Here is a 46,921-nt window from a genome sequence, read left to right as displayed (position 1 = left end):
CCTCCCCTGCCTCCCCTGCTCCCCCTGCCTCCTCTGCCTCCCCTGCTCCCCCTGCCTCCTCTGCCCCTGCTCCCTTACTTCTGGTGGAACAAGTTACCCAGAAACCCCTCAATTCCGCTCTTTCCCGTGCGATCGCCTCGAATTTTGACCAACTGTTCCAGCAGTTCCCGTTCTTCCGGTGCCACCTTGGTCGGAATTTCCACCTGAACTGTAATTAAATGATCCCCCCGACTCACCGGATTTCCCAGACGGGGAACCCCCTTATTTTCCAGGGTTAATACCGTTCCCGGTTGAGTTCCCGCCGGAATCGTTAACTTAGTGGGGCCATCAACGGTTTCCACCTCAAAATCAAAACCCAGGATCGCCTGAAGATAGCTAATTTTGACTTCCGATAGAATGTTAATCCCATCCCGTTTAAATTTCGGATCGGGTGCCACCGAGAGGAACACATATAAATCTCCTGGGGGCCCACTGCGTTTGCCCGCATCCCCCTCGTTAGCGACCCGTAGACGAGTGCCATTATCCACCCCGGCCGGAACATTAATTTTTAGTTTCTTCGTGACTTCATTTAAGCCCCGACCGCCACAGGTGGAACATTTATCCTCAATCATTTGTCCCGTACCATTACAGTTCGGACAAACGGAAACCTGAGTAAAACTACCGAAGGGAGTCCGAGTCGCCCGACGGACTTGGCCACTGCCGCCACAGGTAGAACAGGTTTGGGGGCGAGTCCCCGGTTTTGCCCCGGTTCCGGTGCAGGTTTCACAGGTTTCTAAATGCTTAATGCGGATTTCTTTTTCTCCGCCAAAAATCGCTTCTTTGAACTCTAAACGTAGGTCTAAGCGCAGATCATCCCCCCGCACAGGGCCAGTGCGTTTACGCGCTTGGGTATTACCGCCCGCCCCGCCGCCGAACCCACTGAAGAAGCTCTCAAAAATATCTGTAAACGGATCGGTAAAGTTGGGGTCAAAGCCACCCGCACCACTAGATACTCCCGCTTCTCCAAAGCGGTCATATCGCGCCCGTAACTCCGGTTCTTTTAACACTTCATAGGCGCGACTAATTTCTTTGAACCGTTCTTCCGCGCCCGCTTCTTTATTCACATCGGGGTGATACTTGCGAGCTAGGCGACGATAGGCACGCTTAAGTTCTTCTGTATCTGCCTCACGGGAGACACCCAATATTTCATAATAATCGCCTGCCATAGAGTATTTTGCCTAAAATTATTCAGTGAATTGAGAGGTAAAAGGATTGCCCGGATCGGGTGCTGGCTCTGGAACAGAAACCGGATCTATTCCAAAGGGGGTGTCGATACTGTTATTCACGAGGGATAACCCGCTACTGGTATCATCTGTATCTTCCATGCCTTCTAAATCTTCTGCATTTTCCGTGTTTTCTACATCTTCTTGAGTGGCATCCAATTCTGAATCCTCAGAAGCGAAAGACGAAGACGGGGACGGGGACGGGGAAGAATTCTGGCCAGCTTGTTCATAAATGGCCGAACCCAAAGCATACAACATTTCTTGGAACGATTCCACCTGTTGTTTCATCTGGTCGTAGGAGATCTCGGTATTAGCCACGGCTTTTTTTAGGGCGGCAGCTTCTTGACGGACTCGTTCTTTGAGTTGATCGCTAATTCGGTTAGCACTCCCTTTCAGGGTTTCTTTACAATTATAGAATAGGGTTTCGGACTGATTTTTCAGATCGGCAACTAAACGCCGTTTTTCATCTTCATCGGCATAAACTTCTGCTTCTTGACGCATCCGTTCAATTTCCGCTTCCGTCAGTCCTCCGGTATTACTAATTTCAATGCTTTGTTCCCGCCCCGTGCCCTTATCCTGAGCCGAAACTTTCAGAATGCCATTAGCATCGAGATCAAAGGCGACTTCAATTTGAGGGATACCCCGTTTAGCCGCCGGAATACCACTGAGGAGGAACTTACCTAAACTTTTATTATCCTTTGCCATGGCCCGTTCTCCTTGGAGGACGTGAATTTCTACGGAGGACTGACCATCAACGGCCGTAGAAAACATTTGAGAACGACTCGTGGGAATAGTGGTATTGCGTTCAATAATTTTAGTTGAGACTCCCCCCAAGGTTTCTAAACCCAAAGATAAAGGGGTAATATCTAATAACAATAAATCCTTTACTTCCCCAGCCAAGACCCCGGCTTGGATGGCAGCACCTAAAGCAACCGCTTCATCGGGGTTAACGGAACGGTCTGGGGCGCGACCGCCAAAATAATCACTAATCGCTTGTTGCACCGCCGGAATCCGGGTAGACCCCCCGACTAAAATAATCCGATTAATTTGATCTGGTTGTAAACTAGCATCTTTGAGGGCTTGGGCAACGGGTTCAATAGTTCTGTCTACGAGATGTTTCACTAACCCTTCAAATTCACCTCGACCGAGTTCTAGTTCCAAATGTTTGGGCCCAGAATCATCGGAGACAATAAAGGGTAAATTAATGGAAGTGGTGTTGCGATTGGATAACTCAATTTTGGCTTTTTCGGCGGCTTCCCGTAACCGTTGCACCGCCATTTTTTCTGATGATAGGTTAATTCCTTCCTGGGTTTTGAATTTTTGGATCATCCATTGGACGAGACAGTTATCAAAATCATCGCCACCGAGATGATTATTTCCGGCGGTTGATTTGACTTCAAAAATCCCGTCTCCGAGTTGCAAAATGGAGACATCGAAAGTACCGCCACCGAGGTCAAATACTAAAATTTTCTGTTCTTGATCTTGTTTATCTAACCCATAGGAGAGAGCCGCCGCCGTGGGTTCGTTGATAATCCGGAGCACGTCTAACCCGGCAATGGTTCCGCCGTCCTTGGTGGCTTGTCTTTGGGCATCGGTAAAATAGGCGGGAACCGTAATTACCGCTTGGGTGACGGCTTCCCCCAAATAGGCTTCTGCATCTTCCTTGAGCTTTTGTAAGACCATCGCCGAGATTTCTTGGGGGGTGTAAACTTGCTCGCGAATTTTCACATTCACGGTATCGTCCTTGCCCTTCACACAGTTATAGGGAACCCGGGAGCGTTCTTCTTCGGTATCTTCCCAGCGACGCCCGATAAACCGCTTAATGCTGTAAACGGTATTTTCTGCATTGGTAACGACTTGTCGCTTGCCTAATTGACCGATGAGGCGATCGCCATACTTACCGAATCCCACAATACTAGGAGTGGTTCGTCCTCCTTCAGAATTGGCAATTACAATCGGTTGCCCCCCCTCTAAGACCGCCACACAACTGTTTGTTGTTCCTAAGTCAATGCCAATGACTTTTCCCATAACTCCTCTTATCAGTTATCAGTTATCAGTTATCAGTCGATAGTTAATAGTTATCAGTTATCCGTAAACAGTTATTATCAGTCAAAAATTATTTTCAGTAATCAGTTATCAGTATTATCAATCAATAACTAGGTATTAACTATTAACTGATTACTGATTACTGATTACTGATAACTGATTAAGGGGTTTCTGCGTCGGCTGTTGATTCTTGTGTAGAATCGGTTTCAGGAGCGGTTGCTACCTTCACCATGGCATGACGTAACACCTTTTCGCCCAATTGGTAACCGTGCATTAAATCCTCAATGACCGTTCCTTCCGGGTAAGCATCCGTAGGTTCTCGCATCACCGCTTCATGTAAATTCGGGTCAAAAGGCTGTCCTTCTGGACGCATCACCGCTACCCCAAGTTGTTTGAGGCAATCTACCATTAATTTATAAACCCCTTGGTAACTTTTGTGGATGTTCGATTCCGCGTCGGTTTGGGGTTTAATTTGGGATCTGGCCCGATCAAAGTTATCCACCACCGGGAGTAATGGCTTCAGGGTTGACCCTTTAATGGAAATTTCTAAATCTTCTTTTTCCTTTTGAGTCCGTTTGCGGAAGTTCTCAAAATCCGCTGCTAGACGGCGATATTGCCCTGTCATGTCTTCTAGTTGAGCTTTCAAGGAAGTATTGGCTTCTGCTAAGCCCATGAACTCTTGCTGAAGACTATCCCCTGTGGATTCCATTTCCTGGCCAAAGGTTGTTTCAGATGATGCTTCAGTTGCCGTCCCATCCGTGGCGACTGAAGTTTCAGTGCTTGATTCTATCTCCGTTGTGGCATCATGTTCGAGATCGCCAAAGCTTTTCGCTTCCGATTCAGAGGTTGAATAGGATTGACCCGTTAGTTCATCAGGATTATTCGCGGTTGAATTAGACACCATAATCGTACTTTGTCCTTGTTAATCATAAAAAATCAAGCGAGATTTCCTAAACCTTCAAGATATTAGGAGCAACCTCACCCTTGATGATCATGACGTAAACGTTACTTCAAAAATTTTAACTGAATCGGAGCCCTTCGTTCCATGTCAGAGGGAACACCACAACAGCGCAACAGCGCAACAGTAAGATTTGTGAGGAGAAGTTGGCTTGAATCAGAAGATCTTCTATTGAGTTGTCTCAACTATTAAATCTTAAAATACAACCCCGTGAGCGAGGAAAAGCTATTATCAAGATAGATCATGGGTAAATCAATGATCGTGGCTGAGATAGAGTCTGTGTGAAAACCCAGATCAGTCCCAGATGAAATCGGTTATATTCTGGGGAACTTGACTCTTAGATGGGTCTGAGAATCGGCTGGACAATTTAAAAGATATATAACTTAAGTCTAGGCTATGACTAATACATCCCAAAGACGCGCCTTAGTTGTTCAAAGTAATACTCCCTTTGGCAACAAATTAATTCAATCTGGTTATATTAATCCTGAGCAGTTGCAGCAGGCTATAAAAACAGCCCGCCCCGGTCAGCCCCTAACGGAAATTTTAGAATCGATCACGGGTCAGCCCCTGCCGCCGGAGTTAGCGCGTCAGTACAAAAAACAACAGTTATTTGAACTGAGAATTATTCATGGGGTCGAAGCCTATGATCCTGAAATTGAACCGATGACGAACGAAGAACTCGAAGTCATGCTGAAATTTCTGGAGACGGGTTTAGAAACTTGTAAACGCCATCGCTTCATTCCCCTACGCACCGTCGAAAATGATCCCTCCTCGGTTTTGATTGCGATGGTTGACCCCGATAACCTGACGGCCTTGGAGGAGTTAAGAAACCAAATTCTACGACCCAAAGCCCTGAAGTTACAACGGCGGGTGATTACCCATGAAGATTATGATCAAATCATTTCTGCCTATAGTAACGAGGACGTTAAAAAGAAAGCCGCAGATGCAGCCCGTCGCGAACAAGAAAAATTAGATTTTACCGCCGGGGATTTCGACACCACAGACCTTGAAGATGTGGGGGATGAAGGCGGTGGGATGGACTTGGCCGATGAAATCGAACAATCGGAAACAGCCCCGGTGATTAAAGCGGTGAACGTGATTTTAGCTAAAGCTCTTTCGGAAGGAGTTTCCGATATTCACGTGGAGCCCCAAGAACATGAGATGCGGATTCGGATGCGTCGAGATGGGGTTTTAGAGGAATATTATAAGTTTCCGAAAAAGGTGATTCCCGCCATTACCTCCCGGTTTAAGATTCTAGCGGAAATGGATATCGCCGAACGCCGTCAAGCCCAGGATGGTCGGATTCGTCGGAAGTTTCGAGGACGGACGGTGGATTTTCGGGTGAATAGTCTCCCCAGTCGCTACGGGGAAAAAATTGTTTTGCGGATTTTGGATAGTTCCTCAACTCAATTAGGCTTAGATAAATTAATTACTGATCAAGAAACCTTAGCCTTAGTTCGGGAAACCGCTTCTCGACCCTTTGGATTGATTCTAGTCACCGGGCCAACGGGTTCAGGAAAATCCACCTCCCTATATTCGGTTTTAGCCGAACGCAACGATCCCGGGATTAATATTAGTACGGCCGAAGACCCGATTGAATATGCCTTACCCGGGATTACCCAATGTCAGGTGATTCGAGAGAAAAATTTAACTTTTGCTAATATTTTACGGGCGTTTTTACGACAAGATCCCGATGTATTGCTGGTGGGAGAAACCCGGGATTTAGAAACGGCAAAAACTTCTATTGAAGCCGCCTTAACCGGACACTTAGTGTTAACGACTTTACACACAAACGACGCGGCGGGGGCGATCGCCCGTTTGGATGAAATGGGGGTGGAACCTTTCATGGTGTCAGCCGCCTTATTAGGGATTCTCGCCCAACGTCTGATGCGTCGGGTTTGTGGCGAGTGTCGGGTTCCCTATACCCCCACGGTTGAAGAACTCGGTCGTTATGGACTGTCGGCCTCCCAAGAAGTTGATATTACCTTCTATAAAGCCAATACCATTCCCCCTGAACAACGCAAGCATCTGACGGATGGGGGTCAGTTGTGCAAAAAATGTAATGGACTTGGTTATAAGGGTCGGGTTGGGGTCTACGAATTCTTAAAGGTGACGGAAAGACTGCAAACCCTAATTACCAAAGGCGCCCCCACGGAACAAATTAAGGAAGCGGCCGTGGAAGAAGGCATGAAAACCATCTTAGCCTACAGTTTGCAGCTAGTCCGCGAGGGCTATACCACCTTTGAAGAAGTGGAACGGGTGACGTTTACCGATTCGGGTTTGGAAGCGGAACTCAAGGCTAAACGCAAACAGGGCTTAACCTGTAAGAGTTGTGAAGCGGAATTGAAACCGGAATGGCTGGATTGTCCCTATTGCATGACCCCGCGCTTTACTAGCTAAAAATAGGGGAAAATTGCTGCTTCCCACTCCTTACCCAAGGGTGTCGGTGCTCAGTAAAACGCAACTCTTGGGAATACTAGGAGAAATTCTTAATTTTCAGAGGTCTTGGGCCAAGACCTGAACATCTCAAATTATTGCAACTGTATTTGGAGGAAAAGAATTATGGCGGGATTGATGATTGAAGATACTTTAGAGTCTTTAGTCGAGCAGGGTGGTTCTGATATTCATATTCAAGCAGGCGCGCCTATCTTTTTCCGAATCAGTGGGAAACTGACCCCCCAGCCTCAATTTGGGGAAACCCTATCGGCGGAGGAAGTGCAATCTCTGATCTATCAAATGCTGAATAATATGCAGCGTAAGCAGTTAGAGCAGGAATGGGAATTGGACTGTGCCTATGGGGTACGGGGACTGGCACGGTTTCGGGTGAATGTCTATCGGGAGCGGGGCTGTTGGGCGGCTTGTTTACGAGCCTTGGCTTCTAAGATTCCGAATGCGGATAAATTAGGAGTTCCCCAAGTGATTCGGGATATGACCGAACGCCCGAGGGGTATGGTGTTGGTCACGGGTCAAACGGGTTCGGGTAAAACCACAACCATGGCGGCTTTGTTAGACTTAATTAATCGGACTCGCTCCGAACATATTCTGACGGTGGAAGATCCGATTGAATATGTGTTTCCTAATATTAAAAGTTTGTTCCACCAACGGCAGAAGGGAGAAGATACTAAAAGTTTTGCTAATGCTTTAAAAGCAGCATTGCGGGAAGACCCCGATATTATTCTGGTGGGGGAAATGCGGGATTTAGAAACCATTGGTCTGGCGATTTCCGCGGCAGAAACGGGTCACTTAGTCTTTGGAACCCTGCACACCAACTCGGCGGCGGCGACGGTAGACCGGATGTTAGACGTATTCCCACCTATCCAACAACCCCAAGTTCGATCCCAGTTGTCCGGTTCACTGGTGGGGGTTTGTAGTCAAAACTTAGTTCCCGCCATCGGGGGCGGTCGTCGGGCTTGTATCGAAATTATGATGAATACTCCGGCTATGGCTAACCTGATTCGGGAGGGAAAAACCGCTCAAATTTATTCCCAAATTCAAATGGGGGCGAAACTGGGAATGCAAACGATGGAAATGGCTTTGGCAAGACTGTATACCGAGGGTCAAGTGACTTGGGAAGCGGCGATGAGTAAATCGTCTAAACCCGATGAACTAGAACGTTTAATTGGCCCGGCTCCCTCGGCGACTAAGGGACAAAAAGCCAGAGCTTAATCAGTTATCAGTTGTAGGGGCGGGTTTATCGAGATTTAGGTGATTAACAAAGATCTAAAAAAACCCGCCCGTACCAGTTATCGGTAAAAAGTTAATACTGAGTAGGTAAAAATATATGGCAGGTAGTGTAGTTCGGAGTCAAGTCAGAAATCGGGGTTTTGATCTTAAACGAATTGAAGAAAGTATTAGTATTGCCCTCGCAAGTATTACGGTTAAAGACTTGGCAATTTTTGCTCGTCAGTTTGCGTCTATGTTTAATGCCGGGATTGCGATGGCGAGATGTTTGAGTGTATTAAGTGAACAATGTAGTAATGCCAAGTTAAAAAACGCCTTAACTTCGATTCGGGCTGATGTGGAAGAAGGGACGGAACTTTCTGTAGCCATGAGGAAATTTCCCGATATTTTTGATCAGCTTTTTATTAGTATGGTGTCGGCGGGAGAAACTGGGGGGGTATTAGATGAAGTCTTAGAAAGACTGGCGGTGATGATGGAAAAAAACCACAAAACTAACGCTGAAATTAAGTCAGCTATGTCCTATCCCAAAACCGTGTTTTTTATTGCTATTACTATCTTTTTTGGGATGACAACTTTTTTGCTCCCCACCTTTGCTAAGGTGTTTGAGGATATTGGGGCGGAACTGCCGATGTTTACCCAGATTATGCTCAATATTAGTGTGTTTTGTAGAACTTGGCCTCCGATTCCCCAGGGCATAGTAATCGGAACTATCATCGGGCTATTGACAGCTTATAAAATTTCCTATAAAACGCCCGCCGGTAGAATGTTTTTTGATAAGTTATTTCTGAAGTTACCGATTTTTGGAAACCTGATTAAAATTTCTGCTGTAGCCCGGTTTTGTACCATTTTTGGTAGTTTAACTCGGTCTGGGGTTCCGATTATGAATTCCCTGGAAATTGTGGAAGAAGTGGCGGGAAATGCCCTGATTGCCCAAACTATTCACCATGCGAGAGAGTCTATTCAACAGGGGGGTTTAATTAGTTTAGCTTTACAGGAGGGAAATGTATTTCCCGCCTTGGCGATTCAAATGATTGCCATTGGGGAAGAATCGGGGGAACTAGATAAAATGTTGATGAAGGTCGGGGCGTTCTATGAAACGGAAGTGGAAGAAGCCGTAAAAGGACTCACCAGTATGTTAGAACCTTTGATGATTGTGATGGTTGCCGGAATTGTGGGTTCAATTTTGTTATCTATGTATTTGCCCATGTTTTCAGTCTTTGAAAAAATGGGTTAAACACATTAAGAAGGGAATAGGGAATAGGCAACAGGCAACAGAAAAGACTTAAGAAGGGAATAGGCAACAGGCAAAAGGCAACAGCCTTAATATTCCCTGTTCCCTGTTCCCTCTTCCCTGTTCCCTGTTCCCTTAATATTCCCTGTTCCGGTGTTCGTAATTTCAAATTAATTTTTTATCAAGGTTATGTCTATTCAAAAATCTCATTATGAAGCGTTGCTGGCAGAATATAGTAATTCTGAATCCGTAATTACTTTACTCAAGCAACATCGTCCTTATTTTGAAATGGTTCCGAGTATTCGCCGTTCTGATGATAGTGTAATTACAATTCCTTTACCCGTGGTGCGTTTACGTCAGGGACTTTCCTATTCAGGACAACAGGGAATTAGTATTAAACCTGGGGATGCGGTGGGTTTACCCTGCGATATTGGGATTCTGATGTGTGATCCCGAATGGAAAGTTAAAATTGGGCCGGAAATTTTTATTTTTATTCATCGTCCCCAAGAAGAATTATCGGATTTATTAAGGCGCTGGCGATTAACTCAAGTCTTATTAGATCAAGATTATGAATGGATTATGCCTCACCATTATAAATATGTTGAGTCCCAAGAGGCGGAGGATCTTTATCCTTTATTTGTTTTATTTCCCGATACCCCAGAATCGATTAAACGGGGATTAATTGGAGCTAATTTACCTTTTGTTATCCACTCCTTAGAGGAAATAATTGATGATTATGAATACCCGGATTTTAATGGAATTCCCTTAGAAGAATATCAGGAATTTGGGGGGAATGGGGATAAACTGTAACCGAGGGTTTTGTTGGTCTAGCCTTATGTTTTAACCTGTGGGAAACTTGATCTTGTCCATTATCAAGCTATTCGATGAATATTATTCCAGCCATTGATTTATTAGACGGGCGTTGTGTCCGATTATATCAAGGAGATTATAACCAAGCTCAAACTTTTAATGATGATCCGATTGCGGTGGCTCAAGATTGGGTGGCACAAGGAGCAACCCGCCTACATTTAGTGGATTTAGATGGGGCAAAAACTGGAAAACCCACGAATTATCATGTAATTGAAGCGATCGCCAATACTATTAATATTCCCGTGCAGGTAGGGGGAGGATTACGCAATCGGGATAACGTAGCGACCCTATTAAATTTAGGCGTAGAACGGGCAATTTTAGGAACAGTTGCGGTTGAAAATCCCCAATTAGTAGCGGAATTATGTGCAGAATTTCCCGGTCATATTGCGGTGGGAATTGATGCGAGAAATGGCAAAGTTGCCACTAAGGGATGGTTAGAAACCTCGGAAGTTTTAGCGACGGATTTGGCTGAACAAATGGCACAATTAGGCGTTAGTGCTATTATTTATACCGATATTCACCGGGACGGAACTATGACCGGGCCGAATATCGAGGCATTACGAGAAATTGCCAGTATTGTTGACATTCCGGTGATTGCCTCTGGGGGAGTCAGTTCGATTACGGATTTATTAAGTTTATTATCCCTGGAACCTTTAGGGGTCACGGATGTGATTGTCGGACGGGCGATCTATACTGGGGATATTAATTTAAAAGAAGCAATTCAAGCCGTCGGTCAAGGACGATGGCAAGATGTTCCCTTAGATTTGGGTAACTCTACTTTTGCTTAATATTTAAGGTCGAAATAGATCTACAGAACGGGTTTACATGAACCAGGTTTTAACCCGTTCTTGTTGTCGTTGAAACGGGTATAATCCGGCAATATATTCAGTGGTATCGACGGAATTTAAGGGTTTTGAGAATAGAAATCCTTGGCCCCATTCACACCCTAATAGGGAGAGTTGATTCAGTTGAGATTTAGTTTCAATACCTTCGGCTACCACATCCATTCCCAATCCATGGGCTAGGGTAATAATAGTTCTAATTAGCTCAATTTCTCCTTGATTTAAACCAATACGGCTGACAAAAGAGCGATCAATTTTTAAGGTATCAATGGGAAATTCATGCAGGCGACTCAGAGAAGAATATCCCATGCCAAAATCATCAATACAAAACTGAATTCCTAATTTTTTTAACTGTTTCAAAACTTCAATATAAGGATCTCCTGTTTTCAGTAATGAGCTTTCCGTAATCTCAAATTTGATTTGATGGCTTTTAATCTGAAATTTTGATAGGAGTTCTTCGACTTTTTTAGAAAAAGAAGCAACCATTAATTGTTGGGGAGATACATTAACATTAATGGTAATTTCTGAAAAACCTGGGAATTGTTCTTGCCAAATTGAAATTTGATTTAAGGCTGTTTTGATCACCCATAATCCCAACTCAATAATTAATCCCGTTTCCTCAGCAACAGGAATAAATTTATCAGGGTAAATTATTCCTTTTTGCGGGTGATGCCAACGAATTAGGGCTTCAAACCCTAATTTTTTTGAGATGGGAAGGGAAAGAATCGGTTGATAATAGAGAGAAAATTCTTGATTTTGAATCGCCCGTCTGAGATCATTTTCTAACTGTAAACCATTGACGGCTTTTTGTTGCAATTCACTGGTTAACAGTTGATAACAGCCTTTGCCATTGGCTTTAGCCGCATACATAGCTACATCGGCATCTCGCAAAATATCTTCGGGGTAATCATATCCAAAATGGCTAAATGTAATTCCAATACTTACTCCTATATATACTTCATATTGGTTTAATTTAAAAGCCGGATTCAAGAGATCTAAAACATTTTGAGCAACGGTAATTAATTCTTGATTATCGGTGATATTTTCTAAAATAATTACAAATTCGTCGCCACCGAAACGAGCAACTTTCAGATCATGGATTAAGCAAGATTCTAACCTTTTAGCTACTTTTTGTAATAGTTTATCCCCTAATAAATGACCTAAACTATCATTAACAACATTGAAACGATCTATGTCTAAAAACAAGACCCCATATCGATAATTAGAGTCGGTTTTAGTCTGTGCAATTAAGGTTTGAAGCTGATTCAGACACCAAGCTCGATTCGGGAGTCCTGTCAGTGGATCATGATAGGCTTTGTAGTGTAATTGTTGTTCTCGGTCTAATAGGTTTTTTTGGGCTTGTTGTAATTCTTGTAAGGTGATTTGCAGTTGGGTGGTGCGTTCTTCTACTCTTTTTTCCAGTTCCAGATTCAGTTGATATAGGGATTGTTCTACTTGCTTTTTTTGATGAATTTCCTGCTTTAATTGGGTATTTAAACTATGAAGTTTTAAATGCAGATTAATTCGGGCTATAATCTCACTTTGATCGAAAGGTTTGGTAATATAATCTACGGCTCCTAATTTTAATCCTTTGACTTTTTCTTGGGATTCACTCAAGGCGGTTATAAAAATAATCGGGATTTGTGCATAGGTTGGATCGGCTTTCAAATAAGCGCAAATTTCAAATCCATCCCAGTCCGAGATCATGATATCTAATAGGATTAAATCTGGGGCGTTTTGATTGATTATTTCCAGTCCTGTTTGTCCGTTTAAAGCTGTCCAAACTTCAAACCCGGCATAATTAAGTAGCTCAGACAATAAATTTAGATTGATTGAATTATCATCAATAACTAAAATCTTGTTTCTGGGTTGTACAAAGGTATTCATAACAACTATACTCCTATGGGATATCATTCAGATCAGCCGGAATTTTGCTGAAAAAAGATATAAGTTTTGACGAGGTTTTAATTCAGCATTGACATGAAAAGTGGAGGATGAAATTTTCGATCCTTGAAGGTTTCTAAGTTTTCTGTTGTGATGTTACTTGTGAGATTTAAGGGGGGATGGCTATAGAAAACCTTCAAATAGATGCACAGGATCGGTAGTAAAGGCAATTACGAGTTTTTTAATGATCCGATAGTTGACCCATGTTTACAGATCTTAATTAATTAGTTAACACACCCGGGGAATAAAAGCAATAATTACCAAAAATTCTCCACCATGGAATCACAATTTTAACCCTTAGCGGGTGTTTGAGATCAAACGCCCGGGCGACAATTGTGTGATGATCGAATCGGGTTGTCCTGTGACCAAATTTGCGAATCGTTTGGCTAACGGGGGAATAAACACTAAAGGATTACTAAACCCTGAAAACATAAATATTCGATCAAAATTTGCCACTGTACCAATTAAGGGTAGACTATCGGAACTAAAGGCTACTAAACAATCATAGCAAATTGCGGGTAAATTAGCTAAGGCAGGTAAAATTGTAGCAATTTCCTGACGAATTAAGGCTTCACTTTCGGCGAGGTTGATAGTCGCATTAACATCGCTTAAAGCCCGAGAAGGTTGACCCATTCTGATCCGACCATCGAGTAACTGGGCTGCACTTCTATCTATAATAAATGGGGTTAATTCATGACCGGGTTTTTCCCATAAAGGCTGTAATTCGGGTTGGGTTGCTTTGGCTTCTAGTTGGAAACGTTCCATGGCCGCGGACATGACAATAGTTTGTAATTTTAAATCGACGGGTGGGGTTTCTAAAATTTCGGTATGGGTGAAATAAATTGGTAGGGAAATTCCGGCATTTTTGAATAGCTGACGGGTGAATCCTCCCGCACAAATTGCCACATTTTCAGCTTGATATTCTCCTAGACTTGTGATGATATTAACGGCTTGATTTTTAAGGGGATTAATCTGTAAAACTTGATCAATAATTTGGGTTCCCTCTAAATTTTTAAAGGTTTGAATATATCCATTATTTAGATGTTCTGGGGAAATTTGACCATGACGAACGGTAAAGGCTCCACCGATACCATTAGGATTTAATAGGGGTTCTAATTCACAGGCTTCTTGAATAGTAATTAACTCAGGGGGTGTGGCAAAATTGCTATATTTTTGAGCGATAATTTCTGGATCAATATTGAAATTAAAGGGTAAAATTAAATCTAATTCTCTTAACTCCGTATTTACCCCTAATTCTTGGGATAAAGTCTGGTGATATTTTTTGCCTTCTTCGCATAACGTTCGGGTGAGTTCAGTTGTTCCTGACCAATAAGCTAAACCGCCATAGCTATAGCGCGTTGCATTGTTTAATGTAGGATTTGGATCTAATAAAAGTACCTTAAATCCTTTTTTCGCTAATTCATAACTGAGGGCAGAACCTGCAATTCCGGCGCCAACTACAATCCAATCATAAGTGTTCATGGAATTTTTGCGATCGCGGTAAAATTTTTAGTATACCTACGGTCTACTATACAATAAATTCTCTATCTATACAATCTATTTAGTGCTTGCTATGTTGAATCAGATTAATTATTTTGTCTTTGAAATTCAAAAGTAAAATAGTTTATAATCAAACCAGTTTTTACACTCTGCCGATAAAACTATGATTCATAATTGATTCATAATTTCTCAAATCAACCTCAATAAGAATCTTACAATGTCTAAATCACAGCCCTATCAACCTTTGTTTTTGAGAGTTTCCCACGCTTTAAATGGCTTTTTAGTTTTGGGTGCTTTCATTACTGGATTTTTAGTTTATGATAGTTATGATCGACGTTTTGGTGGCTTAGGATTAACCACAGAAAAGCGCAGTTTAATTGATATTCATGGAACCTTTGGATTTTTCTTGTTGTTTGTTTATGTGGTTTTTGTCGTTTATAGTTTAATTACCCAAAGAAAAAAGTTAATTCAAGGAAATACCCTGCAAACATTAACTCAAACTAATAAACCCGCCTGGTGGTATACCCTACTAAGAATTAGTAATACTTTAGCTTTAATTGCGGTGTCATTGTCGGTAATTTCAGGAAAGTTTCAACAAGAAGATTGGCTACCCGATGGAGAACTTAATCACCCCTGGTATTTTGCACATTTAATCGCTTGGGTGATAATTTTATTTTCGATTATGATTCATGTTTTAATGGCGATTAAAGTCGGAGGTATACCCTTAATTATTTCTATGTTTAATCCTAATTTTCAACCCCAGGATCATCCTAAACTCTGGTTTGGCAATGTTAGAAATTGGTTTTATCGGGTTTTCAATAAATAGGTAAATCAGTCATCAGTTGTAGGGGCGGGTTCATCAAGATTTAGGTCATTAACAAACATCTAAAAGAACCCGCCCGTACAGTTATCAGTGTAAGAGTTTAATTGATTTATTACCCATTACCCATTACCAATTACCCATTACCAATTACCTATTCGTAATTCGTAATTCGTAATTCGTAATTCTCTAACAATATTTAGAGATATCTTCCTGACATTCATCGGCTAAATAAGACAATGCACGAAATCGTAATCCGGTGAATTGTTCATATAAAGGATTCAGTTTGCACATGGGGGGAATATGAACAATTTTGCGTCCAAATATGACCAAATCTCGTTCAAATGGGCACTGAGGTGGAATCAATTTACAGACAGCATGAGCAACTTTAGAATCATGAATTTCTAAATCATCTAACCAATGTTTAACCGGGGAGAGAACATCGAGAGAATGATCGCCGTGGGGGTTATGATTAATACAGACCTGGGGTAACTCCCCCGATTGAATTTTAGACAAATCTTGTAAGGTTTTTCGCAATGTATCTAAGGCCTCAATTTTGAGGTTTAATGCTTGACAAAATTGATGTAATAAATCATCCTCACAAATCGAGTAAATTCCATCAGCTAAAGCCACCATTACGGCGGTTCTGAGGAAGTTTTCTGCAAGTTGAGGATGGGCTCCTAAAACAGCCCCTAATTCCTCGGGTGAAATGGGTTCTAAACTATCAACATTAGTCACAGCGACTAATTCATCATGGGTTAACGCATCAATTAACTGATGTTCGTCTTCATCAAAATTGCCATCCGCCCAAGCCAGGGTTAAAAGTCCACGCATCCACGCCAGACTTTGTTCTGTAGTGTATGGAATTCGGGATGTGGTAGTCATAGGTTTTCCTCTTGGCATAATCTCCTATCTAAAGACTCGAATGTAGATTCGTCGAAATGTGTCCGACCGACTACATTAGCCCTTAACATACTCAGCTATTTTGTTTGTGTTAGAACAGTAAGCTCAACAACAAGACTAAGCTTTTCTGCCTATTCCTATGCTAACCTCAACTAGAATTTATTTAACAATATTTTGTCCCCAAACAAAACCAACGCCATGGCGAATGCAACGGCGTTGGAAATTTCACACAATCAAATAATTTCTCAAGGAGATCAACTGCTCCCCGTAAAGATAACTTCAGGAAATTTAGATTGAGCTTCGCTGATGGGGCGATTTCTGCCTTCTTCTTGCCAATAATTGATCACTTCGGTTGCTTTATTGAGCAATTCAACTTGATCCGGTTCAGAGATCCAATGTTTGGATTCCATTTCCGTTTTCAGTTGTTCCCAAGCATCGTTGCGGGGCCAGAAAAAGTAGGAGGTTAAAGGGCTTGTCCCCTTACCTACCACCTGATCCACCGCCAGGGCTACATTCTCATCTAGCCACAGAACTTTTAATACAAACCTTGACAATTACACCTCCGCTGTCTATCCCAGGCTCAAAAAAAATATTACAATCCTCTATAGTATCAGATCTTGCACTGAATCTTCCATAACTTTTTAACTGAATTACTTTTTATCAAGATTTGCGTCGGTGTAGCCTTGGGGTGTAGCCTGGAGCATGGCATAAGCTCAAGGTCAACAGCATGAAAACGGCTATTGTTGTTTTTGATATTGATGGCGTAATTCGGGATGTCGGGGGTTCCTATCGACGGGCGATCGCGGATACCGTAGAACAGTTTACAGGTTCCTACCGTCCCAGTCTCAGCGATATTGATGATCTCAAATCCGAAGGCATTTGGAATAATGACTGGGAAGCCTCCCAAGAGTTAGTCTATCGTTACTGGGAAGCCCAGGGACAAACCCGATCCCAGACTTCCCTCAACTATCAACAGTTGGTTGATTTTTTCCAGTCCCGCTATCGTGGCCCAAATCCCGATGAATGGACAGGTTATATTACCTCTGAGCCCCTACTGTGCACCCCTAAATACTTTCAAGACTTGACGGAAAATAATATCTCCTGGGGTTTCTTTAGCGGAGCAATGCGGGACGAAGCCCTCTATGTTTTGCAGGGTAAACTGAATTTAGGTGATCCCGTATTAAGGGCGATGGAAGATGTCCCGGGAAAACCTGACCCGACGGGACTTTTTGAAGCGATCGCCGAATTAGAAACCGCAGAAAATTCACCAACTCCGGTTTTTTATGTTGGGGATACGGTAGCCGATTTACACACAATAACAAGAGCAAAAAAACTCCAACCCGATCGCCTTTGGATCGGTGTGGGGGTGCTTCCTCCCCATATTCAACAGGCTGATCCAGAACGTCGTCAAGCCTATCAAAATAACCTAGAAACCGCCGGAGCAACTATAGTATTAAGTCATTTAGAAACATTAACCCCAACAATAATTCAGCAATTAATAGTTTAAACCCGTTGTTGCGCTTAAGCGCACTCTTATTTAATTATTTAACATGGAAAACGCCATTGATATTTTAATCCTTTCTAATGGCCCCGGTGAAATCACAACTTGGGTGCTTCCCGTCGTTCAAGCATTACGACAACAGCTAAAAAATCAACCTTTTCAAGTTAGAATTTCCCTAATATTATCTCCTTGTCCTAATGCTACCGGAAACGAAGTTAATATTGCTCGTTCTTACCCGGAAATTGATCGAGTTCAAGGAGCAGAATATTTTTGGCAATTTTTATTATGGGGAAAAACCGCCGAAGATTGGGACTGGTATAAAAAAGGTGTAGTTCTATTTTTAGGAGGAGATCAATTTTTTACTTTAATAATTAGTAAAAAATTGGGGTATCAGAGCGTTATTTATGCTGAATGGGAAGCGCGCTGGTGGCGTTATATTGATCGATTTGGAGTAATGAAATCCGAGATTTTAGATAATATTCCCCAACCCTATCAAGCTAAATTAGAAGTCATCGGAGATTTAATGGCAGATGTAACGGTATCGAGTTTTTCTGCTATTATTTCTGATGATATTATGATTGGATTATTACCCGGTTCTAAAGCTCTAAAATTAGCCCAAGGCATGGCATTAACCTTAGCAATATCTGAATATTTGCATCAAAAACGTCCTGAAATTCGATTAGTTATTCCCGTTGCTCCTACCTTGGATTTACAAACCTTAGCCAAATTTGCCGATCCTCAATATAATCCTATAATAGCACAATTTGGCGGAATTTCAGGAAAACTACATTTAGGAAATCCGGCTTATTTAGAAACTCAAAATGGGGTTAAAATCGAACTTTATACCGAATTTCCCGCTTATGATTTACTCTCAAAATGTCAGATCTGTTTAACCACAGTCGGAGCCAATACTGCTCAATTAGGGGCCTTAGCTGTACCGATGATTGTGTTATTACCTACTCAACAATTAGATGCCATGCGGTCTTGGGATGGTATCCCCGGAATTTTAGCCAATTTACCGGGGTTGGGTACTCTTTTTGCTAAACTTATTAATAGATTAGTCTTAAAACAGGGTAAACTCTTTGCTTGGCCAAATATTTGGGCGAAACAGGAAATTGTTCCCGAATTAGTGGGGGAACTTCAACCGGAAGATATCGGAAATTTAGTCTTAAATTATTTAGACCATCCCGAACAATTGGAAGCCATGCGCCAGCGTTTACGCGAGGTTAGAGGCGAAGCAGGAGCAGCCCAAAAATTAGCAAATATTGTGATTAAGGAATGTTTAAAAATCACAACCTAGAACGATTTAATAATTAAAATTATGACTTCCGAGATAGTAAAGTTTCGGAAATTTTAAGTTATGTTTATTTTCGATTCTGAGCTTTTTCGTAAGCAGGATCATGTTCAGCAAAACTGAGAAGAACTACTCGCTTCGGGGAAGGATTTTCATAAATGCGATAAACTAGACGATAAGAAACTCCATTCCAATCTATTTCCAGAGAGCGACATCCTTTTAGTTTTCCGATTAAATTATGACTAGAAATACCTAGAGTTTGATAGGGATCTAAAGCGAGGATTTTTTGGTATTTTTGCCAGTTATTCTGAAGTTGTAATGGTAATCGAGAAATATCATCCTGTACTTCTTTAACCATTTGCAGAAGATAAGAATTTTTAGCTTTGCCCATTATTAACCCACTGTTTTAATTCATCTTCATCAATTTCTGAGTTGGCTTCTATTATAGTTATCAATTGGCTAGGATTTTCTAATTGTGGCAATCTTTCCATAGCTAAAGTTTCGGCTGACCAAGTTTGAGAGTTATCTTCTAAGATAATAATTACCTCAACTTTTGCTCCTTGGGGAAATTGGGGAGTTTTAATAGTGATTGTGCCATCAGACTGAACAAAAGTAGTTTGACGAATTGCCTGAGCCATGTTTAGGATTTTTATAGCGAAATAAATAATTATTAGCATCAGTTATAACATAAAGTAAACCACTCTATTAGGGCGCACCATTGCGGTCGCCTTGACGGTCACGGGTAAGGGAGTAAAAGCAGATACAGTGAAAGCGATCGCTACTTTCCCCACTAAAAATAAGCCCCCAAAAATTGTCGCGCCACTCACCGGGGGCAAAAATTCATCATCTTGATGGACGGGGAGAAAATCGGGGTTGGGATTTTTTAGTAACATGACGTAATTTCCTACAATTCATATTGGTAAGGCTTTAAATAAGTAGGTAGACATAAATAAACACAAGATGCGATGAGATCTAGGCATAGTAAGCTTTTGAGGCGCGTCTATCTTACACTTAATTCAACCTACCTAATTATTAATCTTTCTATGCTATAATTGAGGACTATATATTTCAATTAACTCATATATGATTGCCAATAAAACTTTAACAACCTTAACATCAGCAGAAATAGAAACAATTTGAGAATTAGTTAATCAATAGACATCTCCGAAAATCCCCAAATGCCCTCTATCGCTACTTTTTGAACCTTGAGCACTCCTGTGCCGGGTTCTCCCAAAGTAACGGATTCATAGGCTTTTTCAGTTACATTAATAATAATTAATGAATTTTATCTCTAATATTTAATCATTTCTCAAAAGAATTCTGGGCAGTTCTTAGATGGTAATACAATCGCTCCTATTCGCCATCTTATTAATCCACATACTGTCAAGATTACTGCTTCATAATTTTGCCTTTTTAACCGAAATCTTTCTGAAGCAACTCTATAAATTTTTATCAGTCTGATTAAATGTTCAACTACAATCCTTTGTTTGGCTTTTAATCGATTTTCTTCTTGCTTTTCAGCCGACATCTCTTGATTCCTCGGTTTCTTATGCGGTGTATTAATTGCTGTTTCTCCTACATAAGCCTTATCCCCTCTGTATTTTTGATTGTTTCCCAATTCCTGGCTTCTTTCTGTCCACAATTTTAGATCACTTGTTGCTCCGGTATAACCCACTGCTACATCCACTATTTCTTTTCCATTTGGCATGACAATGACTTGATTTTTAAACGTATGTGTTTTTTTCTTTCCTGAATAATACTTTTTCTGCTCTTCGTTGTCTATTGGTCTTTCCCTGGGCTGTTCATAGCTATCTACTACTAACTCAAATTCCAGCAGAATTTCTTCTACCCACTCCCAATCACTCTCGTTTTTTTTTACTTGCTCTAGTAAACTCGCTGGCAGTAATTCTCTGAAGATTTTTATCCAGTTATGGAAAATATCATTTGCTGTTGATTCACTCACTTCAAACTGTAACCCTAACATTTGAAATGTGGGCATCTGATGCAGATAAATTAGAGTTAGTAAGATTTGTTCATCGACAGATAATTTCTGGCGACGACCCCCACCTGCTTTAATCAACCTGATTTTAGTTTTTTCTTGTTCTTGTCGTTTTTCTTGTTCTAATAACTCCGCAGCTTGAATGAGTTCTATCAACTGTTCATATTCCATCCCTAATAGCCTTTTTGCTTGCTGGGGATTCTTGTCCAGATACTCTCTTAATTTACTCATCTCTCATTGGGGTAAAATCCAATTTTACCATCTTGCTATCCCTCCCCGTTTCTATTTTGGAGATGTCTAATAGAGTAGATTACAAAACTATAACCGAAAAATTACCATGCAAATCACCCTTGAACTCCCTGATGAAATAGCAGAAAAATTACAGTCTGTTAATATTTCTCGGCGTATTTTGGAACTAATCACCGCCGATTATTACCGTCAAGGTCAAATCGGTGCTTCTGAAGTAAGACGGATACTCAAATTTTCTTCTCGTTGGGAAACCTACGAATTTCTTAAGCAAGAAAAAGCTTATTTACCTTATACTGAAAATGATTTAGAACAAGATGTTCAAACTATTCGTCATCTTTTAGCTTCAGAATGATTATTATATAGATTTACTTGATCCTGGTGAACGTGAAGGGATTCTTTTAGCACAACAACTTAATGCTGATTTAGTTATTTTAGATGATATGAAAGCAAGACGCATAGCGATAGATAGAGGTTTATCTATTACAGGAATATTGGGTATTTTGGATCAAGCTGCAACCATGAAACTGATCAACTTATCTACAGCTATTGACAATCTTCAAAAGACATCTTTTTGGGCATCGAAAAGTTTGTTACAAAGATTGTTAGATAAACATAATTTGTAAAATAGATAATACCCACCCAAGCCGCAATAATAGAGTTAAACTAATATAACATCTTTAACTTATGAAAAAATATCCCAAAAAGTTAATATCCTTGGGATAGATCAATAGTATTATTTAATAATACTCCCTCTTGACTATTTTGGATGGCTGCAATAATTTGAGGCACGACACAAGCGGGAATAGTTTTTGCCGCAATATGAGGGGTGATAATAATTTGGGGATGTGTCCAAAAAGGATGATTTTCGGGTAAAGGTTCAATTTGAAATACATCTAAACAAGCGCCGGATAGTTGACCGGATGTTAACGCCGTTAATAGGTCTTCCTCAACTAAATGTTTCCCCCTCGCCACATTAATTAAATAAGCACCTTGGGATAAAGCAGCAAAGGTATTTTGATTTAAAATTCCTTCGGTTTCCGGTGTTAAAGGTAATAAACAAACCAAAACCTCACATTCCCTTAAAAATAGATTGAATTGTGCTTCTCCAAAAAAACAATTAATATGCTCTAAAACTTTAGGTGTCCGACTCCAACCGCGCACCGTAAACCCTAATAAATTTAATTTTTGAGCTATATCTGAACCCAAAACCCCTAACCCCAAAATTCCGACGGTACAATTAGCCGTGTTTCTAGGGGATAACCCCCGCCATAACTGTTGATTTTGCTGAATTTTATACTCCGTAAATTGACGATGAAACTGTAAGATTGCTGATAGAATATATTCCGACATTTGGGAGGTTAAAGAGTCATCTACTAACCGCACAATAGGAATATGAGCAGGTAAATTCGGATCTCGTAAAATATGATCTACACCCGCACCCGTTGAGATAATTACCTTTAAATTAGGGAATTTTTCAATAACGCCTAATGGGTGCATCCAGACTAAAACCGCGTCAATTTCTGCTGGATTTTTAACCTCCGGGTAAACTTCGATTTTTAGATCGGGTTGATAGGTTTGAATTGCTGAAATCCAAACTTGAGTATCTTCAAATTCTCCTAATAATAAGAGAGTCATTTTTTCATCCTCTAAATAGTGATTAACCATTTTTGAAATTCACGACGAACTGAAGTTCGACCCGATTTAATATTATCTTTAATAATTTTCGGTAAACTTTCTAATGCTATTTCAGGAAAGACTAAACTTCTCGGTGTTTGTTGATAATCTCCACCTTGTAGCTGATAAATTTTAAGTTTGTTTTGATCACAACGCCAAACTTCAGGAATACCTAAGCGAGCATACATTGAACGTCTAGGGAGAGATTTTTGAGTTAAATCAATTTCTAAAACCAAATCAGGGGGAGGATTTTCTGGTAAATTAATGGTTAATTGTTTCTCAACGGCAGATAGGTTTTGAATATAAAAACAACTATCCACTTCTAAACTAATTTGTAAATCCACTCGTTGCCATAAAACCGAACCTAAACAACGATAATTAATATTTTGTAAATCTAATAAAGCAATAATAAATCCTTCTAAAATTTCACGATACTCCTGATGTTCCGGTGAAGGGGTAATCAATTCCAAAGTTCCCTGATCATAAGCCAGTAGAGTCTCTCCATTTTTTTGCCGTTTAAACAGAATTGTTTCTAAGTCCTGCCAAGGGATATTTTTCAGGAGAATATTACCAGGACGGGGAGATTTAGCCATTCGATTAAGAGGAAAATTATCTAATAGTTTCTAGGATTATATCGGATCTGGGCGTGTCAATATACACCCAAATGATCTAAAATAGGATTATCAAAGTTTAATTATTTTGCGAAATTGTCCCATTTTAGGAGAAGTTGACTTATGCCCAAAGGATCTTTTGTAGAATTCAACGGCATGACGACAACCCAAATTACTTTCTATTATGATGATGGCCATGAGGAGGCTTTTAACGTTCCAATTCCCCCGGGGGAATTAGTCCAGCAACTCCCCGAACTTTTGCATCAAGCTTGGTTGACTTTTCACCTAGTTGATCAAACGGTCATGGTTAATATGGCTAAGGTGGAAAAATTGGAGTTAAAACCACCAGTACCAGAGTTACAAGGACAGGGAGCTTTCCTAAATTGTCAACGGGTAACTGCTCTCCATCGGGGTGCGGTCGGTCGTTTAAAAATGACTGAATAAAGTTATTAAATAATCCCTCAAATTCGGTGATTTATGTCAACTGTGTCTTTAATTCGGACTGATTCTTATAACCCTCAAGTATTAGAAAAATCCCTAGAAACTTTACTCGCACCCATGGGAGGAATGACCGCTTTTGTGAAACCGGGCGATCGCGTTCTACTCAAACCGAATTTATTAACTGGAAGTCGTCCAACCAAAGAATGTGTTACTCGCCCGGAATTGGTTGCAGCCGTCGCTAAACTGGTAATTCAGGCGGGAGGAAAACCCTTTTTAGGAGATAGTCCCGCCTTTGGTAGTGCCCTGGGGGTCGCCCGCAAAAATGGTTATTTACCCTTAATTGAATCCTTGAATTTACCGATAGTTGAATTTAAAGGAAAACGCTATGAAACCGTCGGGGAAGGGTTCGATCATTTACGGTTAAGTAAAGAAGCCATGGAAGCTGACGTGGTGATTAATTTACCTAAATTAAAATCCCATGTTCAATTAACCCTAACCATGGGAGTGAAAAATCTTTTTGGTTGTGTCCCAGGAAAAATGAAAGCCTGGTGGCATTTAGAAGCGGGGAAAGATGTTGATCGGTTTGGGGAAATGTTAGTAGAAACTGCCCGGGCAATTAATCCCAATTTAACCATTTTAGATGCTATTATCGGTCATGAAGGTAATGGCCCGAGTAATGGAGAACCCAAGGAATTAGGGATTTTAGCCGCGGCGGATCATGTATTTTCTTTAGATAGAACGGTTGTTGATATTCTTCAGGTTGATCCGACTTGGGTTCCGACTATTATGGCGGCTCAACGCTTAGGATTATGTCCCGAATTAACGGAGATTAATTATCCTTTATTAACCCCTAAAGAATTACAAGTTTCCGACTGGAAATTACCTGCCGCCTTAGTTCCCATTGATTTTGGTTTACCTCGGGTTTTAAAGTCTAGTTTTCGACACTTTTATATTCGTTGGATCAAGGAACCAATGGAAACCTATACTAACCGTTAGCAGGAGGATTTTAACGAGTTCTTTTATCAGTTTTTCTGGTTTATTTTAACAGTTCTAGGGCTTGATTAATTCCGTCTCTAACTGATAGGCTACATTCCATCAAAGCCTGATGTTCAGATTCAGTTAAATCGAGTTCTAAAATCCGTTCTACTCCCCGACAACCTAACCAGGCGGGAACCCCCAGAAAAATATCTTTTAAGCCATATTCTCCCTGTAAATAAGAACAGGTGGGTAATAATCTCGATTGTTGACGTAAAATAGATTCCACCATAATTCTAATAGAAGATGCAGGGGCAAAATAAGCTCCTCCTGTCTTTAATAACTGTACAATTTCCCCTCCCCCTTGACGGGTACGTTGGACAATTTTATTAATGGTTTTTTGATCAATTAATTCTGTAATCGGAATCCCATTAACGGTTGTGTAACGGGGTAAGGGAACCATTAAATCCCCATGACTTCCTAATACAGTGGCATGAATATTCGCCATAGACATTCCCAATTCCATGCCAATAAATGCTTGAAATCTCGATGAATCTAAAACCCCTGCCATACCCATCACCCGATGGGGTTCAATTTTTGTTGCCTGCCAAGCAATATAAGTCATCACATCTAAGGGATTAGTCACAATAATAAATACTGCATTGGGGGAATATTGAAGGGATTTTTGAGCCGCATCGACAACAATTTTGGCATTAATACTAATTAAATCATCCCGCTTCATCCCAGGAATTCGAGGCTTTCCAGCCGTTATGACAATAATATCTGAATTAGCAGTATCGGCATAATTATTTGTACCCGTTACTTGTCGATCATGACCTTCCACCGAACCCGCTTGCATTAAATCTAAAGCAATTCCTTGGGGTACTCCTTCTAAAACATCTAATAAAACAACGTTAGCAATATTTTGTTCAATAATACGCTGGGCCAGGGTACTTCCCACTTTCCCCGCACCAATAATAGAAACCCTAGTGGAATGACAAGAAGGAGGAAAAAATGGAATCGATAACATAATGGGTAATAGGTAATGGGTTATGGGTAATGGGTAATACTTCTACTTCGCTCAGTAACAGGGTAATGGGTAATGGGTAATACTTATAGATTTTTAATAGACACCTTAAATAATTGCAATTTCTGTAGGATTACTATAGTATTTATTCAACTGATAACTGGTACGGGCGGGTTCTTTTAGATCTTCGTTAGTTACCCTAAATCTCGATGAACCCGCCCCTACAACTGATGACTGATTAAGCTGATTCCAATTGATCCAATCTTAACCAAATATTGGGGGTAGGAACTTGTCCAAATTTAACCAAAGCGTAGTCCCCCCGTAATTCCATAATCTCCCCTTTCGTCTCAAAAATATAAGCAGAAAATCGAGGATCACTAGCTTTTGCTTCTAAGCTATTCTCCAACTTTTCCCGAACCGCGTGAACAAAATCACCTTTTTTAATGGCCATAACTCGTTAACTTCCAGTGTTTATCAAAGCTTCTCCCAATTTTAAGGGTTTATCGGGATAAGCTGTTAATTATCTAAATTTTCGAGGCTATCCAAGCCAGTAAGGGGTTTCAGCCTCTAAAATATGCAGTTTAAATGCTGAACAGCTTATCCGAGCAACTCCTTCCTTCGTGTCTTTGTGCCTTTGTGGTTCCCTATACCATAAAAATATTGCGCCTAATGCTGACATTTTGGGCAAAAATGAGCCGACCGTCCGGCGAGTTTCAAACGTTCAATTGGGGTTCCACAGACCCGACAGGGTTCTCCAGTACGATTGTAAACCCAGGCTGTGCCCCCATAGTTGCCATTCACCCCTTGAACATTCAGGAAGTTACGAATGGTTGTGCCGCCTACTTCAATACTGGTTTTCAATACTTGAATAATATGGTGATGTAACCGTTCGAGTTGGGGACGAGTTAAGGCACTACAGGGGGTTGTAGGAGAAATTCCGCTTAAAAATAAAGACTCATCCGCGTAGATATTTCCGACTCCAGCCACCAAACTTTGATCCAAAAGGGCAGATTTAATCAGGCGTTGACGCTTTTTAAATTGTTCTTGTAAATATTCAACGGAGAATTCTGAAGCGAAAGGCTCTGGGCCTAAATTGTTTAACCCCGTAATAATACTAGAAACTTCTTGACCGGGCGGCACCCACCAAATTTTCCCAAACGTGCGTTGATCAACAAATCTCAATTCTCGATTTTCCGCAAAAAATAAACGAATCCGGGTGTGCTTTTGTAGGGGGTCTTGGGGGTGAACCCATAATAATTGACCCGTCATGCGTAAATGAACCCCTAACCAGCCGCCAGAGGTTCTCTGAGGGTCTAATTGAACCAATTCCGCTAGTAAATATTTTCCTCGGCGATGCCAAGCCGCGATCGCCACTCCAGTTAAACCCAGCAAAAATTCCTCAACGGAAAAGGGGTAGGCGAGAGTGCGCTGAAGCAACACTTCACCCCCCACAATTGTTTGGTTCAAGGTCACTTGATTTAGACCTTGCCTAACGGTTTCAACTTCCGGTAATTCCGGCACGGGCTATTTTTTAGCCGCAGGTGCAGATTTTTTAGCAGCAGCTTTGGGAGCTTCCACTTCCAACAGTTCGCTCACGGCAAAGTTGTTGGTGTTCACGCCGGAGTAGTTCACTTTATCAAAGCGAACAATCGCAGCGTATTTGATGCCACTGGCGTCCACAGAAGCAACTGTACCTACTTCTTGATACCAGTAGGACTCTTTGCGTAGGACACGAACTTTAGAACCACGTTGAACCATTGCTTTTTCTTCCCCTTTTCAATCAAAAAACGGATAAAGACGTTTAATAAACTCAGGGTACTACTGGATTGGCTGTCTAGGTTGATTTCAGTCTTTAAGTTTTATTGCTAACCTAGTGATTGTCCCCAGGAAAGGCAAATAAAGGCACATATAGGGCACATTCCTTCTATTCCCCATTACCCATTACCCATTACCCATTACCCATTACCCATTACCCATTACCCATTACCCATTACCCATTACCCATTCGTAATTCGTAATTCCCCACTACACTTTCTGGCCATCCCGGAAACTGCCGGGAAACCGTTTGCCTTTGGCGTCAATAATCGTTCCTTGGCCATGGGGAACCCCGCCCCGAAATTCTCCCTCAAAGCGAGTTCCGTTAGCAAAAGTACAGGTTCCCTTGCCATCGAGTTGTTGGTTAAAAAATTGTCCCTGACAGCGGCTGCCATTGGTGCGGGTGAATACTCCCTGACCAAAAGGAGATCCGGCAAAGAATTCGCCTTCATAGCGATCGCCATTAGCATAAATAAACTGTCCGCGACCACTGGGTTGACTGCTGACCGTTCCGCCCCCGACTTCTCGCACCAGTTTAAACGTTCCAATATAGCGATCGCCATTGGCAAAAATTACCGTCCCCTGGGTAATATTGCCATCTTTAAATACCCCAACAATTCGGGCATCATCGGCAAAAATGAAGACTCCTTGTCCATTGGGTAAACCATTGCGAAACTGACCTTCATAGCGATCGCGGTTGGCATAAACCATAATCCCTTGACCGTCCGGTTTACCATTAACAAAACTTCCCTTATAGTTATCTCCTCCCTCATAGTTACATTTGACCATTCCGGTCGGTAACTGTCCTTCACAAACCGGAGGACGCTTACCTTCGGCCGGCTGTGCCACCGTTGGCAGAGGATGATAAATACCCAGAACCACCGCTAAACTTGATAGAGTTAGCGTCAAAAAAACCCGTTTTCGGATGAAATACACCAGGGTTACTCCTACGATGAAAAAACTATACCTAATATCTCAAGATTAGATCTATCCGATTCATCCGCACTAACTGGCAGGATGAGATGATCGCATACTAATATTATTAATTTTGGGATCAGCCGGTGGAATAGCACCAATCGATTTAGCGATCTCAACCCCATTTTGCTCAAAAATTACAATGGGTTCGCCTCCGGTATCAAACTTGACTCGTTTCACCAGAACCTGACCATTAGACACACGCTGTCCCACGTTCACATAACGACTGGTGGGTTCTGCGGGAGCCTTGAGAATAACTTTGGTTTGATCTCCCACTTGTAATACCCCGGTTACTTCCATCCCTTGGGCTAAGTCTGTAGATGGAGGAGGCGGAACAAAAGGTTGGACGGGGGCGGGAGGTGGTGGTGGGGGATTAGGATCACGCCAAGATGGGGGTGTTGGGGTATTAGGAAGGGCCGGTAAATCCGGGACTGTAGCGATCGGCAGACTGGGTAAATTGGGTACGCTTCTCCCTGGCCCAACGGTTTGAGGTTTGGATGTTGTCACTCCACTCCCCCGGGGTTTTCCTACTGTCCCAGGAGTTCCACTTCTACCAGGAGTTCCAGGAGTTCCACTTCTACCAGGAGTTCCAGGGGTTCCAGGAGTTCCAGGAGTTCCAGGAGTTCCAGGAGTTCCACTTCTACCGGGAGTTCCAGAAGTTCTAGGAGAAGGAACCCTGGCACTAGCTGATACCCAGCGAATGGGAACTTCATTCACGGGTAATTTAGGTAACTCTGGCACAGCCCGAGTTACCTGTTCCGGTACGGATGGTGCTTCTCCCACCTCGGGAGCAGCTTGGACAATAGAGGGAGGCAAAACAGCAAACGGATCGATACCCACCCCAGCAGGAGCCGTTGTTGACGGTGCGGCAGGAATTGCCGTCGAAGGTCTACCCAAAAGACGTAATCGTTCTTCCGGATTCGTGGATTGAATCAAACCCGCACCCGCAGCCACGTTTGATTGTGGTTGGACTAACGGATCTTTAAACGGGGGTATTTTCCCCGGGCTGGGGGTAACAGTGGGAGTCGGCGACGCTACTGCCGATGGAGGACTTGCTGGAGCAGTGGTTGGACTCGAAGTCGAAGCGGTTTCTTCAGGTGTAGAACCGCATCCTCCTAGCCCAACTGTAAAAATACCGATGGAGAACAGAAACCAAAGTTGACGCATTGCCAGTCCCCAAAACACAGTTGATATAACTTAAGGATACCCAATCTTAATCCCAAGCTACAACAGAAACAACTCAAGCGTGAGCGATTGCCGTACTAATGGTATAATTTATGCGGAAATCACCACACGCAGCAAAAGGTAACTTGGCATGGCACCCAAATCTATATCTCCCGTTGTACTGATCATCTTGGATGGATGGGGTTATCGTGAACAAACCGACGGAAATGCCATAGCTGTTGCAAATACCCCGGTGATGGATAGTCTATGGATGGCTTACCCCCGAACCCTAATTCGCACCTCTGGCAAGGCCGTGGGCCTACCCGTGGGTCAAATGGGAAATTCAGAAGTGGGTCATTTGAATATTGGTGCGGGGCGCGTTGTTCCTCAAGAGTTAGTCAGAATTTCTGATGCGGTTGAAGATGGCACAATTCAAAATAACCCGGCATTGTTAAAAGTTTGTCAAGATGTTTTAGATAAAAACGGCAAGTTACACTTGATGGGTTTATGTTCCGATGGGGGGGTTCACTCCCATTTAGATCATTTATACGGACTTTTAAACTTAGCAAAAGCTAAAAATATTAGAGATGTTTGTATTCATGCGATTATGGATGGTCGAGACACCAATCCTAAAGATGGAATTAAATATATTAAGCAACTTCAAGAACAAATTGATGCTATTGGTATCGGTCGGATTGTTACCATTAGTGGCCGTTATTATGCCATGGATCGAGATAAACGATGGGATCGAGTTAAACAAGCGTATGAAGTAATGACCAGCAAGGGCGAAGGCAATGGATTATCGGCCGCCGATGTGATGTTATCTTCCTATTCTGAAGGCATAAACGATGAGTTTGTGGTGCCCTCTCGGATCGCGCCTGGGGCGGTGGAAGCCGGGGATGGGGTGATTTTCTTTAACTTCCGTCCTGACCGGGCGAGGGAGTTAACTCAGGTGTTTGTTGATGCTGATTTTAAAGAGTTTGAACGTCCCTATATTCAGCCCCTGAGCTTTGTGACTTTGACTCAATATGACTCTACTTTTCCGGTATTAGTGGCTTTTGAACCCCAAAATCTCAATAATATTCTCGGACAAGTGATTGCTGAACACGGGTTAAAGCAATTACGCACGGCGGAAACCGAAAAATATGCCCATGTCACCTATTTTTTTAATGGCGGTTTAGAACAACCCTATCCCGGGGAAGACCGAGAATTAATTCCTAGTCCTTCGGTTGCTACATACGATTTACAACCGGAAATGTCCGCCGAAGCGGTGACGGATGTGGCAATTGAAGGCATTGAAAAGGGCATTTACTCGATGATTGTGATTAATTACGCTAATCCTGATATGGTCGGACATACGGGGATGATGGGTGCGGCGGTAAAAGCGGTTGAAACCGTTGATCACTGTTTAGGGATATTGTTACAAAGTATTAGTCAAGCTGGGGGGACGGCGATTATTATTGCCGATCATGGTAACGCAGAATATATGTGCGACGCGGAAGGAAATCCCTGGACAGCCCACACAACTAACCCCGTTCCCTTTATTCTAGTAGAAGGGGAAAAACGCAAAATCCCAGGTCATGGAACCGATATTCCTTTACGAACAGATGGCTGTTTAGCGGATATCGCGCCCACGATTTTGCAGATTTTGGGTATTCCTCAACCCCCGGAAATGACGGGTGTTTCTATGATTGAATCCGCCGCCTATGAAGTTCGGGAAAATCGGACTCCGATGCGGGTAAAACTTTAAATTAATTCCTTGAAAAATAGGTTATAATCGAAGGTTTGAAGGTTTAATTTTTCTGTTCAAATTATCAACTTCTTAACATGATTACTCAAGTATTACAAGCGGTTTGGTCTTTATCGGCTCTAGGGATTATTATTTTAGTCTTACTCCACAGTCCGAAAGGAGACGGTATTGGGGGTATTGGTGGACAAGCTCAACTCTTTACTAGCGCCAAAAGTGCCGAAACAACGTTAAATCGGATTACGTGGATGTTGGCAATTATTTTTATGGGAATTACTGTTATTTTAAGTGCAGGTTGGATTAAATAGAGTGTTGATGGTTGACCTCATTTCTTAACCCCCTTTTCTACAGGGGAAGTTTGCTCGGAATTTGATGAAGTGGAATTCGGATAGTCTGACTAATTTAGAGTGTAAAAAGGATGTTCGACGTTTGGAGGTGACTCTGGAAGTGGCGGGAAGGCTAGCTACTTCGGGGTTCTGCACGATTTGGGTGGAACCTATAAAAAAGCGTAAGTTTAGGGCTTAAATGCTTGCGGTTTCATGCGCTGTAGTGGCGTGTTAGACCGCAACTGCGACACAATCCTCCTGTAATCTGAAAAATACAGCTTTAATCCACGATCCTTATGAGTTGAGTTGAAAAATGTGGTTTCAAAGGTCGCTTTTGTTACTGAGTATGGCTTGCATTTCTTCCTTTAACGTGAGTTCGATGGAGTGCGATCGCGATAAAACAGACGACTATTGAGCAGGCGATCGCGACAAAACAGATGACTATTGGGCAGGCGATCGCGACAAAACAGATGACTATTGGGCATATGATCTAATCAGTAAGCGTGAGAAAATAGAGATGTAACCAGCAAATATTAGACAATTAAGGAGGCTTTTATGGATCACAGAGCATCACACTTAGACATAACAAAAGTTTTTTGTGACCTGGATGACTTTTGTCAAGTATTTGAACCCTTATTGGCACAAATGTTGTTACCAGAAGTGGTGGGTCAAAGCCGACCCAAAACCCGCTTGACTTTAACAGGACTTACGCAAGGACGCTATATATAGCGCATTCAGGATCAGGCGATCGCTTGATTCAGACAGAAGGGCGATATGCGTCCGGCACGCTACGCGAGCGCGCTTATAAAAAGAGAATTAATCTGTGTTTGAATTGATAAGTAAACTAAATAAAAGAAAGCTTGAGAGAGGGATGTTTAAGCTCTTGGCTCAGGTAATCTGCTAACAAACTAGCTTTTAACTGATAGACAGTTTGAGAAACTTTCTTAGCCATACGAGTCAGAAAAACCCAAACTAATAAAGCGCAAGCAATGTGGTTTTTTTGAATACTCGCTTTACGGCATTGGCAAGATTCTATCCCCGTTAATTGTTTAATTTCTCGGTGAAATTCCTCAATTTTCCATCGCAGTTTACATTGAGAGATGACTTCATCTATTGAAGACTGATTTAAATCATTTGTAGCTACATATTCCGTTCTGTTGGCAGAAACAGTTACCCGAAATAGTTTAACTTTTTTATCTCTAGGGAATTTATTTATTTTGATTAGCTTTCCCTGTTTTTCTTCAATTTCAGACCAAATTAACTGTTCAATAGGCTGATATTTTTTTTGACCTCCTGTATCATCAACCAGCCGGTTTTTTTTGAGCGGAACATAATAAATTTTCCCTAAATTATCAATCAAAGCCATTAACTTTTGCGCTGCATATATATTGACGGCGGACAAGTTCAATTTTCGAGGAAAATCTTTTGTCGAGTACCGTATCATCAAAAACTAAACAAGCTTCGGGATGGCTCTGAAGTTCTGAATGCACTTTTTCCCAAATCACTTCGGGTGTTAAGTTTTCTGAATTCAAGTAACGATTAATTGTATCATGGCTAAACTCTTGAATATGTTCAGCGAAGTTGGTTAGAGTATAATTGATTTGGCTACTCAGGAGATATTGGCAATAGTATAGATAATTGATGCTCATATTTTTGGGCATAGATTCTGATGCTATTTTAACATTCCTTATTCTCCGTTTCCAGATTTCTTTTGGGTTAGCGATCGCTAACTCCTTAGTACGCTACATATAGCGTCACTGCGTAAGTCCTGCTTGATAAACCTGCCCGACCTCACCCAAGAATAAGAAATCGGGTTTCTATACAAATCTTGTGTTTGTTACTGATAATCTGGAAAAGAAACCCGGTTTCTATTAAGGTTTAACCCCATGAATTACTTGTAAACTTCCTCCCGCATAAAGTTTAGGAGGATTGACATTAAAGCCAATTTGTGATGATAATTGAACCATATCTGTTTTTAACAATTGCCAAGCCGTTTCCGTTTCAAATAACCAGAGAAACATGGCTACCCCCGGCCAAAATATCGGGTTAGTGGGGGAATGGAAATCAACCAGGGTAAAAATTCCCCCGGGTTTAAGCACGCGATAAACCTGATTGAGAATTTGTTGCAACTGTTCGGGGTTCATTTCATGTAACGCCGCGCTGGTATGTACCAGGTCAAAGCTGTTATCCCCAAAGGGCATATTTTCGGCAAATGCTTCAACATATTGGGCTTGAGGAACATTATTCCGGGCGCGTTTGAGGGACAACGGAGAGGCATCCAACCCCGTCACGTTTTGGGAATACTCCACTAACACCCCCGTTGCTTGTCCACTTCCACAGCACAAGTCCAGAATTTTGGTTTCCGGTGTCAGGGTCAACCCGGTTAAGGGTAACTCCCGAAACCGACGTTCACCCCCCACACTCAAAGCCGCCAGTCGGGAAATGGTATCATAGAGCCATTGATAGCGGTAACTTAGACTTCTGAGGATAGTTGCCATATTGAGAACAATTTTTATAAATTAAAAGATCGACTAACCCACAAGGACAATATATTATTAAGATAGTTAACAAATCTTAGGATAGGAAGTATCCGCTATGGGACGAGTCGGAGTCTTACTGCTAAATCTGGGCGGGCCAGAGCAACTGCAAGATGTTCGCCCCTTTTTGTACAATCTATTTTCAGACCCAGAAATTATCCGTTTGCCCTTTGCCTGGATGCAGAAACCTCTGGCTTGGATGATTTCGACTCTGCGCTATCAGAAGTCCCAGGAAAATTATAAGGCGATCGGGGGCGGTTCTCCCCTGCGGCGAATTACCGAAGAACAAGCCCTTGCCTTACAAGGGTCTTTACAGGAAAAAGGTCATGATATCCGCGTGTATGTGGGGATGCGCTATTGGAACCCATTTACTGAAGAAGCGGTAGCCAAAATCAAACGGGATCAAATCGAAGATTTAGTTATTTTACCTTTATATCCACAATTTTCAATTAGTACCAGTGGTTCGAGTTTTCGAGTTTTAGAAAAACTTTGGGAACAAGATCCGAGTTTACAAAAAATTGATTATACAGTGATTCCCTCTTGGTATAGTCGTCCGGGTTATTTACAAGCAATGACGGAATTAATTCAGCAGGAAATTGAACATTGTGAACAACCTGAACAAGTGCCAATTTTCTTTAGTGCCCACGGCGTTCCGGTGAGTTATGTTGAGGAAGCTGGAGATCCCTATCGGGATGAAATAGAAGGCTGCACAGCCGCAATTATGCAGACTTTAAACCGTCCTAACCCCCATGTTCTCGCCTATCAAAGTCGGGTTGGCCCGGTGGAATGGTTACAACCTTATACCGAGGAAGCAATTCTGGAACTTGCTAAAGAAGGGGTTAAGGAATTAGTCGTGGTTCCAATTAGTTTTGTATCGGAACATATCGAAACCTTAGAAGAAATTGATATGGAATATCGAGAACTGGCTGAAGAAGCTGGGATTGAAAAATTCCATCGAGTTCCGGCCCTCAATACCCATCCTGTATTTATTAATGATTTAGCAGAAATGGTCATAGAAGCCCTAGATGCTCCTAATATTAAGTTCTCTGATGTGGCACATCCGGGCAAAAAAACCAAGATGTATCCTCAAGAAAGTTGGGAATGGGGACTCACCACCACCGCCGAAGTTTGGAATGGTCGGTTAGCCATGTTAGGAATGATTGGTATATTAATAGAAATCATGACCGGACAAGGCCCCCTGCATTTCATCGGATTACTTTAGGAAGGTTGGGAATCAACGATATTCCCTCTCCTTACCTCTCCTGCCTCCCCTGCGGCCACTGAGCCTGTCGAAGTGCCCCTGCCTCCCCTGCTCCCCTTACCCTCAATCCGGTTCCCGCTTATAACGTCGGGGGTTAGGTTCTTCGGGGTTGGCTTGTTTTCTATACCAGCGATACCATTCTTTAGAAATTCTAATGGAAAGCCATAATAACAATAATGCAATTAATCCCCCCTGTTGAGGGGCATCAAAGGCAAAAATAACCAGGAAAACACAAAGAATATCCTGTCCTAAAATCACCCATAGGGGCAAACCGCGCAACCGATAAAATAATCCGGTTTGGACTAATTGTAAAACTAAAGCCAGTAAACCCGCAACAATAGCAATAATCCAATATAAGCTAGGTTGAACGTTAGTTGCTTGGGCGATCGCTAAACCTAAAATAGCACCGACAAAGGGGCTAAATAGTAATTGTATTAATTGTAAAATTCTCTGTCCCAGGAGTTTTTTAGAGGCAAAAATTTCAAACAATGACCAACTCACCAGCACTCCGACAACGACCTGCGGCGAAAATTGAGACAGAAACGGTATACTCGACCATAAATCATTTCGCAATAAACCAATAACCAGTAAAGGTATAGCAATCCTTAATCCCGCCGCGGCTGATGCCGATAATACCGCTAGAAGTTCAATCATAAATCAAGGTGAATAATAGAGTATTTGATACCGAAAATTAAATAGGGGGTCTGAGCCTGGTTCAAAGGGTGATCTTATATTCTATATACTAATTATAATTTTGTTAAAAACGGGGATTTTATTCCCTCCATTCAAGAAATCAAGTTTCTGTGTTTATAAACTGGGTTAATTCTATTATGACATATCTAGTATAAATGGGAACTTTTCCCGTCATTAAATGTCTATAAAGTTTCGATCAAAGATGAATCAAATTATGCCTAAATTATTTATTAGTTTAATCATTACTATCATTTCCTTAAATCCCAGTTTATCCCTCGCCTTAGCAACACCTCCTCGGATTGATCAAAAAGTAGACTGTGATTTATTAGTAGTTGGGGGCGGACTAGCAGGAAGTGCGGCAGCTTATGAAGGATTATTAGCAGGAAAAACCGTTTGTTTAACAGAAATTACCGACTGGGTAGGGGGGCAAATTTCCTCTCAAGGAACCTCCGCCCTCGATGAAAGACCGACCCAAAGATCCCTATTATTCTATCCAAGAGGATACTTAGAATTACGAGCAGAAATTGAAAAAAAATATGGGATTCTCAACCCGGGAGCCTGTTGGGTCAGTGATGCTTGTTTTATGCCAGAAGCCGGGCATGAAATTCTATTAAAAATGTTTAAAAAAGCTGAAAAGAAAGGGAAAGGAAAATTATATTGGTTTCCCACCACTGTGATCAAAGATGTGACAATTGTTAATAGTCAAATTACCGAAGCGATCGCCATTCAACATATTCCCAAACCCGGACAACCCCCCTTAAATACAAAACCTTTATCTTTTATTATTGATGATGCTTATGAGTATGAAAATTCCCCAGAATTGGATAAAATAATTATTAGGTTTATTCCTAAAAAAAAGGCTAATCAAGGAGCCGATTGGTATATTATTGAAGCGACAGAAACCGGAGAAATTATTGGCTTAACTAATATTCCCCACAGGCTAGGAATTGATCCTCGTTCTTCTCAAGAACCCACCGCATCTAGTATTACAAAAGATCCCTATTGTACTCAAGGGTTTACCTATACCTTTGCTATGGAGGCGACTAAAAATCCCCAAATCCATGAAAAGCCCCCATTCTATGAACAATATGCCCCCTATTATAGTTATGAATTACCCCGGTTAGCCAATTTTAATTTAGTCTATACTTATCGGCGCATTCACAGTATGAACCCCAAAGAAAAACGGTCAGCAAATCCCAGGGAATGGCCGATTTATCCGGGGGATATTACCATGCAGAATTGGACATGGGGCAATGATTATCGACCCGGAACCTCAGCCGATAACTTGATTTTAACCCCCTCACAATTAGAAGCAACAGGTCAACTTGAACCCGGTGGATGGAAAGGCGGGTTAAGAACAGAAACCTTGCGAAAAGGCGAAGAAAATGCCCAGGGGTTTTTCTATTGGTTAGTACAAGGAACAACCGACTCCCAACTCGGTGAAGGCGTAAAAGAAAAATATCCCAACTATCGCTATTTATCGGGTTTAAACTCTCCTATGGGAACCGTTCACGGGTTATCTAAATATCCTTATATGCGAGAAGGGAGAAGGATTATTGGTCGTCCTTCCTATGGTCAAAAAGACGGATTTATGGTTTCAGAAATTGATATTTCTCAAAATAACTTCCGTCAAGATTGGTATACCGATAATTTAAGCCCAGAAACCTATAGACTGCTGTGGTTAGAGTTAGGAAAGTTAGATAGTTTACCCGCTTTTTCAGGCGAAAAAACCATTGCTGAAATTCAACCCCGTTCTCGGTCTACAATTTACCCGGATACCGTAGGAATTGGTCATTATGCGATTGATTTTCACCCCTGTTTAACCCTAAGTCCACCGGAAACCCCAGGAAATACAGAAAGGGAAGGAGAACGTCGCGGACAGGGACAAGCCTATCCCTTTCAAATTCCTTTAAGAGCGATGATTCCGCAAAAAATTGATAATCTATTAGTAGCCGGAAAAAGTATCGCTACCAGTCATATTGCGGCGGCGGCTTATCGAATACATTCCTTTGAATGGTCTGTTGGAGCAGCCGCAGGAACTACCGCAGCATTTAGCTTAAAAAACGAAGTTTTCCCCTATCAATTAGTCGATGATTTACCCTATCGGGAACCGATATTAGAGGAGTTACAACGGTTATTAGAAAATAATAATAATCCAATTTTATTTCCAGAAATGTCTATTTTTAATCAATCTTGGGAGGATTGGAAATAATCAATATAAAACCCTCCCTGTTGTTGGGCTTTAGCCCCTAGATTCTTGGGCGATCGCCCAACAACGAATTTTAAGACAATGATTAGGATATAATAGTGAATATCTTAATAATTATCAGTAGAACCGAGCAGAATCATGAGATTAGACGAAGCCGTTGAATTTGCAGAAAATCCTGAACCTCGCTGTCCTTGTGTGTTGTTGTTGGATACTTCTGCATCCATGCAAGGAGTTCCCATTGACGCTTTAAATGATGGACTAATGGCGTTTAGAAATGATTTAATTCGGGATGAACTCGCTAAAAAACGGGTAGAAGTGGCGATTATTTCCTTTGATAATCAAGTTAAAATTTTACAGGATTTCGTCACGGCCGATCAGTTTGAACCGCCTTTATTAACCGCCCAGGGTCAAACTTTTATGGGAACTGCTATTAACCAATCTCTGGATTTAGTGGCGGCGAGAAAATTAGAATATCGAAATAATGGAATTACCTATTATCGTCCTTGGGTGTTTATGATTACCGATGGTGAACCCCAGGGAGAATCTGACCGGGTGACAGAAGAAGCAACTCGACGAATTCAAGAGGAAGAATTTAAAAAACAGGTGGCATTTTTTGCCGTTGGAGTTGAAGGAGCAAATCTGAATCGATTAGCTCAAATTGTCCAGAGAACGCCGTTAAAACTGCGGGGTTTAGACTTTCGAGAAATGTTTATTTGGTTATCGACCAGTATGCAAACGGTTTCCCATTCTAAAGTTGATGAACAAGTGGCTTTACCGCCACCGGGATGGGGGAGTGTTTAAGGATAAATCCATAGCCGTTTTCCATCAGTCTTTAAACTATATAAAATTATAATGAATTCAATTGATCATTGGCAAGTTGTTTCTGCATCAGTAACTGGAAAAAGTCACGAAAAACAAAATCTACCCTGTCAGGATGCCCAGGGTTATAAACACCTATCGGATTCTTGTCTAATCTTTGCCGTAGCTGATGGGGCAGGTTCGGCAAAATTAGCGGATTTAGGGGCAAATATTGCGGTTAAAATAGCCTTATTTACTCTGGAAAAACAAATTAATTCTGTTGATATCAATGTTAAAAATATTGTTTGGGAAGATTATTTAAAGGAGGCTTTAAATCAGGCTTTAAGTGCTATTCAAACCGAATCTGTCACCCAAGAAACCGAACTTAGGGAGTTAGCAACCACTTTAATTCTAGGGATAGCTACACCGGAATTAGTCGCCGTTGCTCAAGTCGGAGATGGGGCAATAGTTGTAGAAGATAAAACGGGAAATATTCAGGAGTTAACTATTCCCGCTAGTGGAGAATATCTAAATGAAACGATATTTTTAATTTCTCCAAATGCCTTAGAAACCGCGCAAATTAATCTCTGGTCAGGACAACCGAAATATTTAGCGGCTTTTTCCGATGGCTTACAAATGTTAGCGTTAAAAATGCCAGAAGGAAAACCCCATCATCCCTTCTTTTCTCCTCTGTTTAAATTCGTAGAAACTATCACCGATGAAATCGACGCTCAGGAACAGTTAATTGGGTTTTTGCGATCGCCCCGGGTAACAGAAAGAACCGATGACGATCTAACCTTAATTCTTGCCAGTTTCAACCCCTAACTATTAGTTATGGTAGTGAGTTATTTAGGACTCATTTAATAAAATCAGGGGAATTTAAGAGAGCCCTAAAGGGCTTACTACTAGGGGGAAGAACGACGAGGAATGGTATAGGTAAAGAAATCATAGGCCATATCTGTCTGGGGAAAAATAGCTCGGGCTTCTGTTAATAAATCCTCCAAAACAATTGAATTACCTGGGGCATAACGGGGGCTAAAATGGGTCATAATTAACTGTTTAACTTCCGCCGTTAGTGCAACTTGGGCCGCCATAGTGGAGGTTGAATGTAATCTTTGAAAAGCCATTTCTGAATCTTGATGGGCAAAGGTGGCTTCATGAACCAAAACATCCGCATTTTGCGCTAATTCTACCGCCCCATCACAAAATACCGTATCGGTACAATAGACAAATTTGCGACCGACTTGGGCTTCGCCACATAATTCCGCGCCCCGAATTATCCGACCATCGGCGAGGGTTACAGTCTGTCCCTGTTTGAGTTGGGCATAAATTGGCCCGGGGGGAATCCCTAATTTTTGGGCCGTTTCCACATCAAAGCGTCCCGGTTTATCCTTTTCAATCATCCGATAACCAAAGGCGGGGACTCGGTGCTTCAAAGGCCCACAAACCACCTGATATTCTTCATCTTCAAAAATGATTCCCGGTTGAATGGTATGGACTTTAACCGGGTAAGAAAAATGGGTTTGGGAATACCGTACACAGCCCTGTAAATATTCCGATAGTCCCGACGGCCCATAAATATCGATCCGCTTGGGATTTCCCGCCAGCCCGCAACTAGCCAATAACCCCATTAACCCGAAAATATGATCGCCGTGTAGATGGGTGACAAAAATTCGACTAATTTGACTAATTTTTAAATCACTGCGGAGGAATTGATGCTGCGTCCCCTCTCCACAGTCAAACAGCCAAATTTCTGCCCGTTGCGGTAGACGCAGAGCAATACTAGAAACATTACGCGATCGCGTCGGAACCCCAGAGCTAGTCCCTAAAAAAGTAATCTGCATTTACCCGTAATCAACCAGCCGAATAGGATTAAGTTCAGAGTAATTTATTATAGCAATTTCAGGTCGTGTATAGCCGTTTTTAATTTTTTCAAGTAGGGAGAATTTTTGCAGGAAACCCAAAGGTGCAAAAACCCAGAGAAGAATTATTCAGGCGGCAGTAAACTTTTATCCCTTTTGTGAGTAGGGGTTTTGTTAATAGGGGCAGATATTTAAAGCAACCCCCAAGTCCTGCGTAAAGATTGTGTAAAGATCCGTACTATCACCCTTCTTTAAAATCAAGATTTAGTGTTACGAATACTATATAGAGGAGATTATATCTATTTTCTCTACAGGGTGACATGAAAACAAATTTATAGCATCGGAGTAAGTCTGCAAGAGGCTATTCTCCGACCTAAAAAAATGACCGACACTAAAACTAAAACTCTTACTCTACCTTACTCTCGCCATTTCGTGGAGTGGTTACAGCAACACCAGGTTAGTTTAGCGTTGACGACCTACCAAACCAATCGTCTCTGTTTGATCGGAGTTCAGCCCAACGGCGAGATCTGCACCCCGGTCTGGGAATTGGAGCGGCCGATGGGACTGTATACAACCGCAGAACGTTTTTACCTGGCCACCCGCTATCAGATTTGGCGGTTTGAAAATGTTCTGGAAAATGGAGAACTTTTACAGGAGAAATATGATCGACTTTATGTTCCTCGGGTGGCTCACACAACCGGAGATTTAGATATTCATGATCTAGTAGCGGACGATCTGGGTAATCTGGTTTTTGTTAATACCGAGTATAGCTGTTTAGCCACCCTCCATCCCCAACACAGTTTTGCCCCCATCTGGAAACCGCCCTTTATCAGCAAACTCGCCCCGGAAGATCGCTGTCATTTGAATGGGTTAGCGGCCGTTAATGGGGTTCCCCGCTATGTTACAGCGATTAGTCGCTCTGATGTGGCATCGGGTTGGAGACATCAACGGACTCAGGGCGGAGTGGTAATTGATATCCAAACGGATGAAATCATTGCCAGTGGTTTATCCATGCCCCACTCACCGCGATGGTATCGAGGTAAATTGTGGATACTCAATTCGGGTACAGGGGATTTTGGCTATATTCAAAAGGGTGAATTTGTCCCCCTCACCTTTTGTCCGGGTTACGCCCGAGGATTGGGTTTTGTCGGTGATTTTGCGGTTGTGGGTCTATCCCAACCTAGAGACTATCATTTTTCGGGTTTATTAATTGCAGAAAGACTTAAACAAAAACACGCCCAAGCTCGTTGTGGCATCCTGATAATTAACTTAAATACGGGGGATATTATCGAGTGGCTAGATATGGATAACGAAGCCACAGAACTCTATGATGTGGCTATTCTTCCTCAAGTTAGATGTCCGATCTCCTTGGGATTTAAAACCGGAAATATTGCTCAATACGTAACAATTGGTGGATGGGAAAAACTCCCTAATACTTATATTAATTATCCTATCCAAATAACCGATAAAATTAGATATGATTTACCCTTATTTTTTAAATTATTTCGCTCTGTGAACTGGCGAGAAGACGGAAAATTAAGTGAAGCGATCGCCTGGATTTATATTCAATGCAATAAACCTATAGAACTCAAACAAAACGAACTCAATTTTTCTCATCAAAATCCTCCCCATAAAAATCAAGCTACTGCTTATTTTAATCAAGGTCAAGAGCATAAGAAACAAGGGGAAATTGAACAAGCGATCGCCTATTTTCAAAAAGCCCTAGCAGCCGACCCCAAATATATTCCCGCCCATAATAACTTAGGAACTTTACTCCAACAGCAAAATCAGTTAGAGGCAGCTATAACTTGTTATCAAAAAGTTCTCAACATCAATCCCAACCTACCCCAAACCCTAACAAATTTAGCCTCAATTTATCTAATTAAAGGAGAATTAAAACAAGCAGAAACCGGATTAGTTCGTGCCCTGGAACTGCAACCTCAATTCGTTCCAGCCCTATATAATTTAGGCTTATTGTACAAACAACAGGCAAAATTAGACGAAGCAGTTCAGCTATTTAAAACCGTAGCCAAACATCAACCGGACTATGGCGATGCCTATTTTCAATTAGGGCGAATTTGGGAATTTCAGGAACAATTTAATCTCGCCCAACTTGCCTATGAGCGAGTGCAAAAAATCAACCCCAAATCCGAATATGTAGATTTTCATATCGGCTTAATTAAACTCAATCTTTGCGACTGGGAAAACTATGATGATTTTGTCAACAAATTAATTAATTTTACAGCTAAATCTATTCTGAAAGACAACCAGAGTTTTACCCTCGCGCCCTTTCAGTTAAATGCCCTACCCATACCTCCAGAACTTTCCCTAGCAGTAGCTCAGAAACACGCCGATGGGATCAAAAAATCTATTATCCCGAAAAAATCACAATTTGTTTATCCCGAAAAAACCGATAAATTGCGAGTCGGTTATGTCTCTTGTGACTTTCGAGAACACGCCGTCGGACGGTTAATTTCTCAAGTGTTTAAAAACCACAACCGAGAACAATTTGAGATCTTTGGATATCACCTATTAAATATTGAGGATGAAGTCACAAAAACGATTAAAAAAGGCTGTGACAAATTTCGAGATATTTCCCAACTATCTGCTATGAATGCCGCCGGGCAAATTAACGCCGATGGTATTGACATTTTAATCGATTTAGCCGGGTATACGAGTTATAGTAAACCCGAAATATTTGCCTATCAACCCGCTCCCATACAAGCAAGTTTTCTAGGATATCCTCAAACTATGGGGGCGAATTTTATCCCCTACTTGCTAACAGATGAATGGCTTGTACCGCCAGAGTTAGCCCCATATTATAGCGAGAAAATCATCTATTTGCCCCATCAATTTATCTGTTCCCCCATGGAGATTTCCGAGCAACAATTCACTCGGACTCAAGTTGGGCTACCCGAAAATAGTTTTGTCTTTGCTTGCTTTAACCGTTCCTATAAAATTACACTGGATTTATTTGCGGTTTGGATGGCAATTTTAAGGCAAGTCCAAGATAGTGTTTTGTGGTTATCTTTAGCCCTCGAAGATACGATGCAAAACCTGCGTCGTCGTGCAGGAGAAATGGGAGTTGCAGCCGAAAGACTGATTTTCGCCCCCAAAATCCCCCATCCCGAATATTTAGCCCGTTTGCAACTCGCTGATTTAGCCTTAGATACCTGGATTTATAACGGGGTTTCCACCACCATAGCAGCCCTGTGGGCGGGGTTGCCCGTATTAACCAAAGTCGGTTTGACCCATGCCTCTCGGATGGGGGCCAGTATTTGTGCCAGTGCCGGAATGACAGAAATGATTTGTAACAGTGTTGAGGAGTACGAACAAAAAGCCATTGACTCCGCATCCCATCCCCAGGAGTTACAACGGCTACGGCAACGCTTAAACCCTCGATGTGTGCCTTTATTTGATGGGTCTGGGTTTGTCGGACATTTAGAAACAGCATTTAGACAAATGGCGAACCCTTAAACCGGTATTCGCTTTCCACCATTCTTCCCAGACATCTTTTAAATTCATTCATTACTACGGACGCAACAACGATGCCATTAAATTTTACTGAAACCACCAACCTGACGGCTGTTTATTACAGTGCGTTAGCCACCGCCGACTTCGATAAAGACGGCAACACCGATATTTTACTGACGGGGGAGGATAGTTCGGGTAACCCCATCAGTAAAATCTATACCAATAATGGCAGTGGGGGTTTTAGTCTCAATACCAACGCTTCCTTCACGGGGGTTTACCTGGGTTCGGTGGCGACAACTGACTTCGACCAGGACGGCGATATTGATATTCTGCTCACCGGCTACGATAGTGCTTATAAACCTGTTAGTCAAATCTATACCAATAACGGCAGTGGGGGTTTTAGTCTTAATACCAACATATCCCTGATCGGGGTTTACCGGAGTTCGGTTGCTACGGCCGACTTTAACAACGACGGCCGCCCCGATATTCTGCTCACGGGTCATAATAGTTCTAATAACCCCATCAGCCAAATCTATATTAATAATGGTAGTGGGGGTTTTAGCCAAAACACTAATATTTCCCTCACGGGTGTTTATCATAGTGCGGTGGCTACCGCCGACTTCGACAACGACGGCTACACCGATATTCTAGTCACGGGTCAGAATAGTTCTAATAAACCCATCAGTCAACTCTATAAAAACGACCGTAGTGGGGGGTTTAGTCTCAATACCAGCGTTTCCCTGACCGGCGTTTACCGGAGTGCGGTGGCTACCACCGACTTTGACAACGACGGGGATATCGATATTCTGCTCACCGGTTATGATAGTGCCGATAAACCCATCAGCCAAATTTATAATAATAATGGCAGTGGGGGTTTTAGCCAAAACACCAATATTTCCCTCACACCTGTTTACAATGGTTCCGTAGCCACGGCTGACTTTGACAAGGACGGCTATACCGATATTCTGCTCACGGGTCAGGATAGTTCTAATAAGCCCATCAGTCAACTCTATATTAATAATGGCAGTGGGGGTTTTAGCCAAAACACCAGCATTTCCCTAGAGGCTGTTGGGCTCAGTGACGTAGCAACCGCCGACTTTGACAAGGACGGGGATATGGATATTCTGCTCACCGGCTACAATGTTGCCAATAAACGCATCAGCAAAATTTATAGCAATACCCTCACTCCGCCAACCCTCAGCAGTTTTTCGGCCCCGGTAGGTACCACCGATGAAGATAAGGAAGTTGAACTCAGTTTTGCTCAACTTACTGCCCAGGGAGACGAAGCGGATAGCGATGGTACAGTAGTTGCCTTTGTGGTTAAAGCGGTGAGTAGTGGGACATTAAAAATTGGGAGTGATGCAGCCACCGCCACAGCTTGGGTTGCAGGGAGTAACGACATCATTGATGGTACGAAAAACGCCTATTGGACACCGGATGCCAATGCTAATGGAGCTCTAAATGCCTTTACCGTAGTAGCTAAAGACAACGACGGGTTAGAGTCTGTCACTCCCGTCATGGCCCAATTCAGCGTTACCTCCGTTAACGACACCCCGATTTTAAATTCTCCCATCACCGACCAAACCATTAATCAAAATAGCAACTTCAGTCTAAATATTAGCAATAACTTCCAAGATATTGATCTCGGAGATAGTTTAACCTATAGCGCCACCCTAACCGATGGTCAACCCCTCCCCAGTTGGTTAACATTCGACCCCAACACCGGAGAATTTACCGGCATACCTGCTAACTCAGATGTGGGAATAATCAACCTGAAAGTTATCGCCAAAGATAATAGTAATACTACGGTTGAAGACAATTTTCAACTGAATGTTACAGCGATACCGGAACCGACACCCAAACCAACAGTTGAACCGACACCCAAACCAACAGTTGAACCAACACCCAAACCAACAGTTGAACCAACACCCAAACCAACAGTTGAACCAACACCGCAACCCAGCGTTGAACCAACACCGCAACCCAGCGTTGAACCAACACCGCAACCCAGCGTTGAACCAACACCGCAACCCAGCTTTGAACCCACTCCCAAACCAACAGTTGAACCCACTCCCAAACCAACAGTTAAACCCACTCCCAAACCAACAGTTGAACCCACTCCCAAACCAATAGTTGAACCCACTCCCAAACCAATAGTTGAACCCACTCCCAAACCAACAGTTGAACCAACACCGCAACCCAGCGTTGAACCCACTGCCAAACCAACAGTTG

42 protein-coding genes and 3 pseudogenes are annotated in these 46,921 nt (G+C 42.0%); 22 read left to right on the top strand and 23 right to left on the bottom strand.

The genetic code is table 11. The features are described from left to right. Nucleotides 1-74: 74 nt before the first annotated feature. The 3 genes from dnaJ to grpE all read right to left on the bottom strand — a co-directional run bounded on the left by dnaJ (nucleotide 75) and on the right by grpE (nucleotide 4,212). Nucleotides 75-1,205 (bottom strand): molecular chaperone DnaJ, encoded by a 1,131-nt coding sequence (gene dnaJ / locus PL9631_RS14710; protein WP_083621448.1) that lies wholly within the window; start codon nucleotides 1,203-1,205, stop codon nucleotides 75-77. 18 nt (nucleotides 1,206-1,223) lie between these two features. Next, nucleotides 1,224-3,290: a molecular chaperone DnaK gene (gene dnaK, locus PL9631_RS14705; RefSeq protein WP_083621447.1), complete on the bottom strand. Its 2,067-nt coding sequence runs from the start codon at nucleotides 3,288-3,290 to the stop codon at nucleotides 1,224-1,226. A 178-nt stretch (nucleotides 3,291-3,468) separates the two neighbouring features. Beyond that, complete coding sequence (gene grpE / locus PL9631_RS14700) at nucleotides 3,469-4,212, bottom strand: nucleotide exchange factor GrpE (RefSeq protein ID WP_083621446.1); 744 nt, start codon at nucleotides 4,210-4,212, stop codon at nucleotides 3,469-3,471. 450 nt (nucleotides 4,213-4,662) lie between these two features. On the opposite strand from grpE, the gene PL9631_RS14695 reads away from it, so the two are divergent. The 5 genes from PL9631_RS14695 (at nucleotide 4,663) to hisA (ending at nucleotide 10,836) form a co-directional block, all read left to right on the top strand. Beyond that, a complete protein-coding gene (locus PL9631_RS14695) occupies nucleotides 4,663-6,666 on the top strand; it encodes a GspE/PulE family protein (RefSeq protein ID WP_083621445.1) in 2,004 nt (667 codons plus the stop codon). Between the two features lie 162 nt (nucleotides 6,667-6,828). Beyond that, the gene (locus tag PL9631_RS14690) at nucleotides 6,829-7,932 is read left to right on the top strand and encodes a type IV pilus twitching motility protein PilT (RefSeq protein WP_083621444.1); all 1,104 of its coding nucleotides are present in this window, start codon (nucleotides 6,829-6,831) and stop codon (nucleotides 7,930-7,932) included. Between the two features lie 115 nt (nucleotides 7,933-8,047). Beyond that, nucleotides 8,048-9,181 (top strand): type II secretion system F family protein, encoded by a 1,134-nt coding sequence (locus tag PL9631_RS14685; RefSeq protein WP_083621442.1) that lies wholly within the window; start codon nucleotides 8,048-8,050, stop codon nucleotides 9,179-9,181. 186 nt (nucleotides 9,182-9,367) lie between these two features. Next, nucleotides 9,368-9,988, top strand: coding sequence for a hypothetical protein (locus PL9631_RS14680; protein ID WP_083621441.1), 621 nt, complete (start codon nucleotides 9,368-9,370; stop codon nucleotides 9,986-9,988). Between the two features lie 74 nt (nucleotides 9,989-10,062). Further along, complete coding sequence (gene hisA / locus PL9631_RS14675; protein ID WP_083621439.1) at nucleotides 10,063-10,836, top strand: 1-(5-phosphoribosyl)-5-[(5-phosphoribosylamino)methylideneamino]imidazole-4-carboxamide isomerase; 774 nt, start codon at nucleotides 10,063-10,065, stop codon at nucleotides 10,834-10,836. A gap of 33 nt (nucleotides 10,837-10,869) precedes the next feature. Here hisA and PL9631_RS14670 read toward each other — a convergent pair whose 3' ends face one another. Together PL9631_RS14670 and PL9631_RS14665 are read right to left on the bottom strand one after the other, a co-directional pair. Beyond that, the gene (locus PL9631_RS14670) at nucleotides 10,870-12,777 is read right to left on the bottom strand and encodes an EAL domain-containing protein (protein WP_083621438.1); all 1,908 of its coding nucleotides are present in this window, start codon (nucleotides 12,775-12,777) and stop codon (nucleotides 10,870-10,872) included. A gap of 354 nt (nucleotides 12,778-13,131) precedes the next feature. Then, nucleotides 13,132-14,316 carry an NAD(P)/FAD-dependent oxidoreductase gene (locus tag PL9631_RS14665; protein WP_083621436.1) on the bottom strand — a complete coding sequence of 395 codons (1,185 nt, stop codon included), beginning with the start codon at nucleotides 14,314-14,316 and terminating at the stop codon, nucleotides 13,132-13,134. 235 nt (nucleotides 14,317-14,551) lie between these two features. On the opposite strand from PL9631_RS14665, the gene PL9631_RS14660 reads away from it, so the two are divergent. Next, a complete protein-coding gene (locus tag PL9631_RS14660; RefSeq protein WP_083621434.1) occupies nucleotides 14,552-15,160 on the top strand; it encodes a cytochrome b/b6 domain-containing protein in 609 nt (202 codons plus the stop codon). Nucleotides 15,161-15,343: 183 nt separating this feature from the next. Here PL9631_RS14660 and PL9631_RS14655 read toward each other — a convergent pair whose 3' ends face one another. Beyond that, nucleotides 15,344-16,039 (bottom strand): Mo-dependent nitrogenase C-terminal domain-containing protein, encoded by a 696-nt coding sequence (locus PL9631_RS14655; protein WP_083621433.1) that lies wholly within the window; start codon nucleotides 16,037-16,039, stop codon nucleotides 15,344-15,346. Nucleotides 16,040-16,311: 272 nt separating this feature from the next. Beyond that, a complete protein-coding gene (locus PL9631_RS14650; protein WP_079678369.1) occupies nucleotides 16,312-16,611 on the bottom strand; it encodes a 30S ribosomal protein PSRP-3 in 300 nt (99 codons plus the stop codon). Between the two features lie 173 nt (nucleotides 16,612-16,784). Between PL9631_RS14650 and PL9631_RS14645 the strand changes: the two genes are divergently transcribed. Both PL9631_RS14645 and PL9631_RS14640 read left to right on the top strand, forming a co-directional pair. Continuing rightward, nucleotides 16,785-17,564, top strand: coding sequence for a TIGR01548 family HAD-type hydrolase (locus PL9631_RS14645; RefSeq protein ID WP_083621432.1), 780 nt, complete (start codon nucleotides 16,785-16,787; stop codon nucleotides 17,562-17,564). 43 nt (nucleotides 17,565-17,607) lie between these two features. Further along, nucleotides 17,608-18,858 (top strand): glycosyltransferase family protein, encoded by a 1,251-nt coding sequence (locus tag PL9631_RS14640; RefSeq protein WP_083621430.1) that lies wholly within the window; start codon nucleotides 17,608-17,610, stop codon nucleotides 18,856-18,858. A 64-nt stretch (nucleotides 18,859-18,922) separates the two neighbouring features. Here PL9631_RS14640 and PL9631_RS14635 read toward each other — a convergent pair whose 3' ends face one another. From PL9631_RS14635 to PL9631_RS14620, 4 genes are all read right to left on the bottom strand, one after another. Beyond that, the gene (locus PL9631_RS14635) at nucleotides 18,923-19,243 is read right to left on the bottom strand and encodes a type II toxin-antitoxin system RelE family toxin (RefSeq protein ID WP_083621428.1); all 321 of its coding nucleotides are present in this window, start codon (nucleotides 19,241-19,243) and stop codon (nucleotides 18,923-18,925) included. Beyond that, on the bottom strand, nucleotides 19,230-19,490 hold the full coding sequence (locus PL9631_RS14630; RefSeq protein WP_072720596.1) for a hypothetical protein: 261 nt from the start codon (nucleotides 19,488-19,490) through the stop codon (nucleotides 19,230-19,232). The genes PL9631_RS14635 and PL9631_RS14630 overlap by 14 nt, the downstream gene beginning before the upstream one ends. A gap of 42 nt (nucleotides 19,491-19,532) precedes the next feature. Further along, nucleotides 19,533-19,745 (bottom strand): hypothetical protein, encoded by a 213-nt coding sequence (locus PL9631_RS14625; RefSeq protein ID WP_083621426.1) that lies wholly within the window; start codon nucleotides 19,743-19,745, stop codon nucleotides 19,533-19,535. A 416-nt stretch (nucleotides 19,746-20,161) separates the two neighbouring features. Further along, nucleotides 20,162-21,082, bottom strand: a complete 921-nt coding sequence (locus PL9631_RS14620) for a transposase family protein (RefSeq protein WP_083621421.1) — start codon at nucleotides 21,080-21,082, stop codon at nucleotides 20,162-20,164. A gap of 106 nt (nucleotides 21,083-21,188) precedes the next feature. Here PL9631_RS14620 and PL9631_RS14615 point away from each other — a divergent pair, with 106 nt between their 5' ends. Next, complete coding sequence (locus PL9631_RS14615) at nucleotides 21,189-21,452, top strand: UPF0175 family protein (protein WP_083621419.1); 264 nt, start codon at nucleotides 21,189-21,191, stop codon at nucleotides 21,450-21,452. 88 nt (nucleotides 21,453-21,540) lie between these two features. Continuing rightward, nucleotides 21,541-21,723 (top strand): DUF3368 domain-containing protein, encoded by a 183-nt coding sequence (locus PL9631_RS27050; RefSeq protein WP_156090581.1) that lies wholly within the window; start codon nucleotides 21,541-21,543, stop codon nucleotides 21,721-21,723. A gap of 82 nt (nucleotides 21,724-21,805) precedes the next feature. Here the strand turns inward: PL9631_RS27050 and PL9631_RS14605 are convergent, their stop codons facing one another. Both PL9631_RS14605 and PL9631_RS14600 read right to left on the bottom strand, forming a co-directional pair. Further along, nucleotides 21,806-22,765: a 2-hydroxyacid dehydrogenase gene (locus PL9631_RS14605; RefSeq protein ID WP_231516736.1), complete on the bottom strand. Its 960-nt coding sequence runs from the start codon at nucleotides 22,763-22,765 to the stop codon at nucleotides 21,806-21,808. After that, nucleotides 22,747-23,367, bottom strand: a complete 621-nt coding sequence (locus tag PL9631_RS14600; protein ID WP_083621416.1) for a Uma2 family endonuclease — start codon at nucleotides 23,365-23,367, stop codon at nucleotides 22,747-22,749. The genes PL9631_RS14605 and PL9631_RS14600 overlap by 19 nt, the downstream gene beginning before the upstream one ends. A 141-nt stretch (nucleotides 23,368-23,508) precedes the next feature. On the opposite strand from PL9631_RS14600, the gene PL9631_RS14595 reads away from it, so the two are divergent. After that, nucleotides 23,509-23,829 carry a hypothetical protein gene (locus tag PL9631_RS14595; protein WP_083621415.1) on the top strand — a complete coding sequence of 107 codons (321 nt, stop codon included), beginning with the start codon at nucleotides 23,509-23,511 and terminating at the stop codon, nucleotides 23,827-23,829. 33 nt (nucleotides 23,830-23,862) lie between these two features. After that, complete coding sequence (locus PL9631_RS14590) at nucleotides 23,863-24,822, top strand: DUF362 domain-containing protein (RefSeq protein ID WP_083621413.1); 960 nt, start codon at nucleotides 23,863-23,865, stop codon at nucleotides 24,820-24,822. Between the two features lie 40 nt (nucleotides 24,823-24,862). On the opposite strand, the gene mdh is transcribed toward PL9631_RS14590, so the two are convergent. The 6 genes from mdh to PL9631_RS27045 all read right to left on the bottom strand — a co-directional run bounded on the left by mdh (nucleotide 24,863) and on the right by PL9631_RS27045 (nucleotide 29,785). Continuing rightward, nucleotides 24,863-25,831 carry a malate dehydrogenase gene (gene mdh / locus PL9631_RS14585; protein ID WP_083621412.1) on the bottom strand — a complete coding sequence of 323 codons (969 nt, stop codon included), beginning with the start codon at nucleotides 25,829-25,831 and terminating at the stop codon, nucleotides 24,863-24,865. 235 nt (nucleotides 25,832-26,066) lie between these two features. Beyond that, nucleotides 26,067-26,279 (bottom strand): NAD(P)H-quinone oxidoreductase subunit O, encoded by a 213-nt coding sequence (gene ndhO, locus PL9631_RS14580; RefSeq protein ID WP_079678067.1) that lies wholly within the window; start codon nucleotides 26,277-26,279, stop codon nucleotides 26,067-26,069. 215 nt (nucleotides 26,280-26,494) lie between these two features. Next, the gene (locus PL9631_RS14575; RefSeq protein WP_083621411.1) at nucleotides 26,495-27,349 is read right to left on the bottom strand and encodes a DNA-formamidopyrimidine glycosylase; all 855 of its coding nucleotides are present in this window, start codon (nucleotides 27,347-27,349) and stop codon (nucleotides 26,495-26,497) included. A 3-nt stretch (nucleotides 27,350-27,352) separates the two neighbouring features. Continuing rightward, nucleotides 27,353-27,586: a photosystem I reaction center subunit IV gene (locus tag PL9631_RS14570; RefSeq protein WP_083621410.1), complete on the bottom strand. Its 234-nt coding sequence runs from the start codon at nucleotides 27,584-27,586 to the stop codon at nucleotides 27,353-27,355. Nucleotides 27,587-27,853: 267 nt separating this feature from the next. Further along, on the bottom strand, nucleotides 27,854-28,519 hold the full coding sequence (locus PL9631_RS14565; RefSeq protein ID WP_407947589.1) for an MORN repeat-containing protein: 666 nt from the start codon (nucleotides 28,517-28,519) through the stop codon (nucleotides 27,854-27,856). 129 nt (nucleotides 28,520-28,648) lie between these two features. Beyond that, the gene (locus tag PL9631_RS27045; RefSeq protein WP_156090580.1) at nucleotides 28,649-29,785 is read right to left on the bottom strand and encodes a hypothetical protein; all 1,137 of its coding nucleotides are present in this window, start codon (nucleotides 29,783-29,785) and stop codon (nucleotides 28,649-28,651) included. A gap of 148 nt (nucleotides 29,786-29,933) precedes the next feature. Here PL9631_RS27045 and gpmI point away from each other — a divergent pair, with 148 nt between their 5' ends. The 4 genes and pseudogenes from gpmI to PL9631_RS14545 all read left to right on the top strand — a co-directional run. Continuing rightward, nucleotides 29,934-31,532: a 2,3-bisphosphoglycerate-independent phosphoglycerate mutase gene (gene gpmI, locus PL9631_RS14555; RefSeq protein WP_083621406.1), complete on the top strand. Its 1,599-nt coding sequence runs from the start codon at nucleotides 29,934-29,936 to the stop codon at nucleotides 31,530-31,532. A gap of 77 nt (nucleotides 31,533-31,609) precedes the next feature. Beyond that, complete coding sequence (secG, locus tag PL9631_RS14550; protein WP_079680316.1) at nucleotides 31,610-31,837, top strand: preprotein translocase subunit SecG; 228 nt, start codon at nucleotides 31,610-31,612, stop codon at nucleotides 31,835-31,837. Between the two features lie 52 nt (nucleotides 31,838-31,889). Further along, nucleotides 31,890-32,054 (top strand): annotated as a pseudogene (locus PL9631_RS27195) (DUF6753 family protein); the annotation flags it as partial. 356 nt (nucleotides 32,055-32,410) lie between these two features. After that, nucleotides 32,411-32,557, top strand: a pseudogene (locus tag PL9631_RS14545) (IS982 family transposase); the annotation flags it as partial. Nucleotides 32,558-32,699: 142 nt separating this feature from the next. Here PL9631_RS14545 and PL9631_RS14540 read toward each other — a convergent pair. Continuing rightward, nucleotides 32,700-33,504, bottom strand: a pseudogene (locus PL9631_RS14540) (transposase). Nucleotides 33,505-33,726: 222 nt separating this feature from the next. Further along, a complete protein-coding gene (locus tag PL9631_RS14535) occupies nucleotides 33,727-34,353 on the bottom strand; it encodes a class I SAM-dependent methyltransferase (RefSeq protein ID WP_083621404.1) in 627 nt (208 codons plus the stop codon). A 97-nt stretch (nucleotides 34,354-34,450) separates the two neighbouring features. On the opposite strand from PL9631_RS14535, the gene hemH reads away from it, so the two are divergent. Then, nucleotides 34,451-35,614 (top strand): ferrochelatase, encoded by a 1,164-nt coding sequence (gene hemH, locus PL9631_RS14530; RefSeq protein WP_083621403.1) that lies wholly within the window; start codon nucleotides 34,451-34,453, stop codon nucleotides 35,612-35,614. Between the two features lie 102 nt (nucleotides 35,615-35,716). Here the strand turns inward: hemH and PL9631_RS14525 are convergent, their stop codons facing one another. After that, a complete protein-coding gene (locus tag PL9631_RS14525; RefSeq protein ID WP_083621401.1) occupies nucleotides 35,717-36,307 on the bottom strand; it encodes a DUF4126 domain-containing protein in 591 nt (196 codons plus the stop codon). A 241-nt stretch (nucleotides 36,308-36,548) separates the two neighbouring features. Between PL9631_RS14525 and PL9631_RS14520 the strand changes: the two genes are divergently transcribed. The 3 genes from PL9631_RS14520 (at nucleotide 36,549) to PL9631_RS14510 (ending at nucleotide 40,178) form a co-directional block, all read left to right on the top strand. Then, complete coding sequence (locus PL9631_RS14520; protein WP_083621399.1) at nucleotides 36,549-38,558, top strand: FAD-dependent oxidoreductase; 2,010 nt, start codon at nucleotides 36,549-36,551, stop codon at nucleotides 38,556-38,558. A 135-nt stretch (nucleotides 38,559-38,693) separates the two neighbouring features. Then, entirely contained in the window at nucleotides 38,694-39,356 is a 663-nt protein-coding gene (locus PL9631_RS14515) for a vWA domain-containing protein (protein ID WP_083621397.1), read from the top strand. A 51-nt stretch (nucleotides 39,357-39,407) separates the two neighbouring features. Continuing rightward, nucleotides 39,408-40,178, top strand: coding sequence for a PP2C family serine/threonine-protein phosphatase (locus tag PL9631_RS14510; RefSeq protein ID WP_083621396.1), 771 nt, complete (start codon nucleotides 39,408-39,410; stop codon nucleotides 40,176-40,178). Between the two features lie 80 nt (nucleotides 40,179-40,258). On the opposite strand, the gene PL9631_RS14505 is transcribed toward PL9631_RS14510, so the two are convergent. Continuing rightward, nucleotides 40,259-41,197: a ribonuclease Z gene (locus tag PL9631_RS14505; RefSeq protein ID WP_083621394.1), complete on the bottom strand. Its 939-nt coding sequence runs from the start codon at nucleotides 41,195-41,197 to the stop codon at nucleotides 40,259-40,261. A 399-nt stretch (nucleotides 41,198-41,596) separates the two neighbouring features. Here PL9631_RS14505 and PL9631_RS14500 point away from each other — a divergent pair, with 399 nt between their 5' ends. Both PL9631_RS14500 and PL9631_RS26175 read left to right on the top strand, forming a co-directional pair. Continuing rightward, nucleotides 41,597-44,692 (top strand): TIGR03032 family protein, encoded by a 3,096-nt coding sequence (locus PL9631_RS14500; protein WP_083621393.1) that lies wholly within the window; start codon nucleotides 41,597-41,599, stop codon nucleotides 44,690-44,692. 71 nt (nucleotides 44,693-44,763) lie between these two features. Further along, nucleotides 44,764-46,921 (top strand): FG-GAP-like repeat-containing protein (locus PL9631_RS26175; RefSeq protein WP_083621391.1); only part of this gene is annotated, 2,158 nt, incomplete at its 3' end.

The sequence above is a fragment of the Planktothrix paucivesiculata PCC 9631 genome (assembly GCF_900009265.2).
GTDB lineage: Bacteria > Cyanobacteriota > Cyanobacteriia > Cyanobacteriales > Microcoleaceae > Planktothrix > Planktothrix paucivesiculata.
Note: the sequence above shows the minus strand (reverse complement) of the source record. Positions and strands in the feature narration are given on the sequence as shown.

Coding starts and splice junctions, on each gene's coding strand:
- PL9631_RS27045 (WP_156090580.1), bottom strand. CDS start 29,785: ATGCGTCAACTTTGGTTTCTGTTCTCCATCGGTATTTTTACAGTTGGG.
- PL9631_RS14590 (WP_083621413.1), top strand. CDS start 23,863: ATGTCAACTGTGTCTTTAATTCGGACTGATTCTTATAACCCTCAAGTA.
- PL9631_RS14500 (WP_083621393.1), top strand. CDS start 41,597: ATGACCGACACTAAAACTAAAACTCTTACTCTACCTTACTCTCGCCAT.
- dnaJ (WP_083621448.1), bottom strand. CDS start 1,205: ATGGCAGGCGATTATTATGAAATATTGGGTGTCTCCCGTGAGGCAGAT.
- PL9631_RS14600 (WP_083621416.1), bottom strand. CDS start 23,367: ATGGCTAAATCTCCCCGTCCTGGTAATATTCTCCTGAAAAATATCCCT.
- hemH (WP_083621403.1), top strand. CDS start 34,451: ATGGGACGAGTCGGAGTCTTACTGCTAAATCTGGGCGGGCCAGAGCAA.
- PL9631_RS27050 (WP_156090581.1), top strand. CDS start 21,541: ATGAAAGCAAGACGCATAGCGATAGATAGAGGTTTATCTATTACAGGA.
- PL9631_RS14535 (WP_083621404.1), bottom strand. CDS start 34,353: ATGGCAACTATCCTCAGAAGTCTAAGTTACCGCTATCAATGGCTCTAT.
- PL9631_RS14685 (WP_083621442.1), top strand. CDS start 8,048: ATGGCAGGTAGTGTAGTTCGGAGTCAAGTCAGAAATCGGGGTTTTGAT.
- PL9631_RS14690 (WP_083621444.1), top strand. CDS start 6,829: ATGGCGGGATTGATGATTGAAGATACTTTAGAGTCTTTAGTCGAGCAG.
- PL9631_RS14625 (WP_083621426.1), bottom strand. CDS start 19,745: ATGTTACTAAAAAATCCCAACCCCGATTTTCTCCCCGTCCATCAAGAT.
- PL9631_RS14680 (WP_083621441.1), top strand. CDS start 9,368: ATGTCTATTCAAAAATCTCATTATGAAGCGTTGCTGGCAGAATATAGT.
- PL9631_RS14695 (WP_083621445.1), top strand. CDS start 4,663: ATGACTAATACATCCCAAAGACGCGCCTTAGTTGTTCAAAGTAATACT.
- PL9631_RS14660 (WP_083621434.1), top strand. CDS start 14,552: ATGTCTAAATCACAGCCCTATCAACCTTTGTTTTTGAGAGTTTCCCAC.
- PL9631_RS14670 (WP_083621438.1), bottom strand. CDS start 12,777: ATGAATACCTTTGTACAACCCAGAAACAAGATTTTAGTTATTGATGAT.
- PL9631_RS14665 (WP_083621436.1), bottom strand. CDS start 14,316: ATGAACACTTATGATTGGATTGTAGTTGGCGCCGGAATTGCAGGTTCT.
- PL9631_RS14630 (WP_072720596.1), bottom strand. CDS start 19,490: ATGGCTCAGGCAATTCGTCAAACTACTTTTGTTCAGTCTGATGGCACA.
- secG (WP_079680316.1), top strand. CDS start 31,610: ATGATTACTCAAGTATTACAAGCGGTTTGGTCTTTATCGGCTCTAGGG.
- grpE (WP_083621446.1), bottom strand. CDS start 4,212: ATGGTGTCTAATTCAACCGCGAATAATCCTGATGAACTAACGGGTCAA.
- PL9631_RS14615 (WP_083621419.1), top strand. CDS start 21,189: ATGCAAATCACCCTTGAACTCCCTGATGAAATAGCAGAAAAATTACAG.
- PL9631_RS14605 (WP_231516736.1), bottom strand. CDS start 22,765: ATGGTTAATCACTATTTAGAGGATGAAAAAATGACTCTCTTATTATTA.
- PL9631_RS14655 (WP_083621433.1), bottom strand. CDS start 16,039: ATGACTACCACATCCCGAATTCCATACACTACAGAACAAAGTCTGGCG.
- mdh (WP_083621412.1), bottom strand. CDS start 25,831: ATGTTATCGATTCCATTTTTTCCTCCTTCTTGTCATTCCACTAGGGTT.
- hisA (WP_083621439.1), top strand. CDS start 10,063: ATGAATATTATTCCAGCCATTGATTTATTAGACGGGCGTTGTGTCCGA.
- PL9631_RS14525 (WP_083621401.1), bottom strand. CDS start 36,307: ATGATTGAACTTCTAGCGGTATTATCGGCATCAGCCGCGGCGGGATTA.
- dnaK (WP_083621447.1), bottom strand. CDS start 3,290: ATGGGAAAAGTCATTGGCATTGACTTAGGAACAACAAACAGTTGTGTG.
- PL9631_RS14635 (WP_083621428.1), bottom strand. CDS start 19,243: ATGGGCAAAGCTAAAAATTCTTATCTTCTGCAAATGGTTAAAGAAGTA.
- PL9631_RS14595 (WP_083621415.1), top strand. CDS start 23,509: ATGCCCAAAGGATCTTTTGTAGAATTCAACGGCATGACGACAACCCAA.
- gpmI (WP_083621406.1), top strand. CDS start 29,934: ATGGCACCCAAATCTATATCTCCCGTTGTACTGATCATCTTGGATGGA.
- PL9631_RS14515 (WP_083621397.1), top strand. CDS start 38,694: ATGAGATTAGACGAAGCCGTTGAATTTGCAGAAAATCCTGAACCTCGC.
- PL9631_RS14620 (WP_083621421.1), bottom strand. CDS start 21,082: ATGAGTAAATTAAGAGAGTATCTGGACAAGAATCCCCAGCAAGCAAAA.
- PL9631_RS14645 (WP_083621432.1), top strand. CDS start 16,785: ATGAAAACGGCTATTGTTGTTTTTGATATTGATGGCGTAATTCGGGAT.
- PL9631_RS14640 (WP_083621430.1), top strand. CDS start 17,608: ATGGAAAACGCCATTGATATTTTAATCCTTTCTAATGGCCCCGGTGAA.
- ndhO (WP_079678067.1), bottom strand. CDS start 26,279: ATGGCCATTAAAAAAGGTGATTTTGTTCACGCGGTTCGGGAAAAGTTG.
- PL9631_RS14510 (WP_083621396.1), top strand. CDS start 39,408: ATGAATTCAATTGATCATTGGCAAGTTGTTTCTGCATCAGTAACTGGA.
- PL9631_RS14505 (WP_083621394.1), bottom strand. CDS start 41,197: ATGCAGATTACTTTTTTAGGGACTAGCTCTGGGGTTCCGACGCGATCG.
- PL9631_RS14570 (WP_083621410.1), bottom strand. CDS start 27,586: ATGGTTCAACGTGGTTCTAAAGTTCGTGTCCTACGCAAAGAGTCCTAC.
- PL9631_RS14520 (WP_083621399.1), top strand. CDS start 36,549: ATGAATCAAATTATGCCTAAATTATTTATTAGTTTAATCATTACTATC.